Annotated in this window: 49 protein-coding genes (1 of these 49 cut by a window edge); 21 read left to right on the forward strand and 28 right to left on the reverse strand. The window is 72.5% G+C overall.

What is annotated here, in order from left to right; all coding sequences use genetic code 11:
- Nucleotides 1-784: 784 nt before the first annotated feature.
- Nucleotides 785-1,582 (reverse strand): SDR family oxidoreductase, encoded by a 798-nt coding sequence (locus Ade02nite_RS16110; RefSeq protein ID WP_203763123.1) that lies wholly within the window; start codon nt 1,580-1,582, stop codon nt 785-787.
- A gap of 426 nt (nt 1,583-2,008) precedes the next feature.
- Between Ade02nite_RS16110 and Ade02nite_RS16115 the strand changes: the two genes are divergently transcribed.
- Nucleotides 2,009-2,710, forward strand: a complete 702-nt coding sequence (locus tag Ade02nite_RS16115; protein WP_203763392.1) for a Type 1 glutamine amidotransferase-like domain-containing protein — start codon at nt 2,009-2,011, stop codon at nt 2,708-2,710.
- On the opposite strand, the gene Ade02nite_RS16120 is transcribed toward Ade02nite_RS16115, so the two are convergent.
- The 4 genes from Ade02nite_RS16120 to Ade02nite_RS16135 are packed head-to-tail and all read right to left on the reverse strand — an operon-like array spanning nt 2,685 to nt 7,782.
- Entirely contained in the window at nt 2,685-4,217 is a 1,533-nt protein-coding gene (locus tag Ade02nite_RS16120) for an AMP-binding protein (RefSeq protein ID WP_203763125.1), read from the reverse strand. The two genes, Ade02nite_RS16115 and Ade02nite_RS16120, sit on opposite strands and share 26 nt — an antisense overlap.
- Nucleotides 4,217-5,428 (reverse strand): acyl-CoA dehydrogenase family protein, encoded by a 1,212-nt coding sequence (locus Ade02nite_RS16125; protein ID WP_203763127.1) that lies wholly within the window; start codon nt 5,426-5,428, stop codon nt 4,217-4,219. Before Ade02nite_RS16125 ends, Ade02nite_RS16120 begins: the two co-directional genes overlap by 1 nt.
- Nucleotides 5,429-5,468: 40 nt before the next feature.
- Nucleotides 5,469-6,455, reverse strand: a complete 987-nt coding sequence (locus Ade02nite_RS16130; protein ID WP_203763129.1) for a MaoC/PaaZ C-terminal domain-containing protein — start codon at nt 6,453-6,455, stop codon at nt 5,469-5,471.
- 4 nt (nt 6,456-6,459) lie between these two features.
- Complete coding sequence (locus Ade02nite_RS16135) at nt 6,460-7,782, reverse strand: 3-oxoacyl-ACP reductase (protein WP_203763132.1); 1,323 nt, start codon at nt 7,780-7,782, stop codon at nt 6,460-6,462.
- Between the two features lie 70 nt (nt 7,783-7,852).
- Here Ade02nite_RS16135 and Ade02nite_RS16140 point away from each other — a divergent pair, with 70 nt between their 5' ends.
- A complete protein-coding gene (locus tag Ade02nite_RS16140) occupies nt 7,853-9,124 on the forward strand; it encodes an acetyl-CoA C-acetyltransferase (protein ID WP_239168796.1) in 1,272 nt (423 codons plus the stop codon).
- On the opposite strand, the gene Ade02nite_RS16145 is transcribed toward Ade02nite_RS16140, so the two are convergent.
- Nucleotides 9,121-11,370: a putative bifunctional diguanylate cyclase/phosphodiesterase gene (locus tag Ade02nite_RS16145; RefSeq protein ID WP_203763138.1), complete on the reverse strand. Its 2,250-nt coding sequence runs from the start codon at nt 11,368-11,370 to the stop codon at nt 9,121-9,123. The genes Ade02nite_RS16140 and Ade02nite_RS16145 overlap by 4 nt on opposite strands.
- 162 nt (nt 11,371-11,532) lie before the next feature.
- Between Ade02nite_RS16145 and Ade02nite_RS16150 the strand changes: the two genes are divergently transcribed.
- The 6 genes from Ade02nite_RS16150 (at nt 11,533) to Ade02nite_RS16175 (ending at nt 21,127) form a co-directional block, all read left to right on the forward strand.
- Entirely contained in the window at nt 11,533-13,113 is a 1,581-nt protein-coding gene (locus tag Ade02nite_RS16150) for an MFS transporter (RefSeq protein WP_203763141.1), read from the forward strand.
- 22 nt (nt 13,114-13,135) lie between these two features.
- Nucleotides 13,136-13,780 carry a TetR/AcrR family transcriptional regulator gene (locus Ade02nite_RS16155; protein WP_239168797.1) on the forward strand — a complete coding sequence of 215 codons (645 nt, stop codon included), beginning with the start codon at nt 13,136-13,138 and terminating at the stop codon, nt 13,778-13,780.
- Nucleotides 13,781-14,051: 271 nt separating this feature from the next.
- The gene (locus Ade02nite_RS50285; RefSeq protein WP_275409916.1) at nt 14,052-16,586 is read left to right on the forward strand and encodes an ATP-binding protein; all 2,535 of its coding nucleotides are present in this window, start codon (nt 14,052-14,054) and stop codon (nt 16,584-16,586) included.
- Nucleotides 16,587-16,617: 31 nt separating this feature from the next.
- Nucleotides 16,618-18,036 (forward strand): SMI1/KNR4 family protein, encoded by a 1,419-nt coding sequence (locus Ade02nite_RS16165; protein WP_203763151.1) that lies wholly within the window; start codon nt 16,618-16,620, stop codon nt 18,034-18,036.
- Nucleotides 18,037-18,582: 546 nt separating this feature from the next.
- A complete protein-coding gene (locus Ade02nite_RS16170; protein WP_203763154.1) occupies nt 18,583-19,785 on the forward strand; it encodes an epoxide hydrolase family protein in 1,203 nt (400 codons plus the stop codon).
- A gap of 46 nt (nt 19,786-19,831) precedes the next feature.
- Nucleotides 19,832-21,127: an epoxide hydrolase family protein gene (locus tag Ade02nite_RS16175; RefSeq protein ID WP_203763395.1), complete on the forward strand. Its 1,296-nt coding sequence runs from the start codon at nt 19,832-19,834 to the stop codon at nt 21,125-21,127.
- A 78-nt stretch (nt 21,128-21,205) separates the two neighbouring features.
- On the opposite strand, the gene Ade02nite_RS16180 is transcribed toward Ade02nite_RS16175, so the two are convergent.
- The 6 genes from Ade02nite_RS16180 to Ade02nite_RS16205 form a co-directional block, all read right to left on the reverse strand.
- On the reverse strand, nt 21,206-23,935 hold the full coding sequence (locus Ade02nite_RS16180; RefSeq protein WP_239168798.1) for an ATP-binding protein: 2,730 nt from the start codon (nt 23,933-23,935) through the stop codon (nt 21,206-21,208).
- 879 nt (nt 23,936-24,814) lie between these two features.
- Nucleotides 24,815-25,597: a class I SAM-dependent methyltransferase gene (locus Ade02nite_RS16185; RefSeq protein WP_203763157.1), complete on the reverse strand. Its 783-nt coding sequence runs from the start codon at nt 25,595-25,597 to the stop codon at nt 24,815-24,817.
- 41 nt (nt 25,598-25,638) lie between these two features.
- Complete coding sequence (locus Ade02nite_RS16190; protein ID WP_203763160.1) at nt 25,639-25,902, reverse strand: GlsB/YeaQ/YmgE family stress response membrane protein; 264 nt, start codon at nt 25,900-25,902, stop codon at nt 25,639-25,641.
- Nucleotides 25,903-25,976: 74 nt separating this feature from the next.
- On the reverse strand, nt 25,977-26,663 hold the full coding sequence (locus Ade02nite_RS16195; protein ID WP_203763163.1) for a hypothetical protein: 687 nt from the start codon (nt 26,661-26,663) through the stop codon (nt 25,977-25,979).
- Between the two features lie 307 nt (nt 26,664-26,970).
- Nucleotides 26,971-28,338, reverse strand: coding sequence for a hypothetical protein (locus Ade02nite_RS16200; protein ID WP_203763166.1), 1,368 nt, complete (start codon nt 28,336-28,338; stop codon nt 26,971-26,973).
- Nucleotides 28,339-28,400: 62 nt separating this feature from the next.
- Nucleotides 28,401-28,619, reverse strand: a complete 219-nt coding sequence (locus tag Ade02nite_RS16205) for a CDGSH iron-sulfur domain-containing protein (RefSeq protein ID WP_203763169.1) — start codon at nt 28,617-28,619, stop codon at nt 28,401-28,403.
- A gap of 74 nt (nt 28,620-28,693) precedes the next feature.
- On the opposite strand from Ade02nite_RS16205, the gene Ade02nite_RS16210 reads away from it, so the two are divergent.
- The 4 genes from Ade02nite_RS16210 (at nt 28,694) to Ade02nite_RS16225 (ending at nt 31,990) form a co-directional block, all read left to right on the forward strand.
- Nucleotides 28,694-29,668: an iron-containing redox enzyme family protein gene (locus Ade02nite_RS16210; protein WP_203763172.1), complete on the forward strand. Its 975-nt coding sequence runs from the start codon at nt 28,694-28,696 to the stop codon at nt 29,666-29,668.
- Between the two features lie 28 nt (nt 29,669-29,696).
- A complete protein-coding gene (locus tag Ade02nite_RS16215) occupies nt 29,697-30,509 on the forward strand; it encodes an MBL fold metallo-hydrolase (RefSeq protein WP_203763175.1) in 813 nt (270 codons plus the stop codon).
- Nucleotides 30,510-30,533: 24 nt separating this feature from the next.
- Nucleotides 30,534-31,475 (forward strand): DUF2332 domain-containing protein, encoded by a 942-nt coding sequence (locus Ade02nite_RS16220; protein ID WP_203763178.1) that lies wholly within the window; start codon nt 30,534-30,536, stop codon nt 31,473-31,475.
- A gap of 272 nt (nt 31,476-31,747) precedes the next feature.
- Nucleotides 31,748-31,990: a GntR family transcriptional regulator gene (locus tag Ade02nite_RS16225; RefSeq protein ID WP_203763181.1), complete on the forward strand. Its 243-nt coding sequence runs from the start codon at nt 31,748-31,750 to the stop codon at nt 31,988-31,990.
- Between the two features lie 59 nt (nt 31,991-32,049).
- Here Ade02nite_RS16225 and Ade02nite_RS16230 read toward each other — a convergent pair whose 3' ends face one another.
- Nucleotides 32,050-32,196, reverse strand: coding sequence for a hypothetical protein (locus tag Ade02nite_RS16230; RefSeq protein ID WP_203763184.1), 147 nt, complete (start codon nt 32,194-32,196; stop codon nt 32,050-32,052).
- Nucleotides 32,197-32,395: 199 nt separating this feature from the next.
- Complete coding sequence (locus Ade02nite_RS16235; RefSeq protein ID WP_203763187.1) at nt 32,396-33,265, reverse strand: arylamine N-acetyltransferase family protein; 870 nt, start codon at nt 33,263-33,265, stop codon at nt 32,396-32,398.
- A gap of 493 nt (nt 33,266-33,758) precedes the next feature.
- Here Ade02nite_RS16235 and Ade02nite_RS16240 point away from each other — a divergent pair, with 493 nt between their 5' ends.
- A complete protein-coding gene (locus tag Ade02nite_RS16240) occupies nt 33,759-35,972 on the forward strand; it encodes an NACHT domain-containing protein (protein ID WP_203763190.1) in 2,214 nt (737 codons plus the stop codon).
- 26 nt (nt 35,973-35,998) lie between these two features.
- The gene (locus tag Ade02nite_RS16245) at nt 35,999-36,763 is read left to right on the forward strand and encodes an aminoglycoside phosphotransferase family protein (protein ID WP_203763194.1); all 765 of its coding nucleotides are present in this window, start codon (nt 35,999-36,001) and stop codon (nt 36,761-36,763) included.
- Here Ade02nite_RS16245 and erm read toward each other — a convergent pair.
- Entirely contained in the window at nt 36,752-37,522 is a 771-nt protein-coding gene (erm, locus tag Ade02nite_RS16250; protein WP_203763197.1) for a 23S ribosomal RNA methyltransferase Erm, read from the reverse strand. The two genes, Ade02nite_RS16245 and erm, sit on opposite strands and share 12 nt — an antisense overlap.
- A gap of 321 nt (nt 37,523-37,843) precedes the next feature.
- Here erm and Ade02nite_RS16255 point away from each other — a divergent pair, with 321 nt between their 5' ends.
- Nucleotides 37,844-38,761 carry a DUF5995 family protein gene (locus Ade02nite_RS16255; RefSeq protein WP_203763200.1) on the forward strand — a complete coding sequence of 306 codons (918 nt, stop codon included), beginning with the start codon at nt 37,844-37,846 and terminating at the stop codon, nt 38,759-38,761.
- Nucleotides 38,762-38,802: 41 nt separating this feature from the next.
- Nucleotides 38,803-41,904, forward strand: a complete 3,102-nt coding sequence (locus Ade02nite_RS16260; RefSeq protein WP_203763203.1) for a PAS domain S-box protein — start codon at nt 38,803-38,805, stop codon at nt 41,902-41,904.
- Between the two features lie 5 nt (nt 41,905-41,909).
- On the opposite strand, the gene Ade02nite_RS16265 is transcribed toward Ade02nite_RS16260, so the two are convergent.
- From Ade02nite_RS16265 to Ade02nite_RS16280, 4 genes are all read right to left on the reverse strand, one after another.
- Nucleotides 41,910-43,982: an ATP-binding protein gene (locus tag Ade02nite_RS16265; RefSeq protein WP_203763205.1), complete on the reverse strand. Its 2,073-nt coding sequence runs from the start codon at nt 43,980-43,982 to the stop codon at nt 41,910-41,912.
- Nucleotides 43,979-44,965, reverse strand: coding sequence for an SIR2 family NAD-dependent protein deacylase (locus Ade02nite_RS16270; protein ID WP_203763208.1), 987 nt, complete (start codon nt 44,963-44,965; stop codon nt 43,979-43,981). The genes Ade02nite_RS16265 and Ade02nite_RS16270 overlap by 4 nt, the downstream gene beginning before the upstream one ends.
- 98 nt (nt 44,966-45,063) lie before the next feature.
- Complete coding sequence (locus Ade02nite_RS16275) at nt 45,064-45,528, reverse strand: GvpU-like protein (protein WP_239168799.1); 465 nt, start codon at nt 45,526-45,528, stop codon at nt 45,064-45,066.
- 61 nt (nt 45,529-45,589) lie between these two features.
- Nucleotides 45,590-46,270, reverse strand: coding sequence for a PH domain-containing protein (locus Ade02nite_RS16280; protein ID WP_203763211.1), 681 nt, complete (start codon nt 46,268-46,270; stop codon nt 45,590-45,592).
- An 81-nt stretch (nt 46,271-46,351) separates the two neighbouring features.
- On the opposite strand from Ade02nite_RS16280, the gene Ade02nite_RS16285 reads away from it, so the two are divergent.
- A complete protein-coding gene (locus Ade02nite_RS16285; protein WP_203763214.1) occupies nt 46,352-46,990 on the forward strand; it encodes a hypothetical protein in 639 nt (212 codons plus the stop codon).
- Between the two features lie 463 nt (nt 46,991-47,453).
- On the opposite strand, the gene Ade02nite_RS16290 is transcribed toward Ade02nite_RS16285, so the two are convergent.
- The 4 genes from Ade02nite_RS16290 to Ade02nite_RS16305 all read right to left on the reverse strand — a co-directional run bounded on the left by Ade02nite_RS16290 (nt 47,454) and on the right by Ade02nite_RS16305 (nt 50,424).
- A complete protein-coding gene (locus Ade02nite_RS16290) occupies nt 47,454-47,942 on the reverse strand; it encodes a phospholipase (RefSeq protein WP_203763217.1) in 489 nt (162 codons plus the stop codon).
- Between the two features lie 66 nt (nt 47,943-48,008).
- On the reverse strand, nt 48,009-49,124 hold the full coding sequence (menC, locus tag Ade02nite_RS16295) for an o-succinylbenzoate synthase (protein WP_203763220.1): 1,116 nt from the start codon (nt 49,122-49,124) through the stop codon (nt 48,009-48,011).
- Nucleotides 49,121-49,744 carry an SIS domain-containing protein gene (locus Ade02nite_RS16300; protein WP_203763223.1) on the reverse strand — a complete coding sequence of 208 codons (624 nt, stop codon included), beginning with the start codon at nt 49,742-49,744 and terminating at the stop codon, nt 49,121-49,123. Before Ade02nite_RS16300 ends, menC begins: the two co-directional genes overlap by 4 nt.
- Nucleotides 49,741-50,424 carry a GNAT family N-acetyltransferase gene (locus tag Ade02nite_RS16305; protein WP_239168800.1) on the reverse strand — a complete coding sequence of 228 codons (684 nt, stop codon included), beginning with the start codon at nt 50,422-50,424 and terminating at the stop codon, nt 49,741-49,743. Before Ade02nite_RS16305 ends, Ade02nite_RS16300 begins: the two co-directional genes overlap by 4 nt.
- 99 nt (nt 50,425-50,523) lie before the next feature.
- Between Ade02nite_RS16305 and Ade02nite_RS16310 the strand changes: the two genes are divergently transcribed.
- The gene (locus tag Ade02nite_RS16310; RefSeq protein WP_239168801.1) at nt 50,524-51,780 is read left to right on the forward strand and encodes a M20/M25/M40 family metallo-hydrolase; all 1,257 of its coding nucleotides are present in this window, start codon (nt 50,524-50,526) and stop codon (nt 51,778-51,780) included.
- On the opposite strand, the gene Ade02nite_RS16315 is transcribed toward Ade02nite_RS16310, so the two are convergent.
- Nucleotides 51,764-52,615, reverse strand: coding sequence for an NAD(P)-dependent oxidoreductase (locus Ade02nite_RS16315; protein ID WP_239168802.1), 852 nt, complete (start codon nt 52,613-52,615; stop codon nt 51,764-51,766). The two genes, Ade02nite_RS16310 and Ade02nite_RS16315, sit on opposite strands and share 17 nt — an antisense overlap.
- Nucleotides 52,616-52,756: 141 nt before the next feature.
- On the opposite strand from Ade02nite_RS16315, the gene Ade02nite_RS16320 reads away from it, so the two are divergent.
- A complete protein-coding gene (locus tag Ade02nite_RS16320; protein WP_203763231.1) occupies nt 52,757-53,137 on the forward strand; it encodes a winged helix-turn-helix transcriptional regulator in 381 nt (126 codons plus the stop codon).
- Here Ade02nite_RS16320 and Ade02nite_RS16325 read toward each other — a convergent pair.
- A complete protein-coding gene (locus Ade02nite_RS16325) occupies nt 53,118-53,450 on the reverse strand; it encodes a BBE domain-containing protein (RefSeq protein ID WP_203763234.1) in 333 nt (110 codons plus the stop codon). The two genes, Ade02nite_RS16320 and Ade02nite_RS16325, sit on opposite strands and share 20 nt — an antisense overlap.
- Nucleotides 53,451-53,616: 166 nt before the next feature.
- On the opposite strand from Ade02nite_RS16325, the gene Ade02nite_RS16330 reads away from it, so the two are divergent.
- Nucleotides 53,617-54,042, forward strand: a complete 426-nt coding sequence (locus tag Ade02nite_RS16330) for a GNAT family N-acetyltransferase (RefSeq protein WP_239168803.1) — start codon at nt 53,617-53,619, stop codon at nt 54,040-54,042.
- On the opposite strand, the gene Ade02nite_RS16335 is transcribed toward Ade02nite_RS16330, so the two are convergent.
- The 3 genes from Ade02nite_RS16335 to Ade02nite_RS16345 are packed head-to-tail and all read right to left on the reverse strand — an operon-like array spanning nt 54,032 to nt 57,074.
- Entirely contained in the window at nt 54,032-55,591 is a 1,560-nt protein-coding gene (locus Ade02nite_RS16335) for a bifunctional AfsR/SARP family transcriptional regulator/alpha/beta hydrolase (protein ID WP_203763237.1), read from the reverse strand. The genes Ade02nite_RS16330 and Ade02nite_RS16335 overlap by 11 nt on opposite strands.
- A complete protein-coding gene (locus tag Ade02nite_RS16340) occupies nt 55,591-56,226 on the reverse strand; it encodes a class I SAM-dependent methyltransferase (RefSeq protein WP_203763240.1) in 636 nt (211 codons plus the stop codon). The genes Ade02nite_RS16335 and Ade02nite_RS16340 overlap by 1 nt, the downstream gene beginning before the upstream one ends.
- The gene (locus Ade02nite_RS16345; RefSeq protein ID WP_203763243.1) at nt 56,223-57,074 is read right to left on the reverse strand and encodes an alpha/beta fold hydrolase; all 852 of its coding nucleotides are present in this window, start codon (nt 57,072-57,074) and stop codon (nt 56,223-56,225) included. Before Ade02nite_RS16345 ends, Ade02nite_RS16340 begins: the two co-directional genes overlap by 4 nt.
- A 134-nt stretch (nt 57,075-57,208) precedes the next feature.
- On the opposite strand from Ade02nite_RS16345, the gene Ade02nite_RS16350 reads away from it, so the two are divergent.
- Nucleotides 57,209-57,484 carry the 5' portion of an aldo/keto reductase gene (locus tag Ade02nite_RS16350; protein ID WP_203763245.1) on the forward strand. It continues 735 nt past the right edge of the window, so 276 of the gene's 1,011 nt are visible here — the first part of the coding sequence; its start codon is at nt 57,209-57,211; its stop codon lies beyond the right edge, outside the window.

Here is a 57,484-nt window from a genome sequence, read left to right on the forward strand (position 1 = left end):
ACCACCGGCAGCCGCTGCCACCCCCGGCAATGCCGCCACCCCGGCAATGCCGCTGAATCGACGCCAGGACCGCTCTCCCACGGCGGCCAGCCAATGCGGTCGGCTTCGCAACCGTTCCCCACACCGCGCCGGATTCCGCAACCGCCTTCCCGGCGCGGCAGCCCACCGATCCGCAACTCCGGGGGTGCCGCCACCCATCGGAGCGGCCATTTCCTCTACGCCAGCCTCGCGGCCGCCCCCTACCCCGCGACGGCCGTCCCTTTACTCCGCGACCGTCGTGCCCACACAGCAGCCAGCCGATCCACGCCCACCCCGGCCGCCACTCGCCGGGCGACCATCCGCCTACGCCAGCGTTGCTGCTGCCGTCCGCCTTACGCCGCGCCAGTCACCACCACCATCGCGACGCGGCTGCCAAGCCATCCCCGCTGCTGAGGCGCCACCACCGGGGCAGCCGTTCCACCCGCCCCAACCCATGGTCATCACTCACGGCCGATAGACAGAACGTTCGTTCTCCCCACCCCACGCCGGCACCTGACTGCGCCACCACCCCACCCAAGACAGAACGTTCTTTCTCCCACGCGGCGGCACCCCTGGCCGCCGCACCGCCCCGCTACCCGAGACAGAACCTTCGTTCTCCCCACGCGGCGGCACCCGTGGCCGCCGCACCGCCCCGCCACCCGAGACAGAACGTTCTTTCTCCCCACGCGGCGGCACCCCTGGCCGCCACGCCGCCCCGCCACCCGAGACAGAACGTTCGTTCTTCCTAGCGGCCGATTTGGCGTTCCTAGATCGACAGGTTGTGTTTGCGGTGGGTCAGGCGTTCCGCCAGGCCTACCGGTGCCACGCGGCGCAGGGCGAAGACCAGCGGGGCGTTGCTGCCGACGGCGTAGCGCTGGCGTGGCCGGGTGGCGGCGATGGCCGTGAGGATGGTGCGGGCGACGCGTTCCGGGGGTGTGCCGGCGCGCTCGTTGCGGTCGAGGGCGGCCAGCATCGTCTCGAAGCGGCGGCGGTGCGGCGAGTCCGGGTTCGCGTAGACGGTTCGGCGTTCGCTGAGGCCGGTGGCGATCGAGCCGGGCTCCACGGTTGTCAGCCAGACCCCGTACGGCGACAGCTCATGCCTTGCCGCGTTGCTGAAGCCCTTGATCGCCGCCTTGGACGCCACGTAGGACGACCGGTAGGCGAGCGGGAACGACGCCAGCATCGAGCCGACCATCACGACCCGGCCGTAGCCGCGCTCGCGCATGCCGGGCAACGCCAGCTGCGCCAGCCGTACCGGGCCGAAGACGTTGATCTGGAAGAGCCGCCGCAGCGCGTCGCCGGGCAGCTCCTCGAACGGGCCGGACTGGCTCTCCCCCGCGTTGTTGACCAGCACGTCCACCGACTCGAGCGTGCCCGCCAGCCCTTCGATCGACTCCTCCGACTCGAGCTCCAGCGGCAGATATTCCACTCCCGCGACCGGCGCCTGCACGGCCGCCGGCTTGCGCGACGTGCCGTACACCCGGTATCCCGCCGCGACCAGCGCCTCCGCGGTCGCCCGCCCGATGCCCGACGAGGCTCCCGTGACCAGAGCAGTGCGTTCCATCCACGCACCCTATCGAGCGGTCCGGCGTCGCCTCGTCCCGAAACCCGAGCCCTTGTCGCCGCCCGGCCCGTTCCCCGCGCCACCCGGCCGTTGCTCCGCCGCGCTGCCCGTCCCCACCGCCACCCGGCCGTTGCTCGGCCGCGCTGCCCGTCGCCGCCGCCACCCAGCCGTTGCCCCGCCGCGCTGCCCGTCCCCACCGCCACCCAGCCGTTGCCCCGCCGCGCTGCCCATCGCCGCAGCCACCCGGCCCCTTCCAGCCGCCTGACCCGTTCCGCCGAGCCGTCCCCCACCACCGCCGGGGCCTGTCCGACGCTGCTCGGCCGTTGCCCTGCCACGCGCCCCTCGCTCTCGCGGGGCCGCGCGGGTGTGACGTCATCGTCTACTGTTGCCGATCACATCGACGACAGTGCTCGGGGGAAGGACATGATGAAGCTTCTGCTCACCGACTCCGGCGTGCGGAACGCGAGCATCCACGCCGCGCTGGAGGACCTTCTGGGCAAGCCGATCGCCGACTCTCGCGCCCTCTGCATTCCGACCGCGGGCTACGGCGGCCCGTTCGCCGACCCGGTGCGGCCCTGGGAGTTCGTCAGCGGGCGCTCGCCCAACCCGATGACCGAGCTGGGCTGGAAGTCGGTGGGGATCCTGGAGCTCACCGCGCTGCCCAGCCTGGACAGGGGCCTCTGGGTCTCGTGGGTCCGGGAGGCCGACGTGCTGCTCGCCAACGGCGGCGACACGCTCTTCCTCCACCACTGGATGCGGGAGTCCGGGCTGGCCGGCCTTCTGCCGTCGCTGGACCACATGGTCTACGTTGGCCTCAGCGCCGGCAGCATGGTGATGACCCCGCGCGTCGGCGCCGAGTTCATGGGCTGGACGCCGCCCAGCGGTGACGATCGCGCGCTCGGCGTGGTCGACTTCTCGATCTTCCCGCACCTCGATCATCCGGACTGCCCGGAGAACACCACGGCCGCGGCGGAGCTGTGGGCGGCCGGGATCGGCGGCCCGGCCTACGCGATCGACGAGCAGACCGCCATCAAGGTCGCGGACGGCGCCGTGGAGGTGATCTCCGAGGGCCGCTGGAAGTACTTCGGGCCGGCGGGCTCCGCTACGTCCGGGGCAGGTCGCGGGTGAGGACCTTGCCGGTGGCGTTGCGGGGCAGGGCGTCGAGGAAGACCACGTCGCGCGGTACGCAGAAACGGGCGCGATGGTCGCGTACGTGCTCGCGAATCAGGTCCTCGTCGAGCGCGGCCCCCGGGTGCGCGACCACGTAGGCGGCGAGGCGCTGGCCGTACCGCTCGTCGGGAACGCCGATCACCGCGACCTCGCGCACCTGCGGCAGGTCGGCCAGCAGGTTCTCCACCTCGGACGGGAAGACGTTCTCGCCCCCGGAGACGATCATGTCGTCGGCGCGGCCGTCCACGAAGACACGGCCGGCCTCGTCGACGTGCCCCACGTCCCCGATCGCCAGCAGCCCGTCGCGGGTGTCGCCGGCGCCGGCGTTCGTGTAGCCCTCGAAGAGCATCTCGTTGCCGACGAAGAGCCGCCCCGGCGTACCGGCCGGCACCGGGTTGCCGCGCTCGTCGAGCACCCGGACCACGGTCCCGTGCGGTGGCCGCCCCGCCGTGGAGGGCGCGGCACGCAGGTCGGCCGGCGTCGCGATCGAGGCCCAGGACGCCTCCGTCGACCCGTAGAGGTTGTAGAGGATGTCGCCGTAGCGGTCCATGAAACGCGTCGCGAGCCCTCCGGGCAGCGCCGACCCGCTGACGGCCGTCACGCTCAGGGGCACCTCTCGCGCGGGCTGCTCCATGATCTGCTGCACCATCAGCGGTACGCCGATGAGCGCCGAACACCGCTCCCGCGCCACCGTGTCGAGCGCGTCCGCCGCGTCGAACCTGCGCCGCAGCACGATGGTTGCCCGCAGCGCCAGCGCGATCTGCAGCGCCGCATACCCCCACGTGTGAAACAGCGGCGCCGAGATCAGCACCCGGACCCCGGCCCGCAACGGAATCCGGTCGATGATCGAGCAGAGCGGCGAGAACCCGCCCGGAGTCGGCCGCCGCGCACCCTTCGGCGTCCCCGTGGTCCCCGACGTCAGCACGATCGTCCGGCCGGGCCTCTCCGGCGGCCGCAGCCTGGCGCCGGCGATTCCCGCCACGAGCTTCTCGATGTCTGTCTCGCCGAGAAGCACGCACTCGCCTTGCTCCGCAACGGCGGGCAGGGCCTCGGCGAACTCGTCGTCGTGGATCAGGGCTCGTAGACCCTGGTTCGCGATGACACCGGCCAGCTGGGGACCCGACAGGCCGGTGTTGATGAGGACCGGGTCGGCGCCCAGCTGGGTCACGGCGATCAGGGTTTCGATCATGGAGGCGGAGTTGCGGCGGAGCAGGCCGACGCGGTCGCCCGGCGAGAAGGGCAGCGCTGCGGTCAGGCGGGAGGCGCGGGCCAGCAGGTCCGCGTACGTCACCGTGCCTTTCTCGTCGACGACCGCGACCCTGTGGGGGCTGCGGGCGGCGGCCTGGCGCAGCTCGCCGGCGAGCCCGAAGCCCCAGCGGCCCAGGGCGGCGAACTGGCGGGTGATGCGCACCGGGTTGCCGGGGGTGAGCAGGCCACGGCGGGCCATCGTGGTGAGGACGAACATCAGCGGATCTGCATGCCGGTGATGGCGCGCGAGATGACCAGGCGCTGGATCTCCGACGTGCCCTCGAAGATGGTGTAGATCTTGGCGTCCCGGTACATGCGCTCGACCGGGTGGTCGCGCAGGTAGCCCGCGCCGCCGAGGATCTGGACCGCCTTTTCCGTGACGGCCACCGCGACCTCGCCGGCCTTCAGCTTGGACATCGAGCCCTCGCCGGCGTCGAACGGCTTGTCGTTGCGGCCCATCCACGCCGCGCGCCACACCAGCAGGCGGGCCGCGTCGATCTCGGTCTTCATGTCGGCCAGGGCGAAGGCGATCGCCTGGTTCTCGACGATCGGACGGCCGAACTGGACCCGTTCACGAGCATAGGACAGGGCATATTCGTACGCGGCCCGCGCGATGCCGATCGCCTGCGCGCCGACGGCGGGGCGGGACAGCTCGAACGTCCGCATCGCCGCCTGGCGCGACGCCTTCTGGCCCGAGCGTGCCCGGGCGAGCCGCTCGTCGAGGGCTTCCTTGCCGCCGAGCAGGCACGATCCGGGCACCCGGACGTCGTCGAGGAAGACGTCGGCGGTGTGCGAGGCGCGCAGGCCGAGCTTCTTGAGCTTGCGGGAGGCCGCCAGGCCGGGCGTGCCGGGCGGCACGACGAAGGCCGCCTGCCCGCGCGAGCCCAGCTCCGGGTCGACCGACGCCGTGACCACGTGGACGTTCGCGATGCCACCGTTCGTGGCGTACGCCTTCTGTCCGGTGAGGACCCACTCGTCGGTGGCCTCGTGATAGACCGCCCGGGTGCGCATGGCCCCGACGTCCGAGCCGGCCTCGGGTTCCGTGGTGCAGAAGGAGCCCACCGCCGGGGCGGCCGCGTCGCCGAAGCACTGCGGCACCCATTCGACCAGCTGCTCGGGCGTACCGGATCCGTAGATCGCCGCGACCGCGAGCGATGTGCCGGACAGCGCCATCCCGATGCCGCCGTCGCCCCAGAACAGCTCCTCGTTGACCAGCGGCAGCGACAGCCCGGCCATGTCGGACCAGGTGGTGACCAGGAACTCGAAGCCGTACAGCCCGATCTTCGCGGCCTCCTGGAGCACGGGCCAGGGCATCTCCTCGCGCTCGTCCCATTCGGCGGCGGCGGGCCGGATGACGTTCTCGGCGAAGCCGTGCACCCACTCGCGCAGGTCGTTTTGCTCTTCGTTCAGATCGAGCCAGAACTCCATGCGAGACCTTCCCCAGCAGCGGGTTTACTCGCCGGTAACCTTACGCAGGCGTAACTTGGCCCGCAAGATGGGGACGCGCGCTCTTAACGCCATAAAGGCTGAATTGCCCGGCGGCGTCGGCGGTCAGCGCCACCTCGGCGGGCAGCAGGATGGGCTGCTTGAAAGAGACGTCCACCGTGTACGAGGAAGGCAGCCGGCCCTCGAAGAAGGCGAGGCAGCGCGCCAGACTCCACATCCCGTGCGCGATGGGCCGCGGGAATACGAACAGGCGCGCCCCGATCCGCGACGTGTGGATGGGGTTGCGGTCGCCGCTCACGGCCGCGTAGTCGCCGCCGACGCGCGCCGGCACACGCCACACCGCCGAGGGGCCTGAGGATGAAGGGGTGGAAGGCGCGGAGGGGCTTGAGGATTGAGAGGTAGACGGCACCGAGGAGGAGGGCGAACGGGAAGGCGGGGTCGGGGAAGGCGGGGTCGGGGAAGGCGGGGTCGGGGAAGGCGGGGCCAAGGGGGCCGAAGCACTCGGAACGGGAGAGGAGTCCGAGGACCGAGAAGGGCGACCGGCCGGCTGTGTCTCCTTGGACAGATAGGTCGACGTGCTGGTCCATACCGGATCGCCGTCGACGGTGATCGAGGTCAGCAGGTCGACCTGGCGGCCCCGGGGGTGGGGCCGCAGGCCGGCGGCCTCGACCGCGATGTCCAGCACGTCGTCGGCGCGGAGCGGGCGCAGCACCGTGATGCGGTTGGCGATGTGGACCAGGCCGATGGCGGGGAACGGGAAGTCCGGCGCCGTCAGCAGCCGCATCGCCAGCGGGAAGGCCAGCACGTGCGGATACGTGCCCGGCAGCACGTCGGCGAGCCGGAACCCGCAGACGTGGTCGTACCGCGCCAGGCGGTCGCGGTCCGGCACCACGCCGCGGCGGATCAGCGCGAGGTCGGGCAGCGTGTCCCGCCGCCCGCGCGGGATCAGCCCGAGGGCGGCACGCAGGGTGTTTCCGGCCGGGTCGGCGCGCAGTTCCTCGACGGCCATCGGGTCACGCCCCCAGCAGGCTCTGCCCGCAGACGCGCACCACGTTGCCGGTGATCGTCCCCGAGCCGGGCGAGGCGAACCACGCGATCGTCTCGGCCACGTCGACCGGCAGGCCGCCCTGCGACATGCTGTTCATCCGGCGGCCCGCCTCGCGCAGCATCAGCGGCATCTTCGCCGTCATCGCCGTCTCGATGAAGCCGGGCGCCACCGCGTTGATCGTGATGCCCTTCTCGAGCAGCGCGGGCGCCGTCGACTGGACCAGGCCGATGACGCCGGCCTTGCTCGTCGCGTAGTTGGTCTGGCCGCGGTTGCCCGCGATGCCGGCGATCGACGACACACCGATGACCCGGCCGCCGTCACGGATCAGGCCGCGCTCGACCAGGACCTCGTTGATGCGCTCCGGCGCGGCCAGGTTGACCGCGAGGACGCTCGCCCACCCGGCCTCGTCCATCTTGGCGATCGTGCGGTCGCGGGTGATCCCGGCGTTGTGGACGATGATGTCGAGCGGCCCGCTCAGGTAGGCCGCCAGCCGGTCGCCCGCCTCCGGCGTGGTCAGATCGAGCTGGAGCGCCCTGCCGCGCACGTCGTTGGCCACCCCGGCGAGGGCCTCCCCCGCCGCCGGCACGTCGAGCGCGATCACGTCGGCGCCGTCGCGGGCCAGCACCCGGGCGATCGCCGCGCCGATGCCACGCGCCGCGCCCGTGACCAGCGCCGTCCTGCCCGCCAGCGGCCGTTCCCAGTCGGCCGGCGCCGGTGGGGTGCCCGGGCCGATCCGGACGACCTGCCCCGAGACGTACGCGGACCGGCCGCTCAGCAGGAACCGCAGCGTCGACTCGAGCGCCGTCTCGCCGCCCGGCGACACGTACACCAGCTGGCTCGTGATGCCGCGGCCGAACTCCTTGCCGATGCTGCGCGTCAGCCCTTCGAGGGCACGCTGCGCGGTGGCCTCGCGGGGCGTCGCCGCCTCGGACGGCGGGGTGCCGAGCACCACGACCCGGCCGGAGCGGACCAGCGATCGCGCGTTCGGGTGGAAGAAGTCGTACAGCTCCCGCAGCGCGGACGTGCCGGTGATGCCGGTGGCGTCGAAGACGAGCGCGCCGTGCGACTCCCCCGGCGCGTCGAGCACCTCGGTGCCCGCACCGGAGAGGACCTTGCGAATCTCCTCGCCGAGGCGGCCGCCCTGCGAGACTCCCAGCAGCACCGGACCGGCCGCGATCGGATCGCCGGCGCGGTGTCGGCGCAGCCGCGGCGGATCGGGCAGGCCGAGGCGCTTGACGAGGTTGCGGCCCGGACCGGAGTTCGCGAAACTCGCGTACCTGTCACCCATGGGCCGCAGCCTACTCGGCGCGAACGTTGGTAGCCTACTGATCGGTAGCTATCTGCTCGAGGAGGCAGCCGTGCCACGCAAGGTCGCTGTGCTGGGAGGCAACCGCATCCCGTTCGCCCGCTCGAACGGCAAGTACGCCCGGGCGTCGAACCAGGACATGCTCACCGCCGCCCTCGACGGCCTGATCGCCCGGTACGGCCTGGCCGGCGAGCGGCTCGGCGAGGTCGTCGCCGGCGCGGTGCTCAAACACTCCCGCGACTTCAACCTGACCCGCGAGGTGGTCCTGGGCTCGCGCCTCGACCCCACGACTCCCGCGTACGACGTGCAGCAGGCGTGTGGCACCGGCCTCGAGACGGCCATCCTCGTCGCCAACAAGATCGCGCTGGGCCAGATCGACGCGGGTGTCGCCGGCGGCGTGGACACCACGTCGGACGCCCCGCTGCAGCTCAACGACGACATGCGCCGCGCGCTGCTGGAGCTCAACCGGGCCCGCTCGCTCGGCGACCGGCTGCGCGCCGCGGCGAGGCTCAACCCGCTGCTCGCCTTCAAGCCCGACATCCCGCGCAACGCCGAGCCGCGCACCGGCCTGTCCATGGGCGACCACGCGGCGATCACGGCCGTACGCTGGCACGTCGACCGCCGGGCGCAGGACGAGCTGGCCCTCGCCTCCCACCAGCGGCTGGCCGCGGCGTACGACAGCGGCTTCTTCGACGACCTGATCACGCCCTATCTCGGCCTGACCCGCGACCAGAACCTGCGCGCCGACACCAGCCTGGAGAAGCTGGCGAAGCTCAAGCCGGTCTTCGGCGGCGAGAACGGCACGATGACCGCGGGCAACTCGTCGCCGCTGACCGACGGCGCGTCGACCGTGCTGCTCGGCTCCGAGGAGTGGGCCGCCGAGCACCACCTGAGCGTCCAGGCCTACCTGGTGGACAGCGAGACGGCGGCCGTCGACTACGTGCACGGCGACGAGGGCCTGCTGATGGCGCCGGCCTACGCGGTGCCCCGCCTGCTGGCCCGCAACGGCCTGACCCTCCAGGACTTCGACTTCTACGAGATCCACGAGGCGTTCGCGTCGCAGGTGCTGGCCACCCTGGCGGCCTGGGAGTCACCGGAGTTCGCCAAACAGCGGCTCGGCCTCGACGCGCCGCTCGGCTCGATCGACCGGGCCAAGCTCAACGTCAACGGCTCGTCCCTGGCCGCCGGTCACCCCTTCGCGGCGACCGGCGGCCGGATCGTGGCCACCCTGGCCAAGCTGCTCGCCCAGAAGGGCTCGGGCCGTGGCCTGATCTCCATCTGCGCGGCCGGCGGCCAGGGCGTCGTGGCCATCCTGGAGCGCTAGCCCGCCAGCTGGCGGGGCCGGGCCGCCTCGGGGAACGGGAGCATCAGCTCGAACTCCGAGGCGGGCAGCGGCCGGCCGAAGAGGTAGCCCTGGCAGGACGGGCACTCCGCGGCCTGCAGCGCCTTCCAGTCGTCGGGGTCCTCGACGCCCTCGGCCACCACGGTCATGTTCAGCGACCGGGCCAGCCACAGGACGGCCGAGATGATCGACGACTTGCGCGGGTCGGCGGCCAGGCCGGCGACGAACGAGCGGTCGAGCTTGACCACGTCCGCCGGCACCGACTGGAGCCACGTGAGCGAGCTGTAGCCGGTGCCGAAGTCGTCGAGCGCCACCCGTACCCCCAGGTCCTTGATGGCCTCGAGGCGGTCGCGGACGTCGACGGCCGAACCCAGCAGGGCCGTCTCGGTGATCTCCAGGACCACGCGGGACGGGTCGAGGCCGGGATGCTCGGCGAGCACCGAGGCGACCATCGGCACGAAGTCCGGCTCGGCGAGCTGGCGCGGGCTGACGTTCACCGAGATGTACGGCAGCTGGTTCGTCCAGGCCACCAGGTGCCGCACCGCCAGGCGCAGCACGTGCTCGCCGAGCGGCACGACGAGGCCGGTCTCCTCGGCGGCCGGGATGAAGTGACCCGGGCCGAGCAGGGTGCCCTCGGGCGTGAACATGCGCACCAGCGCCTCCGCGCCGACGATGCGGCCGGTGGCCGTCGAGACGATCGGCTGGAACCAGACCGGCAGCGCGGCCTCGCGGTCGCCGGCGAGCGCCGCCCGGAGCCGGGCCTCGGCCGCGATCCGCTCCTTGACGGCCACGCGCATCTCGTCGCTGAAGACCTGGAGGCGATTGCCGCCCGCGCGCTTCGCGGCGTACATGGCGGTGTCCGCGGCGAGCACCGCGTCCTCGGCCTGCTCGGCCGCGCGCCCGGCGGCCAGGCCGATGCTCACCGAGATCTGCAGGTGCCCGCCGTTGAGCGGCAGCGGCTCGGTGAGGGCGGCGAGGATGTCCCGGCCGGTCTGGCAGCCGGCCTCCAGCGGACCGGGCAGCGCCACCACGAACTCGTCGCCGCCGAGGCGGGCCACCAGGGAGCCGGCGGGCACGGTGGCCGCCAGGCGGGCGGCGAGGGCGCGCAGCAGCTCGTCGCCGGCCGCGTGGCCGAGGCCGTCGTTGATCGACTTGAAGCGGTCGACGTCGAGGTAGAGCACGCAGGCGGGCGCGCTCTGCTCGGCGAGCAGCTCGGCCAGGTCGCCCTCGAAGCCGGGGCGGGAGAGCAGGCCGGTGAGCGCGTCGTGGCGCACCTGGTGGCGCAGCTCCTCCTCGTGCAGGCGGCTGCCGGTGACGTCCAGGCAGTGCACGAAGATCATTTCGAGGTTGCCGTCGGCGTCGCGCAGGTCGGTGCCGTGCACCTCGACCCAGAGGATCGAGCCGTCGTCGTGCCGCCGGTACTGCCGGGTCAGCACGGTGGCGTGCGGCGCGTCGACCAGCTCGGCGAGCACGCCGCGGGGGTGGGTGCCGACCGGCGAGATCGGCAGGTCCTTCACCCGGAAGCCGGCGGGCAGCTCGTCCGGCAGGCGCAGCCAGGACCGGTACGCGGAGTTCGTGCGCAGCAGCAGGCCGTCCGGCGAGATCATCGCCATCGGGACCGGCGTCTCGTCGAAGGCGATGCCGAGCTGGGCCTGGCTCTTGTCCAGACTGGCCTGGGCGCGGGCCTCCTCGGTCTCGGTGAGACGCCAGGCCACCACCTGGAACAGCGCGGCGAACAGCACCGCGACGCCGTGCAGCAGGGCCCAGTAGAGCGGGTGCTGCTGGGCGGAGTGGTGCCCGTAGGTGTCGGTCGCGTCGAAGAGGCCGAAGAGCGCGTGGTGGACGACGGTGGCCAGCAGGACCATGCCGAACGGCGCCCAGTCGCGGTAGAGGGCCAGCGCCGCGACGGCGATGAAGAAGGTGAAGTGCGCCTCGGTCTGCCCGTGGCACATCATCACGAAGTCCGCGCTCGCGGCGGTGAAGCCCAGCGACACGAATGACGACGGCAGCCGCCGCCCGCTCAGGAGACGCCCGGCGACCACGCACGCCAGGGTGACCATCAGCAGGACGAGGATGAGCGGGTCGCCCACCTCGTCGCGCCACGCGCCGAAGACGGTCAGGCCGCCGGCGCAGACGGCGAGGATCACCGTCAGCAGCCGGTGCCGGCGGGTCCAGTCCTCGTCACGCAGGCCACCGCCCGTGGGCAGCACTCTCCTGAGGTTGAGCATGCCTCGACGATCGGGCCCGCGCGGTGCGACCGGCGGGCCGGGCCGGGTGCGTCATGGTTGCTTGCGTGACCACGCCCACATTCCGATACGGATACGTCTCGTTTCACTTAGGCTGAGCGACGAATACGGAACAGTCTCGTATCGAAACGTGGGGGAATCCCGATGGACACAACCGCGCAGGCCCCCGCCGGGCACCCCCGGCGCTGGGTCATCCTCGGTGTCCTCGTCATCAGCCTGCTGGTGGTGGTGCTGGACAACACCGTTCTCAACGTCGCCCTGCGCACGATCGCCGACCCGGTGCACGGTCTCGGCGCCACGCAGAGCGAGCTGGAATGGTCGATCAACTCGTACACGCTGGTCTTCGCCGGCCTGCTGTTCACCGCCGGCATCCTCGCCGACCGCCTGGGCCGCCGGATCACGCTGGTCACCGGCCTCGCGCTGTTCGCGATCGCCTCGCTGGTCTCCAGCTACGCCGACTCGGCCAACCAGCTCATCGCCGCCCGCGCCCTGATGGGCCTCGGCGCCGCGGCCGTCATGCCGGCCACCCTGTCGATCATCGCGAACGTCTTCGAGCCCCGCGAGCGCGGCCGGGCCATCGGCGTCTGGGCCGGCGCCGTCGGCCTGGGCGTGGCGATCGGCCCGATCGTCGGCGGCCTGCTGCTCGAGCACTTCTGGTGGGGCTCGGTCTTCCTGATCAACGTGCCGATCGCGGCGGCCGGCGCGATCCTCGTGCTGGTGCTCGTGCCCGAGTCGCGCGACCCCCGGCCCGGCCGCATCGACATCGCCGGCGTCATCCTCTCGATCATCGGCCTCACCCTGCTGACGTACGGCGTCATCGAGGGCGGCGACGCGGGCTTCGGCGACCCGAAGTCGTGGGGCAGCCTGATCGCCGCGGCCGTCGTGCTGACCGGCTTCATCCTGTGGGAGCTGCGCGTCGAGTTCCCGTCGCTGGACGTCCGGCTCTTCGCCAACCGGCAGTTCTCCGCGTCGACCGGCGTGATCGGCCTGATCTTCTTCGCCGCGATGGGCTCGATGTTCTTCGGGGCGTTCTACCTCCAGCTGGTACGGGGTTACGGCCCGCTCGCCTCCGGTGCGCTCTTCGTCCCGTTCGCCGTGGCCCAGATGGTCTTCGCCCCGCGCAGCGCCGCGATGGTCAAGCGGTTCGGCCCCAAGGCGGTCAGCACGGTCGGCCTGCTGCTCGTCGCGGCGGGCCTGGCGGCCTGGCTCTTCGTCGGCGAGACCACGCCGATCTGGATCGTCGGCGCGGCGTTCTTCGTGATGGGCGTCGGCATGGCGAACGTGATGCCGCCGGCCACGGAGTCGATCATGGCGACGCTGCCCCGGGAGAAGGCCGGCGTCGGCTCGGCGGTCAGCAACACGATCCGCCAGCTCGGCGGCGCCCTCGGCGTCGCGGCGCTCGGCGCCGTGCTCTCCTCGGTCTACCGCGACCAGCTCGGCTCGGCCACCGACGGCCTGCCCGCCCCGGTCGCCGAGGCGGCCCGCGAGTCGATCTCCGGCGCGTACGGCGTCGCGGCTCAGGCGGGACCGGCGCTGCTGACCCACGCGAACGAGGCGTTCGTCACGGCGATGCACTGGGCCTCGGCGGGCTCGATGGTGTTCGCCCTGCTCGGCGCCCTGGTGGCGCTGATCTGGATCCCCGGCAAGCGCCCGGCGGACGCGCCCGCCCCGACCGGCTCCGAGGGGCTGGCCGAGGAGCAGGGCGTCGAACTGGTCGAAGCGTGACACGTCGGCAACAATGAACGCCATGACCACGGCCAGCGCCGCCTCGGCCAGTTACCCGGCGGCCAGTGAGACCATCGATGCCGCCCAGGAGCGCAAGGCTCCTGGGCGGCCCCGCAACGCCCAGGCGGACGAGGCGATCCTCGACGCCGTGCTCGGCCTGCTGAGCGAGGGCCTGAGCGCCGCCGCCGTCTCGATCGAGGCGGTCGCCGCCCGGGCCGGCGTGGGCAAGGCGACGATCTACCGTCGCTGGCCCAACAAGGACGCGCTGCTCATGGACGCGATCCGCGGCATGAAGGGCCCGCTGCCCGAGCCGGTCGGCGAGTCGGTGCGCGACGACCTGATCGCGCTGGTCAAGGCCAACCGCAGCGGCCGCGCCAAGCGGTACAGCCAGGTGACGGCCTGCCTGATCCCCGAGCTCTTGCGCGACGACAACCTGTTCGAGATGTGGCAGACGGTCATGGAGCCACGGCGCGACGTGACCCGCGGGGTGCTGCGCCGCGGCGTCGAGAACGGCGAGCTGCGCGCCGACCTCGACATCGAGATGGCCGTGCTGATGATGACGGCCCCGTCGATGGTGCACGGCATGCTCCGCTGGGCACCCAAGGTGCCCGAGGAGGGCTTCGCCGAGTCCCTGGTCGACGCTTTCCTCCGCGGAGCAGCCGCGTGATCCCACCTGCGAGTTGCTGTCCTGCCGACCTCCCGGCTCGGGCGGCGCCCCGGACCGGGAGGGGCGCGGCCGGTCCGCGCCGCTCCCGTTATGGCGCGGGAACGACCCCCCGTTAACGATCCGGCCGCGCCCCATCACTCTGCGGCACGATTCGCCCGCCCGGGCGGAATCCGAACGAATCCGAATGTCCGCCGCGCGACAACCGGGGCGGCGTCAAGCGACTACCGTCGATGGTCCGGCTACTCTCCGCCCCCACCCCCGGAGTCGCGCCTTGCCCGCTGCCGACCGGTTCGCCTCGTTGCCCGACCCTGGGCAGGCCACGACGCTCGACGAGCTGGCGGCGTGCCTGCGGCTGCTGAAGGCCTGGGCCGGCAACCCGTCGTACGAGACGATCACCGGGCGGGTCAACGCGGCCCGGCCGGCCACCCACGCGGTCGGCAAGACGACGGTGGTCGACTGTTTCCGGTCCGGGCGGCGCCGGCTCGACGGTGACCTCGTGGTCGCGGTGGTCGAGGCGCTGCACACCGATCTCGGCTACGTGACCCAGTGGCGCCAGGCGCTCCGGGTGGTCAGCGGCGAGTCCCGGGCGGCCGCCCAGGTCCGCGTGCAGGACACCCTCCCCGACGACCTGTCCAGCTTCACGGGACGCGAGGCCGAGGCCGGCCGCCTCGTCGCGGCGATGCGGGACGGGTCGGCGGTCGTGCTCTCCGGCATGGCCGGTGTCGGCAAGACGCGCCTCGCCGTGCACGTCGCGCACCGGCTGGGCGCCTTCGACCGGGTGCTCTTCGTCAACCTGCGCGGGTTCCACCCCGACGAGACCCAGCCGCCCGCCGATCCCTCGGCGGTGCTCGACGGGTTCCTGCGCCTGCTCGGGGTGCCCGGCCAGCAGCTGCCGCACGACCTCGGGGCGCGCTGCGCCGCGTACCGCAAGAGGCTTGCCGGGTCTCGCACCCTGGTGGTGCTGGACGACGCGGTCTCCGAGGAGCAGGTGCGGCCGTTGCTGCCCGCGACCGCCGGCTCGGTCGCGCTGATCACGAGCCGGCGGCGCCTCGCGGGACTGACGACGGTCGACGTGGACGTGTTCACCGCGGAAGAGGCGCTGACCTTTCTGGGCCGCACGGTGCCCGGCGTGCCGGCCGGCACCGACCCGCGCGCGGCGGAACGCATCGCGGCGCGCTGCGGTCACCTGCCGCTCGCGCTGGCGCTGGTCGCCGGGCACATGCGCGCCAAGCCCGGCTGGACGCTGACCGACCACGCCGACTGGCTCGACGAGCGACACCGGGCCGGCCGGCTCGACTCCGGGGTGCAGTTCGCGCTCGACGTCTCGTACCGCAACCTGCCACCCGCCGGGCGCGACCTGCTGCGCCTGGTCGCACAACATCCGGGTCCGGACTTCGACGTGTACGCGGCGGCGGCCCTCGCCGGCTGCCCCCTGCCGGAGGCGGCGGTGCGCCTCGACGAGCTCACCCGGCACCACCTGGTCCAGCCGTCCGGCGAGGGCCGCCACACCCTGCACGACCTGGTCCGGGCGTACGCGTCGGGCCGCGCCGCCGACGAGGACCGCCGAGCCGACCGGCGTGCCGCGCTGACCCGCCTGTTCGACCTCTACCTGGCGGCGGCCGCCGCCGCGATGAACCGCCTCGACCCGGCCGAGGCCCACCGCCGCCCCGCCGTGGACCCGCCCGCCACTCCCCTGCCCGACGTCACCGACCCGCTCCGCTGGCTCACCGCCGAGCGCGCCAACCTGCTCGCCGTCGTCGCGCACACCGCCACCGAAGGCTGGCCGTCCCACACGACCCGGCTCGCCGCGGTGCTCTTCCGCCATCTCATGGGCGGCTTCCACACCGAGGCGCTCGTCGTGCACGGCCACGCCCGCGACGCCGCCCGCGCCGCCGGCGACGCCCACGCCCATGCCCGGGCGCTGGCCCACCTGGCCGTCGCCGAGGTGCAGCTGGGCCGCCACGAGGACGCCGCCGCCCACCTCGAACAGTCGCTCCAGCTGTTCCGCCACGCGGGCGACGGCGTCGACCAGGCACGCACCCTCAACAACCTGGGCGTCGCCGAGACCCGCCTGGGCCGCTACGAGCGGGCCGCCGGCCGCCATCGCGAGGCCCTGTCCCTCTACGAGCAGGCCGGCGACCGCACCGGCCAGGCCCGCGCCCTCGTCAACCTCGCCAACCTGGAGTCGCGCACCGGCGACGACGCCGGCGCGGCCCGGCGATACTCGGCGGCGCTGGCCCTCTACCGGGCCACCGGCGACGAGCTCGGCGCCTGCGGCGCACTGTCCAACCTGGGCGAGGTGGAGACCCGCCTGGGCCGGCACGCCGAGGCCGTCGCCCACTGCACCGAGGCCCTGACCACCGCCCGCCGCCTCGGCAACCGCACCGCCGCCGCCTGGGCCCTCGACAGCCTCGGCACCGCCCACCGCGACGGCGGCAACCTCGCCGAGGCCGCCGGCTGCCACCGCGCCGCGCTGGACATCTTCGAGGCCACCGCCGACGTCGACGGCCAGGCCTGGGCCCGTAACGGCCTGGGCGAGGCCGCCCAGCTGGCCGGCGACCCGTCGGGAGCCATCGGTCACCACACGGCCGCCCACGCCGCCGCCGTCGAGGCGGCCGACCGCCAGCAGCAGGCGCGGGCCCTCACCGGCCTCGGCGACTGCCATTGGGCGCTCGGCGACCGGGACACCGCCCGCCGCCACTTCTACGAGGCCCGCGCCCTCTGGATCGTGCTGCGCTCCCCCGAGGCCGACCGCATCACCGAGCTGCTCGGCGCCGCGGCCAACCTCTCGGCCGGGCACGGCTGAGTCCCTTGTGGCCGGTCACTAAGGTGTCGGCGTGGATCGACACTGGCCCGGTCTCGGCATCTGGATGGTCACTCCCACGTCGGCCGAGGTCGACTGGCGCACCGCGGTGGCGGCGCTCGCCGCGGCGGCCGAGGTGCCGGTGGCGCTGGTCAGCGTCGGATCCCCGGTCGGCGCCGACGACCCGGTGCGCGGCCGGGTGGCCGGCCTGCTCGACCTGCCGGGCGCCGAGCGGCTGAGCCTCGACCGGGCGCGCGACCTCGTCACCGCCGTGCGCCAGGCGCACGGGCTCGTGCTGGTGGTCGCGCCGGCGGGCCTGCTCGTCCCGCTCGGCGCGGACGGCTGGACCCTCGCCGACCTGGCCGAGGCGCTGCGGGCGCCGGCGGTCGTGGTGACCGGCGCGGGCACGGACGCGGTCAACCACACCACGCTCATGCTCGGCGCGCTGGCCGGCCACGGCATCGCCGCCGCCGTCGTGACCATCGGCGAGGTCGACGAGTCGGCGCTGCCCGTCACCCCGGCGGGCCGCATCCCGGCCGACCGCCCGCCCGCCGAGCACGAGACACCCGCGGACGCCCTCGCCGGCGCGGCCGGGTGGTTCGACCCGATTCTGCTGGCGTCCCCGCCGCCCGCGCCGGCCGTGCTGGACAAGCGCCCGGCGGTCAGCGGCAAGCGGATCGTGCTCGCCCTGGTGGCCGTCTTCGCCGTGATGGTCCTGCTGGTCTGCGCCGTCGCCTGGACCGGCCGCACCGAGGCGTCGCTGGAGCCCACATCGCGGGCCGCCGTCTCCGTCGCGCCGCCGGCGACCACGCCACCCGTGCCGAGGCCGCCCGTCGGCATGGTCTGTCCCGAATACGCGGGCCCGGTCGACGTGGGACGCCCCGACGCGGCCACCACCGCCCGCGTCACCAAGGCGTGGCAGCGCATCGAGAAATGGCTCGCCGCCCACGCCCCCGCCGGCGCCCGCGTGCTCGGGCGCCCCGCGCCCGCGTCCCGCATCGACGACGTCCAGCGCCGGATGTCGGTGCCCTTCCCGCCCGACCTGGTCGCCTCGCTCCGCCGCCACGACGGCCTGTCCGCCGGCCGCGGCTTCGACCTGCCACCCTTCTTCGCGCCCTCGGCGCTGGACGGCATCCTGGCGGACTGGCGGCTGAAGTGCGAGATCCTGGCCCGCACCGGCGACGCGTGGGACGAGCCGTGGTGGGACCGCGACTTCGTCCCGTTCGCCGAGGCCGGCGACGGCGGCAGCCTCCTGGTCGACCAGCGCCCCGGCGGCCACGGCCGGGTCGGCGAGACCTTTCCGGAGGACGGCACCAGCTTCGAACGCTGGCCCGCCTCCGTCGCCGAGCTCCTGGAGAAGACCGCCACGTCGCTCGAGACCGGCCGCCCCTACGAGGGCCGCTACCGCCCCCGCGTCGACCAGGACGGCATGCTCGTCTGGGAAATCGTTTAACACCGCACCCGGCCGGCGGCACAGTCTCCGCCGTGAGCAGCCGGCTGCGCGGGATGGCCCGCGAGACAGTGACCATCGTCGAGCGCGGTTCCTACGACGGTGTCGACCTCGCGGCCCGATCGAGCGCGCACGCTCGGGCACGCGCCCGCACCTGCCCGGCGAACCGCTTCCCCCTCCCGGCGCGGCGGGGACCGCCAACCACGTCGAGGTCACCGGCGAGTCGGCCCTCGAGGCCACACACCGCCTCGGCAGAGCCGGCGGCGACGTCGCCTGCACGGCATCTCGTTAGGCGTGCTGGTGCGCGGTCCGCGGGCTGCTGCGCTTCGACATCCGCGATTGGCGCGGCGAGTTCGCGGCCGAGCCGGCTCAGGTACACGCCCCAGTGAAACCAGGGTGTCGGCCACGAACCTCGAAAATACCGGCCAGGGTTCTTCCCGGGCGCGAGCCACCCCGGCTCCTTGCCAGGCTTGGGAGCGTCCGACGACGTCGGAATCAGCCTGATCCCGGCTTCTTCGCGTCGGCTTCCTCGGAAAGGCAGTACATGACATGACTGTGCCCGAGCAAGGAACAAACCCGGCAATCCGCCCGTTCACCGTTCGCTTCCGCGAGGAGGTGATCGACGACCTGCGGCACCGGCTGGCGGCGACGCGCTGGCCGAGCCCGGAGCTGGTCGGCGACCGCTCGCAGGGCGTCCAGCTGGCAACCATGCGCGCGCTGGGCAGGTACTGGCAGAAGGAGTACGACCTGCGGCGCGTGCAGTCGCGGCTGAACGCCCTGCCGCAGTTCACCACCGAGATCGACGGCGTCGGCATCCACTTCGTCCACGTGCGGTCCCGGCACCCGGGCGCGCTGCCGCTGATCATGACGCACGGGTGGCCGGGGTCGATCATCGAGATGCTCGACTCCGTCGGCCCGCTCACCGACCCGACCCGGCACGGCGGGACCGCCGCCGACGCGTTCCATCTGGTGCTGCCGTCCCTTCCCGGGTACGGGTTCTCGGGGCAGCCGGCCGAGATCGGCTGGGATCTCGTGCGCACCGCGAACGCGTGGGCCGAGCTGATGCGCCGGATCGGCTACGACCGCTACGTGGCCCAGGGCGGTGACGTCGGCGCCGGCGTCACCGACGCGATGGGAAGGCTGGGCCCGGACGGGCTGATCGGCATCCACACCAACCTGCTGGTGCCGGCCCTCAACGACCCCACAGCGCTGCCGAACAACACTGCCGAGGAGAAGGCCGCGCTCGCCGCGATCCAGGTCTTCCAGACCACCGGCAACGGCTACTTCGTGGAGATGGCCACCCGCCCCGAGACCATCGGCTACGCGCTGGTGGACTCGCCGGCCGCGCTGGCCGCGTGGATGATCGACCATGACACCGACGCGTACTACAAGATCGCCAGCGCGTTCGTCGACGGCCGGCCGTACGGCGGCCTCACCCGCGACCACATCCTCGACGACATCACCACCTACTGGCTGACCGGGACCGGGGCGTCGACGGCCCGCTCCTATTGGGAGGCATACGGGCCGGACGCGCCCGCGGCGGACCGGCCACCGCTGCCCGATCCCCGGGTTCCGGTGGGCTTCAGCACCTTTCCGGGCGAGATCTGGCGCACGCCGCGCAGCTGGGCCGAGGCGGCCTACCCGACGCTGAACTACTACGGGGTCGCGGAACGGGGCGGTCACTTCGCCGCCTGGGAGGAGCCGGAGCTCTTCGCGCAACAACTGCGGGCCGCGTTCCGGCCGCTGCGATGACCGCCGGCGCCGACATCCAGATCGACGAACCGAAGGTGGAGAGATGATGACTTCGTCGGGATTCCAACCCACTCGACGGCAAGTACTGCGGGGCGGATTCGCCGCCGGCCTCGCGGTCGCCGCGTCCGCCGCACTCGGCCGGGCGCCGGCCAACGCGGTGCCGGCCGGCGGTCCGGCCGGGATCCGCCCGTTCCGGGCCGCGATTCCGCCCGCCCGGATCGCCGAGATGCGCCGCCGCGTCGCCGCCACCCGCTGGCCGACCCGCGAGCTCGTCGCCGGCCGATCGCAGGGCGTGCAACTGGCGACCGCTCAGGCCCTCGCCCGCTTCTGGGCGACCACCTACGACTGGCGCCGGTTCGAGGCCAGACTCAACGCGCTGCCGCAGTTCGTGACCGACATCGACGGCGCCGACATCCACTTCGTGCACGTACGCTCGCCGCACCGCAACGCGTTGCCGCTCATCATGACCCACGGCTGGCCCGGATCGATCGTCGAACTGCTCGAGACCGTCGGCCCGCTCACCAACCCGACCGCCCACGGCGGCACTGCGGCGGACGCCTTCCACCTTGTCCTGCCGTCGCTACCCGGCTACGGCTTCTCCGGCAAACCGCGCGAGCTCGGCTGGGACGCCAACCGCGTGGCGCGGGCCTGGGCGGAGCTCATGCGCCGCCTCGGCTACACCCGGTACGTCGCCCAGGGTGGCGACGTCGGCGCCGCCGTCACCGACGGCATGGGCCGGCTGGCGCCGGCCGGACTGCTGGGCATCCACCTGAACCTGCTCGTGCCGGCCCTGAGCAGCACCGCCGACCTGCCCAAGAACACCGCCGAGGAGAAGGCCGCGGCGGCCGCCCTGCAGGTCTTCGCCGCGAGCGGCCGGGGCTACATCGTCGAGCAGTCGACGCGGCCGCAGACCATCGGCTACGCGCTGCTGGACTCGCCCGTCGCGCTGGCGTCCTGGATGCTCGACCACGACACCGACAGCTACCTCAAGATCTCCCGCGCCTTCCGCGGCGGCCCGGCGTCGGGCAACCTGACTCGCGAGCACATCCTCGACAACATCTCGCTCTACTGGCTGACCGGGACCGGCGAGTCCGCCGCCCGCATGTACTGGGAGCGAGCGCAGACCGCCACCACCGGCTCGACCCCGCCGCCGGTCGGCGTCCCGGTCGCCTTCAGCGCGTTCCCGGACGAGATCTTCCAGGCCCCGCGCAGCTGGGCCGGGATCGACTACCCGACCCTCAGCTACTACAACCAGCCCGCGCGGGGCGGGCACTTCGCCGCCTGGGAGCAACCCGCGCTGTTCACGCGGGAGGTCCGCGCGGCCTTCCAGGAGCTCCGTTGAGGCCGGGGCCGCCCGGTCATCGCCGCCATGAGATGAACCGAGCGCGGCGGGCCCACGACATCGACGGCGGCCCGAAGCTCACCCGCTGAGTTTCACGTCGCGCAGTTCGCGCCGGGACGAGATGGAGAGCTTGTCGAAGATCTTGCGCAGATGCCACTCCACGGTCCGCGGGCTGAGAAACAGTCGTGCCCCGACCTCCGGGTTGGACAGGCCGGCGCCGACCAGCCGCGCGATCTGCAACTCCTGGGCCGTGAGCTCGCCGCTGTTGGCGGCTTCGGTCGTACGTTTGCGGACGGTCTCGCCGGTGGCCATCAGCTCCCGGCGAGTCCGCGCCGCGAACGCCTCCATGCCGATCGACACGAACATGTCGTAGGCGATGCGCAACTGACCCCGGGCATCCAGCCGACGCTGATGCCGGCGCAGCCACTCCCCGTAGAGCAGATGCGCGCGGGCCAGGTCGGGCCGCATCCGGGTACGGCCAAGCCGCTCGATCGCCTCCCGGTAGAGGGCATCGGCGTCCGCGTCGTCGGCGAGCAGGGCACGGGCCCGCGCCTGCAGCCCGGCCGGGAAGTCGGAGTCGAACGGCGCTGTCGCCTCGAGCAGCTGGTCCAGGGCGTCGTGGGCGGCGGCGGCGTCGCCGGCGCGGCTGGCTGCCTCGATCGTCTCCGGCAGAACCCAGGCCGAGAGCCACGGGTTCCAGTTCTCCTCGGCCTCCCGCGCGTAGCGCAGCGCCTCAGCATGCCGGGCCAAGCCGTTGTAGAGGATCGCGGCGGCCAGGCGGGCGCCGACCAGCGCGGTGCCGAACTCGGTCGCGGTGGCCTGCTGGAGAGTGTCGGTGACCAGTTCGACGGTTTGCGGCTCCTGGCCACGCAGCGCGTACAGCTGCAGAGCGACGTAGGGCGGGAGAGGCCGGCTTCCGATCACCGTGGTGATCAGATCGCCCTCCTCGACGGCGGCCGCCGCCTCGGCGAAGTCGCCGAAGCGGAGCAGGGCAACGCCCAGGTTGATCAGGTTCTCCGGGATGTGGTGCAGGGCGCCCGCCTCCCGCAGCAGCTCGACCTGCCGGTTGGCCAGCGCGCGCAGCGCCTCGAAGTTCCAGCTGCAGTAGGGGCCGATCGGCGCCAGCCGGCCCCACCGCAGCAGCTCGGTGTCCGGCATCGCCAGCATGGTCTCGGTCACCTTCGTGAGGATCGGGGCGGCTGCGGCGCGCCCCTCGGTCACCACCAGGGCCGAGCCGTCGAGGATCAGGTCGACCAACCCGTCACCGCCGGGCGGCAGAATGTCGAGGATCGAACGGGACAGCGCCACCAACTCGTCGCGGTTGACGACCCCGCCGGCCAGAAGCCATGCGTGCACCGCGGTCTCCCGGGCGCCCTGCGGGTCGAGGGCCGCGAACTGCTCGGCGGCCCTGAGCAGGATTGCGCTCGCGGTGCGGGACCCGTGCCCGAGCGCGTAGGCGAGATGCCCCTCCACCAGGGTGGCGCGGCCGCGCTGGAGGCCGGCGAGCTGCCGGGAGTCCAGCGAGCGCAGCAGCCGGGAGACGGCTTCGAAGTCGCCGGCGTGCAGGGTGGTCTCGGCGGCGGCGATGACCCGTTCGGCCCGGCGCGCCGGGTCGGCGCTCAGCGCGACGGCGCGCTGCAGGAACGCGGCCGCGGCGGCGACACCGCCGCGCGACTGCGCGTGCTCGGCGGAGCGTTCGAGCTCGCCGGCGACATCCTCGTCGGGGCCGGCCGCGGCCGCCGCGCGATGCCAGGCCCGCCGTTCCGGCGCGGTGTGCGAGTCGGTGACCTCGGCAAGGGCCCGATGCGCCGCACGGCGTTCGTCGGACGAGGCGGCCCGGTACACGGCCGAGCGCACCAGCGGATGCCGGAACCTCACCTCCGCGCCGATGCTCAGCAGGTCCTCGGTGCCGGGCTGGCCGAGCGTGAGCCCGAGCAGCCCGGCGGCGCGCCGGACCAGATCGGGGTCGCCGGTCGGCTCGGCGGCGGCGACGAGCAGCAGACGCCGGGCCGGTGCGGGCAGCTCCCGGACGCGGCTGAGGAAGCTGTCCTCGATCCGGCCGGACAATGGCCCGGTGCTCAGCAGCCCGAGCCCACCGGCCATCCGGGTGCTGCTCAGCCCGCGGGTCAGCTCGATGAGCGCCAGCGGGTTGCCGCGTGTCTCGGCCACGATCCGGTCGCTGATGTGCCGGTCGAGGCGGGCGTGGGTGACCGCGGCGAGCAGGGTGCGCGCGTCGTCGGACCCCAGCCCGCCGATCTCGAGTTCCGGCAGGCCGCGCAGGTGCGGCCCACCCGGCGGCCGGGTGCCCAAGATCAGGCCGGTCGACTCGGCGAGCAGCCGTCGCGCGACGAAACCCAGCACTTGCGCGGACCCCTGATCCAGCCACTGGCTGTCGTCGACCACGCACAGCAGCGGGGTGCGCTCGGAGGCGCCGGAGAACAGGTCGAGCACGGCGAGGCCGATGAGGAACGGGTCCGGCGGGGCGCCGGCCCGCATCCGGAAGGCCGTCTCGAGGGCGTGCCGACGCGGTTCGGCCAGTCCGCCGAGCCGGTCCAGCAACGGCAGGCACAGTTGGTGCAGCGCGGCGAACGTGAGCTCCATCTCGGACTCCACGCCGACCGCGCGCAGCACGCGGAACCCGGTCGCCGACGTTGCGGCTTGCTCGAGCAACGCGGACTTCCCGATCCCGGCCTCGCCCTGGAGCACGAGCACCCGGCTCTCGCCGGATCGGACCGCATCGATCAGCTCGCCGAGGCGGCCCGCCTCCACCTGCCGGCCGATGAGTGCCTGATCACGCCATGGATTCACGCCTCGTCCCCGATCCCTGTGGTGCGGTGGACAGCGCCGCGGCGCTCCCTCCGTGAGGGCACCCCCCTTGCCGCGACCGCGATGCCGATCAAGTCTCGATCGCAGGTGAGGGCGCCACCTATGATCACCGTCACATCACGGTCTCCTGCCGGGACAGCGACGAGGCCGTCCGGGTGCCGCCCGGTGCGACTACCCGAGCACCAGCTGTCCGAGTTCTTGGGTGCAGCGGGTGAGTGCGACGTCGAGGCCGTCCGCCGGAGGCGCGCACGGCTCGTGGCGGTGCGTTGTGGCTGCCGGCTTGCCGGAGGACCGGTGCGGTGAGCGCCATGACCTCGCGCGGCGTCCGATAGCAGATGGTGAGTTCGGGCGCGTCCCTTGATCTCGGCGAGCGTTCGGCTCTCGTCGCGGCCTACGCTGACGCCGGGCAGCAGCGTGTCGCAGGTCGCCGCGACGACCGCGGTCTCGCCGAGCGCGGGCAGCACCTGCCCGATGTAGTCGAGGAAGCGCGGAGACGGGCCGAGGACCAGGACCGCCTGGTCGCCTCGGCGCGGATGATGTCGTCCTGTTCGCGTTGCAGTGTGGAGATGGCCGTGGCTTCGTTACGGAAAGGTGTAGCCAGGCGCGCGAAGGGTGCAGACAGCACCGGGGGCCTCGGGCTCGCCGTGCTCGATCTCGTAGACGCACTCACCGCAGCCCCGATCGGCATGATGTTCCCGCCAATCGTGCCGGCAGTGGCCGCAGACCCCGTAGAAGGCAGTAGCCGCGCGCCGCCGCCCGGCCTCACGGCACCGTTGCGTCAACCAGGTTGGCCACCTCACCCGGACAAGGTAACGTGGCGCCCCACCGCCGAGTGGTGCGGATCTGCCGGACTTTGCCGCGTTACTGCAGGCGGCGGGCCAGGCAGACGTCGGTGATGCGGGTCAGGCGCAGGCCGTCGCTGCCGAGGAGGTGCGCCACGTCGGCGAGGGCGGCCTCGCGGGAGACGAGCAGGCGGTACGCCGAGGTCGAGTCGAGCAGCGCGAGGTAGCCGGCCGTGCTGTAGGTGATCTCGTCGCGGAAGCGGACCTGCCGGACGTCGCCGAAGCGCCCGGAGGCCTCCAGCGCGGCCGCCGGCCACATGCCCGAGATGTCCCAGTCCCCGGGCTCGGTGCCGTACGACGACGCCGGCGGGGTGATCACCGACTCGTCGATGCCGTGCGCCAGCTCGATCTCCGCGAGGGCCGCCTGGAGGCGTGGCGAGACGATGCCGAGCGGGTTCCAGAACAGCGCCACCGTGCCGCCGGGTGCGACCACATTCGCAGCCAAGTCCCAGCAACGCCGCGGGTCGACCCAGTGCCACGACGTGCCGGCGAGCAGCAGATCGGCCCGCCGCGCCGGCCAGCTCTCGAAGTCGGAGACCACGACCGACACCGACGGGTACGCGGCGACGGTGTGCCGCAGCACCTCGGCCATCCGCGCGTCCGGCTCCAGGCACACCATCGACAGCCCCGCCGCCGCGAACTGCACGGTCGCCTTGCCGGTGCCCGCGCCCACCTCGACGGCCGTGCGTGTGGCCGGGCCGGCGTACCGCAGCACCTCGGCCGCCAGCCCCTCGTGATAGCCGGGCCGCCCGGCCTCGTACTGCTCCGCCGCCGACCCGAAGACGCGCGCTGCCTCGTTCACGGGCCCGACCCTGCCATCTCGAAGATCGCCTGGCATCCGAATTAGCGGTAGCTGCGGGAGCCCGAGACGAGGCTGACCCCGGCGGCCGCCAGGATCACCTGGATGGCCAGCTCGATCCAGTCGATGCCGGCGGTGTTCGCGACACCGAGCGCGGCGGCGATGAAGGTGCCCAGGATCGCGGCGACGACGCCGATCAGGATGGTGAGCCAGATCGGGATGCTCTGGCGGCCGGGCACGACCAGGCGTCCCAGGGCGCCGATGATCAGGCCGACGACGATCGCGGTGATGATGCCGGTGATGTGCACGGCGGTTCCTCCAGCTGGCTGCTCTGTTACGCCCCCAATGTGCCGCGCCGGGCTGTGAGAAAGTTGTGCGGCCGCTACGGGAAGAGGTCCATCTCGGGCGCCGCGGCCACCGCGATGAGCTGGTCGACGGTGATCGGCAGGTCGTCGCGGGTGCGGCGATAGTCCGAGTCCGAGTACGCGCGGCCCGGGTCGGCCGGTGTCGCGGCGAGGACGCCGTTCATCGCGCTCGCCGTGGTGATCGTGTCCTTCTTGTAGACCGACACGTTCACGAGCCGGACGCCGGACGCCATCGTCGAGTCGAGGACCGTCACGAGCTCGCCGTGCGGACCGGTGCGGACCGTGCACGGCGGCCCGGAGCAGCCGGCGCGCGCGGAGTCGTCGTCCTCGTAACGCGGCGACATGCCGAAGCTCACCTCGCCCGTGCCGCGCTCGTCGCGCACCAGCGCCTCGGCGGTGAAGAAGGGCGGGGCGGTCTCCTCCGGCCGGTTCGGATCGAAGGACCTGCCCACGTACGCCTCGAACGGCTCGGCGTCGTTGAGGCGGTGACAGGTCACCGACGGGAGGAGGCGCGGCACCGCCTCGGCGAGATAGCAGCTCATGCGGGCCGCCGCATGCAGCGAGGGCTCCGTGGGGATCGGGATGAGGTAGCCGTTCTTCTGGTTCACCACGCTCGTCGGGGTGATCGTGGGCACCGGCGAGGCGGACGCCGCGGCGCAGAAGCGCGACGTCTCCAGCAGCTCCCACGACGGCCCCGCCGGCACGAAAGGATCAGCCGTATCGGGCCGAACAAGAGCGACAAGCCCGATGAGCGCCAGCCCCGCCAGCGCGACCACGACCCGGCGACGGCGACGCGCCCGGCGCCCACCGGCGACAACGTCCGCGAGGGTGAACCCGGGCGGCGGCGCGTCCCGCGGCGAACGCGAGCCGGCGCACCGAGCTCATACGCCCGGCGAAGTACGCCGCGAACTCGCTGTCCGGCTCGGCCACGGTGGATCCCCTCTCGACGGTCGGCGCAGTGTTAACCCACCGCGCCCGTCGAAAGGTTCAACTCGCCCGGGAACTTTCCTCTCAGCCGACGAGCAGGCCCAGCGGCGTGCCCACCCGGTGCAGCTGCGCCAGGGCGTACGGCAGGGAGATCGGCGGTGGCGCGGAGCCCGCGCCGCCGGCCGAGGCCAGCATCCGGCTCGCGTGCCCGGTGCCCAGCGGGAGCATCGGGTAGCGGCTGGCGGTGAGCCGGTCGAGGCGCCCCCGCTGCCTGCCGAACGCCGTCAGCGACCGCCACAACGCCAGCGTGGCCACCTGGTCGCTGTCGTGGCCGGGCGCCTCCGGCAGGGCCGTGACCTCCTCGAAGGGCTTGCTGCCGGCGAGCCACCACTCGGCCGCCTCGACCGCCGCGCGCGACGCCGACTCGCACCAGTAGGGCACGAGGCCGCTCGCCCGCGCCTGCCAGGGGTCGAGCAGCCGGCCGCAGGCGACCGCGCACCGGGCCTTGTCACCGCCGGTGGCGTGCCGGATCAGATCGGCCACGCACGCGCTCAGCGCCTCGGGCTGCGAGTAGAGCACCCGGTGCGAGGTGCGGCCGGTCTCCACCGCGAGCCGGTTGAGGTCCATGCCGAAGGCCGGCTCGCCGGAACGCTCGGCGTAGCGGGGCGGCATCTCGGGCGGCGCCGGCCAGTCGTCGACGCCGAGGTCGTCGAGGAGCACGCGGAACGCCGGGTTGCCGATCGTGTAGTCGTCCGGGTCCCAGCCGCCGACGGGGCTGCCGAGCTGGAAGCTGTGCCGGCTCGACAGCGTGTGCACGGGCCAGGTGCGCAGGTCGCGCAGGAGCAGGGTGGCGCCGTCCTCGGCGAGCCGGTCACGCAGGAAGGTCTCGTACGCCTTCGGCATGCTGTGCCAGCGCAGGTGCAGCCGCACCGTCGAGCCGCACGGGGGCCCGCCGCGCAGCGGGTCGTGCACCTGCCGCACGCTGACCTCGGGGTTGCGCCCGATGACCCGCTCGGCCAGGCCGGCGCCCCACTCGAGGGCCGCCGGCCAGTCGCCCGCGTCGCCACCCGGCCAGGTCAGGGTCGTGGTGAAGCTGGTGGGCAGCCAGGCGGCGCCGAGCGCGGCGGCGAGATGGGCCGCGGCCCCGTGCGGCGAGCCGAGCAGCACCGCGGGATAGCTCTCGGCCCGGTAGTGCGCGGTGATCCATCGGGCGACGGCCTCGGCGTCGATCGCGGCGGCCAGGTGATGCGGTACGGCCTCCGCCTGCGCCTGGCGGGCCAGCTCCGCGCGGCGCCGCTCCGGTGGGAGCTGTCCGCGCCGCCCGAGCAGCGGGACGCGCCCCGCCACCGTGCCGGGTTCCCGTGCGACCGTCGCCAGCAGCGACCGGCCCAGGCTGTCCCCGCACACCACCCGGTCGATCGACGGCCCGGACAGCGCCCCAATAGGGATCACCAGCATCAACTCCCTCGTTCGCCGCAGCGGCCTACCCCTTCTCACCGCGGCGAAACTCGGGATCACGTACGGGGTGCCGGCGTTTCGCGGTCGGTGCCGGCGCGGAATCGGACGGCCTTGTGCGTACCGTCGCAGAACGGCTTGACCGCCGAGCGGCCGCAGCGGCACAGCGCGACGGTGGCACGGCCCGGGTCGATGGTCTCGCCGTCCGGAGTGACCAGCTCGAAGTCGCCGCGGACGATCAGCGGCCCGTCCTGGTACGGCACGATCTTTGTCGACATGGCCCGGCAGATGCCCGCTGAGCTGGGTGTCAAACAGATCGTTTAGGCCACCTGTGCCGGGGAAGCCTTGCGGCATGAAGCTCCCCACGGCGCGCGGCTCCGTCTCGGCCGCAGTCATCGATCTGCTGGGCGGGCGCGGTGGCACCCTGCCCGCCGACCCGGTCTTCGACAACGACGACGACCTGCACCTGACCCTCTTCGTCTGCTACGAGCTCGCCTACCGCGGCTGGGACGGCGTCGACGACCTGTGGGAGTGGGACCCGGAGCTGCTGCGGGTGCGGGCGGCCGCCGAGCGGCGGTTCGAGGCGACCGTGACCGAGCTGGTCGGGCCGCCGGAGCCCGTGGACCCCGACACGGTGCCCGAGCGGCTGGCGAAGATCGTCGAGGAGGACGACGGGCCGTCGCTCTCCGGCTATCTGCGCGGCCGTGCCACGCACGAGCAGTTCCGCGAGTTCGTCACGCACCGCTCGATCTATCAGCTCCGCGAGGCCGACCCGCACACGTTCGCGATCCCCCGGCTGGGCGGCAAGGCCAAGGCGGCGCTGGTGGAGATCCAGGCGGACGAGTACGGCGGGGGCGAGCTGCCCCGGATGCACCAGGAGCTGTTCAAGCAGACGATGCGCTGGTTCGGCCTCGACACGACGTACGGGGCGTATGTCGACGCGGCCGGCGCGCCGACGCTCGCGGTGAACAACGTGATGTCGCTGTTCGCGCTGCGCCGGCGGTGGCGGGGCGCCATGGTCGGCCATCTGGCGGCGTACGAGATGACCTCGACGCTGCCGAATCGCGCGTACGGCAACGGATTGCGCCGGCTCGGCGGGGACGACACCGCGACCGCGTATTACGACGAGCACGTGGAGGCGGACGCGGTGCACGAGCAGATCGCCGCGTACGACCTGTGCGGCTCGTTCGCCGCGGCGGAGCCGGAGCTGGCGGGCGACGTCCTCTTCGGCGCCCGGGCCGCCCTCAAGATCGACGAACTGTGGGCGCGGTCGGTGCTCGAAGCCTGGGACGCCGGTGAGTCATCACTGCTTCACTCAGTGGTGTAAACGGGCGACTTCTGGGAAGGCCCCTCGCATGCAAGCCAGCGTCACCTTTGTCGGCAATGCCACCACCATCCTGCGGCTGGGCAGTTTCACCCTGCTCACCGACCCGGCCTTCGGCGGCGCCGGAAGCCGCGTCTACCTCGGCTACGGCGCCTGGTCCAAACGCCTGCGCGACCCGGCCATGGACGTCGTCGACCTGCGCCAGGTCGACGCGATGCTGCTGTCGCACCTGCACGGCGACCACTTCGACCGGGAGGCGCGCCGGCGCATCGAGCCGACACTGCCGATCCTGACCACCCCGCAGGCCGAGCGCCGCCTGCGCCGCCGCCGCTACCTCGCCGTCCACGGGCTGCCCACCTGGGACTGCCACGAGTGGACCCGGGACAGGCAGCGGCTGCGGGTGACCGCCGTGCCCGGCCGGCACGGCCCCGGCCTCGCGGACAAGCTGCTGCCCGACGTGATGGGCTCGGTCGTCGAGCTGGAGGTCGACGGCCGGTGCGCGCTGCGGCTCTACATCACCGGCGACACCCTCTACGACGCGGCCCTCGAACAGGTGCCCCGCCGGATGGGCGAGATCGACGCGATGCTGATCCACCTGGGCGGCACCAGGATGCTCGGCATGCTGCTCACCATGGACGACCGCCAGGGCGTGGAGCTCGCCCACCTGATCCGGCCGGGCCTGACCCTGCCGATCCACTACGACGACTACAAGGTCATGAAGTCGCCCCTGCGGGACTTCCTCACCCGCGCCGCGGACCAGAGCCTGACCGGCGTACGCCCGATCGAGCGCGGCGACACCGTCGACCTCCCCCTGCGCCGCGAGGTGATCGGCAAGGTCGCGTAGAGCCGGTCTGCGATCATGCGGCCTATGACGGCTGCCGATTGGTACGACGACTTCGCCACCCGCCAGGCGCACGGCGTCTCCCCCGCGTACGAGCGCCTGGCCCGCGCCGTGGCCCGCGACGAGACCCTGCTGGCCCTGCTCGGCACGGTGCCCCCGCCGAAGCGCCAGCCCAACCTGCTCTTCGCCGTCGTCCGCCTGCTCGGTGGCCCCGTCCACTCCCCCAGCGACTTCGCCGCCTTCGTCCACGCGAACTGGCCCGCCGTCGCGGCGCACCTCACCACCCGCGCCACCCAGACCAACGAGGCGAACCGCTGCGCCCTGCTGCTGCCGGTCCTCGCCTCGCTGCCGCAGCCGCTGGCCCTGCTGGAGGTCGGCTGCTCCGCCGGCCTGAACCTCTACCCCGACCGCTACTCGTACGCCTACGGCACCCACCGCGTCGGCTCGACCGGCCCCCTGCTCACCTGCACGGCCACCGGCGCCCCACTCCCCACGGCACTGCCCACCGTGGCCTGGCGCGCCGGCATCGACCTGAACCCCCTGGACATCACCGCCCCCGCCGACCTGGCCTGGCTCGACGCCCTGATCTGGCCCGAGCACGCCCACCGCCGCACGCGCCTGCGCGAGGCCGCCGCCATCGCCGCCGCGGACCCTCCCCACCTGGTACGGGGAGACCTGGTCGACGCCCTCCCCGCCCTCGCCGCATCAGCCCCGCGCGACGCCACCCTGGTGGTCTTTCACACCTCGGTCCTCTACCAGGTCCCCGACGAGCACCGCCGCCGCTTCACCGCCCAGGTGGGCGTCCTGCCCGGCCATTGGATCGCCGTGGAGGACCCGGAGGTGCTGACCTATCCGGACCTGCCCCCGCCCCCGGCCGACGTCATGCACAAGAACGTCCTGGCCCTCGACGGCAAGCCGCTGGCCTGGACCCGGGGCCACGGCGAGGGCCTGTCCTGGTTCGCCTCGTGACCCCGAGCCGGCTCCGCCGCGAGCGCCCCGAGGCGACGTCGTCCGGGCCCCGCGCGCTGCCCGCGCCTGCGATCACCACGAGCCCCGTGCCCGGCCTGCGGGCACGGGGCCACGCTGCCAACGACGGCCGCGGGTCGTCGTTGGGACCTTCGCCGCTTCACCGGCGAGGTGTCGCAGCAGCAAGGCTAGCCATCTTGTCTTCTCTTGTCTACCTATGTATCGACTCGTATCCGCCGATAGGGATACGTGACCCACTTCGTAGGTTGGCGATCGTGAGCCAGCGACCGGTACGCCCCGACGGGCCCGTGCCCGTCTACGTCCAGATCGCCGACTACATCGAGGACGACATCCGGGCCGGACGGCTCCGCGCACACGACCGCATCCCCACCGAGAACGACATGCACGCCGAGTGGGGCGTCGCCAGGACGACGGCACGCCGCGCCGTCCATCTGCTCCGGGAACGAGGGCTGGTCTACACCGTCGCGCAGCGCGGCACCTTCGTGAACGCGCATTGACCTCCCGCGACCCCGGCCTGCTGACGTCCGGGGGTGCCCGCCTTTGAGACCCCCCGCCCCTACCCTTTGGTGGCTTTGATGACGTAGTAGGCGGGAAGGTCGCCCGCCGCGTCGCCGAGGCCGTCGTAGAGGGCGGCCACCGGCGCCTCGACGAACTCGTCGAGCCTGAGGCCGGCCCGCACCAGGGCCATGACGACGTCGCTCACCGGCCAGACGTACGGGAACAGGTCCCGGGCACCCGGTTCGCCGCGGGCGCCGACGGGTCGTTTGGCGTCGTCCTGGGCGGCCTTGGGGGTGCCACGGCCGAAGTAGTCGCCAGGTCCTCCAGGGTCACCTCGCCGCGCCGCAGGCGGTCGACGGCGATGCCGGTGCGCTTGCCAGCGATGAGGTTCCACCCTTCGCGGATCATCGTGGTACGGACTCCAGCCAGCGCTCGTGGGCCTCGACCAGGCGCGCCCACAGGTTGTCGCGTTCGGCGGCCGTGACGTCGGCGAGGGGCATGCCGAACAGGTCCGCGAGCACGCCGAAGTAGTCGCCGCGGTCGTCGAGGACCGTGCGGGTGCTGGTCGCGCCGACCCGGTTCAGGGTGAGGCCGCGCAGCACGTCCGCGCCGCCGGCGTCCCGGCGCGCCACCGCCGCGGTGCGTACGAAGCCGGAGTCGGGCGAGGTGGACAGGTATTCGTGCTTCTCGGCGAACGCGGGCATGTCCGCGGCCTCGGGACGGAAGTCCATGCCGAGGAACGAGCCGCGCGGGTCGTGGTCGAACCGCCAGCCGCCCGGCTCCGCCTCGGACGGGCGCAGGCCGTACACGAAAGGCCCCTGGTGATAGGTGCCCGCCACCAGCGGCAGCGGCTCGTGCAGCCCGTCGCCCATGCCCAGGTCGACCAGCCACCGCCCGTCCGGCGCCTCCGCCGACGGCAGCCCCGACACGGTGAGCACCAGATGGTTGGCCGACGCCTCGGCGGGCTTGTCCGCAGTGGACTGCACCCCGCCGACGTGCCGGGTCACCTGATAGCCGAGCGCGCGCAGCAGCTCGGAGAACGCGCCGTTCAGGTGGTAGCAGTACCCGCCGCGCCCGCGCAGGATCCGCCCGACCGACTCCGCCGGCTCGACAGTGGTCGGCCTGCCGAGCCAGATCTCCAGGCATTCGTACGGGACGCGCTCCGCGTGCGCCCGGTGCAGCAGGCGCAGCTCCTCGACGCTCGGCGCCCGCCGAGGGCGCCCGTCCACGCCGAGCCGTCGCAGGTACCCGTTCACGTCGATCGAGGTGGCCACCGGCCCAGGCTAGTCAACCGGATCCACCGCTGCGAAAGGCGGCGGTCACGAGACGCTCCCGGCTCGCATCGTTCGCGGCTTGGAGGAGGACTGCGATGATGACGCCATGAAAAGCGAGCGCCGTGGCTCGGTGGGCCAGTGGCTGGCGGCGTCCGGCGCGCTGGTCACGGTGGCGCTCGGTGTGGTCACGAACCTGGTCACGGAGGCGCTGCCGACGACCTGGCGGTGGGCCCAGGACTGGCGGGTGACGGGCCTCCTCTTCCTGATCTTCACCGTGCTGATCGTGGGGCTCGCGGTCCCTCGTCGATGGTTCACGATCGGGTGGAGACGCGCGTCGCGGTACGCACGCGCGTACCGCGACTGGGTCGCCCGGATGGGGAATCGCCTCGACGCGGTCGGGCTCGCCACTGTCGGCCCGTCCACGCCGCCGCTCGAGGACGTCTTCGTGGACGTCACGCTCACGTCGAGGGCGCCCGGGCACGTGTGGCCGGGGGTGGTCGGCGCCGACGTGACCGGCGGGCGTCACCAAGCGTCCGACTTTCTCGATCAGCCCGATCGTGTGGTGCTCGTCGTTCTTGGTGCTCCCGGCAGCGGGAAGACGACTTTGCTGCGGCATATCGCACGGCAAACGGCTCTCACGCACGGCGAGAAGAGGCGGCCGGTCCCGGTGCTTCTGCAGCTGCGGGAGAGCGCGCCGGTCATCGCGGCGGCCGCGCCGGTGAGCCTGGCCGCGTTGATCCGGCGGAGCATCCCCGAGCTTCCCGAGATGGAGCCGTCCGGCTGGTGGGAGGCGCAACTACAGGCGGGACGGTGCCTGGTGCTGCTGGACGGTCTCGACGAGGTGGCCGACCGGGGGCAGCGGCGGGCGGTGGTGCGCTGGATCAACGAGCAGCTCACCGTTCATCCGGGCAACGATTTCGTCGTGACGTCCCGCCCGCACGGCTATCGCGAGTCGTTCGTGGACGCCACCGCCACGGTTCAGGTGCTGCCTTTCACCCGTGTGCAGGTGGAAACGTTCCTCCGCGGCTGGTACCGCACCGCCGAGCGCCAGGCGAACGGCAGCCCGGAGCGGGGAGACGAAGCGGCGCTGCACCTGATCGGCCAGTTGCGCGGGATGCCCGGACTTGCCGACCTCACCGTGAATCCGCTGCTGCTCACGCTGATCGCCGAGGTGCACCGGTACGGGCGCCGCCGCGGCGAGAACAGGGGCCTCCCGGACAACAGAGCCGCCCTGTACGCCGAGATGTGCGACGTCATGGTGCACCGGCGCGACGAGGAGCGCGAGCTCCCCGTCGACCTGCCACGGCAGCGTCGCGAGATCCTCGGCCGGCTCGCCTTCCTGTGGATGGGGCGCGGCGTTCGGAGCATGGGCCCGCCGGAGCTTTACCCCGTCCTGCGGCCCTGGCTGAGCGGCACGGACCCCGAGGGGTTCATCGTCGAGATGGAGCGCACCGGTCTTCTCGTGGCCCGGGAAGGCCAGGAGGTCGCCTTCGCACACCAGACCTTCCAGGAGTACCTCGCCGCTCGGCACCTCGCCGAGGACGAGCAACGGCAGAGCGTTCTGGTCGCGGCCGTCGACGACGTGTGGTGGCGCGAGACCACGCTCCTGTATGTCGATCTCTCGGACGCGTCCGACGCGGTCGTGACCGGGTGCCTCGAGTCGGGCTCACCCAACGCCATGTCGCTGGCGTTCGCCATCGCCGAGTCGAGCGAGAAGCTGGCTGGGCATCTCCGTCGCCGGCTTGACAAGGTCTTGGAGGGCGCCAGACGGCCGGGTGCCGACTCGTTTCGCCGCGCCATCGCGGCCGATGTGCTCGTCGGCCGCTATCTGCGGGAGTGCGAGACGACGCTGCGGGGAAGCCGCATCGGGCGCCGGCCTGTCGGTGCAGACCTTTACGATCTCTTCGTCATGGACACCGGCACGCCGGCGCCGGACGGGCCGCGAGGGGCCGGCGCGGCGCGGGGCATGTGGCGGCGTGACGCCGAGCAGTTCGTCGCCTGGCTGAACGGCGTCCTCGGCGAGGGATCTCGCGGAGTGACAGTCCGTCTGCCTTTCCAGGACGAGATCCAACCGAAGTCCGCGGTCGGGCCCGTCTGGACCAGCAACGGCCGCCGGACCCTGCTCACCTCGGCAATCGGCGGGGTGCTGACCGTGAACGCCCGTCGCCTGATCGACGACGCCGCGAGGGATCTGCGCGGGTCGCGTCTGGCCGCGCCGGCGCTCGACGAGGACGACTCCAGTGAGCATCCGGTCGATCGCGTGTTGAGCGCGGCGTCCGCACCGCTGTGGCTCCCGCCGCGCCGTTCCGAGGCGGACGATCCGGTGGCGGCCCTCGCCGCGGGGCTCCTGCCGGCTCACTACCCGATGTTCGACCAGATCCCGGTGGATCTGGACGACCTCGGCGAACTACTGGAGGTCTTGGCGAGTTCCTACATCCGCCGGCTCCTGTCCGGAGGCGGCCTGGACAAGGTGCTGGATCTTGTCTTGCGGGCGGCGGAGCCTGCCATACGGCGGACCGGGCCGATCTCCGAGCGAGATGCGGCAGCCGTACGCGTCCCGGCGCTCGTCCTCGCCGGCGAGGCGCGACAAACCGGCAACCGGAAGCTCGCCAGCGCGCTCGTCTGGCTGGCGGCTGCGGTGTCCCTGCTGCAGGAACGAGCGCGGAACACGGCCCTGCTCGAAGTCGTGTACCTGGCGCACGACTGAGGCTTCGCGGCAGTAGCGTCCACGGCATGGCCGATCATGAGCTGCTTCAGGACAAGCCGCATCGGCAGGTGGTGCGGGTGGGTGACACCGTGCGGCGGCCCCTGCAACCCTGGTCGGCCAGTGTGCACGCGCTGCTGCGGCATCTCGAGGGCGCCGGTTTCCCGTACGCGCCGCGGGTTCTCGGGGTGGACGACGCGGGGCGCGAGGTGCTCACGTACGTCGAGGGCGAGTCCGGGCCGCACGGGTGGGCGAGGGTCGTCGACGAGGGCGGGCTGCGGGCGATGGCGCGGCTGCTGCGCGACTATCACCAGGCCGTGCGGGACTTCCGGCCGCACGTGGCCTGGGCGGGGCGCGACGAGCCGATGGCGGCGGACGAGCTGGTGTGCCACGGCGACTTCGGGCCGTGGAACCTGGTGTGGCGCGGGTCCGAGCCGGTCGGGGTGATCGACTGGGATTACGCGTGGCCCGCTCGGCCCGTCCACGATGTGGCCTACGCGCTGGAGTATGTGGCGCCGTTCCGGGACGACGAGACGTGCCTGCGGTGGCTCGCCTATCCGGCGCCTCCGGACCGGCGCCGGCGGATGGAGATCTTCGCGGAGGCGTACGGCCTCGGCAGTCTGGACGGGCTGGTCGACGAGGTGATCGGGCAGCAGGAGATGGTATGGGACCGTGCCCGCCGCCTCGCCGCGCAGGGGCGCCAGCCGCAGGCCGAGTGGCAGGCGACCGGGTTCCTCGACGAGACGGCGGGCCGGGTGCGGTGGAGCCGCGACAACCGGCGGCTATTCGAGTGACAGCAGCCGGAAGAGGGTGAGCCACTGCTCCGGCCACACCTCGCCGGCCGGGGTGTCGTGCAGGCGCACCGCGCGGCAGGCGGCGTCGGCCCGGCGTGTGCCGTACCGGCGCCCCAGCGAGGCGCGCACCGAGCCGCCCACCCCGGAGAAGCCGCACTCCACCATCGACTCGTACCGGGCGAGGCGTGCCGGAGGCACCAGTGGCACCGGACGGCGGGTCAGGCGCAGGATGCCCGCGTCGACCCGGGGCACCGGCCGGAACGCCGTCCGCGGCAGGTGGCCCGCCAGCTCCCACACGACCGACGGCCAGGTGCGCACGGTCAGTTTGGACCAGCGGCCGTAGTCGCCGGTGCGCTTGCGCGCGTACTCCCACTGGGTGATCAGGGTGGCCCGCCGCAGCGAGGGCGCGCGCAGGCACCACGTCACGAGGGCGGAGGTCAGCACGTACGGGATGTTGCTCACCACCTGGAACGGTCCGTCGGGCGGCGCCGCCGCCAGGAAATCGCCGGTGCGCACGCTCAGGCGGTCATGGCGCGGCAGGTCGCGGGCCATGCCGGGGTCGATCTCGTACGCGACGACGCGCGCGGCGCGGCGCACCAGCTCGGCGGTGAGCCGGCCCCGGCCCGCGCCCGCCTCGTAGACGAGGTCGCCGGCGGACAGCTCGGCGGCGTCGACCACGCGCCGGACGGCCCTGGGGTCGGTGAGGAAGTTCTGCCCGAGCACACGCCGGTTGCGTACATGTTCAGCTTTGAAAGCCACGGCCGTGAATCCGTTCGGAAACGCGGACAGGCGGAATCGGGGGCCCGTCCGCTGAGGAAGATGGACTCAGCGAAGGCCCTGGCGGCGCAAAAGCGTCGTAAAGGTCAGAGGTCAGACGGCGCGACCAGGGCGGGACGCGCGGCGCGGAGACGAGCGGCCGGCGTCCAGGCCCCGAGGATCAGAGCGTGCGTCGTAGGCATCCGCCGACCATAGGAGACCCCGGTCCCCCGGTCGACCGATTTTCCGGCTGTGACCGGCCTCGCGCGACAGGTTACTGACAAGTTGGTGGCGGAACGGCGCCACGATCAGGAGGCTGTCGCCATGACTACGACGTTCGATCGGGCCGCCGCACGGGGCAGCGCGGAGTTTCTGCGCGACAAGCGGCTCGAGCTGTCCGCCCTCACGATCCCGACCGGCCGGGGCTGGGCGCCGCTCGGCGCGGAGGTCGCCGACTGCCTGGTCAAGCGGCCCGCCACCATCGGCGACGTGATCGCGATGCTGGTCACAATGCAGGAGATCCTCGACGAGCTGCCGCCGAGCCGGGCCAACAACCGGGTCTCGGCCTTCAACGAGCTCTACCTCAAGATCACTCGCCGGGTGGACCAGGCGCTGGTGGACGGGGTCAACTCGCCGGAGTTCCTCGAGCGGCTCGACGTCGAGTTCGCCAAGCGCTACTTCGACGCGATCGGCCTGTGGAACGACGACGACGAGGACACCCCCGACGTGTGGGAGGTGCTCTTCAAGCGGGCCGGCGACGTGGAGATGACCCGCCTGACCGCCGCCATGCTCGGCGTGAACGCGCACATCAACCACGACCTCGCGCTCGCCCTGATCGCCACGTGGGTCGACGTGGGCGCGCCCGAGGACGACATCATCCACCCCGACTACCTGCTGGTGAACCAGATCTTCTACGAGGAGATCCCGCCGCTGCGCCGGGGCTTCTCCGACCGCTGGCAGATGAAGCTCGACAAGTGGGTCGGCCCGCTCGACGACTGGAGCCAGCGCATGCTGGTCACCGTGACCCGGGCGCGCGCGTGGGACCAGGCCCGCCGCCTGTGGCTGCTGCGCAACGACCAGGACGACTTCGAGCAGGCCCGCCGCACCATGGACCGCGCCGCCTCGTTGCTCGCCGAGTGGGCGATCATCGGTGACCGCGTGGTCTCCGAGACCGGTGAGGTGGCCGAGGACTGGCGCGACCTGCTGCGCAGGATTCTCGGCCGGGACGGCAAGGCCGCCTGACACATCCTCACATCGGCCCCGCCGCGGCCGATGTATAAGACATGCTTCGTACGGCGGCTCCGCCCTCCTTCGGCGCGCTGTTCGAATCGTCGCCGATCGGCATGGCCGTGGTGGACCTCGACGGCGAGTGGGTGCGTGTCAACCCCGCGATCGCCGCCATGCTCGGCTACGCCCCCGAGGAGCTGCTCGCGCGTCCCCGCAAGTCGATCATCCACCCGGAGGACTTCGACAACGACGCGGCGCAGGCGGCCGACCTGCTGGCCGGGCGCGTCGAGAGCTACCGCGTGCACAAGCGGTATCGGCGCCGCGACGGCGGGCTCACCCACGGACTGCTCACCGTCACGCTGCTGCGCGACGACGACGGCGAGCCCGTGCACCTGCTCGGCCAGCTCGTCGACGTCACCGCCACCCTCGCGGCGCAGAAGGCACACGAGCGCAGCGAGGAGCAGTTCCGCACCGCGTTCGACGGCAGCCCGATCGGCCTGCTCATCGCCGACGAGCACGGCCGGTTCCGGCGGGCCAACGCGGCCGCCGCCGAGCTCACCGGCCGCCCGATCGAGGAGCTGATCGGGCTCACCCACCGGGAGATCACCGACCCGGCCGACATCGAGGCGAGCGCCCGCGCCCGCCTCGAACTGCTACGCGGCGCCGCCGACGTGCAGTACGACAACCGGCTGCGGCACGCCGACGGGCGGATCAGCTGGACCCGGGTCAGCCTGTCGCTGATCCCCGGCCCGGACGGGCGCCGCTGGCGGCTCGTGCAACTCCAGGACATCACCGCCGAACGGGCCGCCGCGCTCGCCGCCGAGCGCGAGGTGCAGCGCCTGCGCGCCACGCTCGCCGTGCAGCGCGACGTCACCGCGGCCGCCGCCGACCGCGACGCCGCCCTGCGGGTGGTCGCGGCCCGCGCGGTCGAGCTCTTCGAGGACGCCGACGGCGCGGCGGCCGAGCTGGCCGAGGGCGGCGAGCTGGTCTTCGCCGCCACGGCGGGCACGCTGGCGGTGGCGGAGGGCGCCCGGGTGCCGGTCGCCGGGTCGCTCAGCGGCCAGGTGCTGACCACCGGCGCGCCCGCGCACTGCGCCGACACGTCCACCGACCCGCGCGTCGACCGGGCCGCGTGCCGGCGCCACGGCATCGGCTCGATGATGATCGCCCCGCTGTACGCGGAGAACCGGGTCATCGGCTGCCTGAAGGTGTCGTCGGCCCGCACCGGCGCGTTCGACGCACCCGAGGTGCAGCAGCTCGCCCTGCTCGCCGACAGCCTCAGCTCGGCGCTCCAGCACGCCGACGACGCCGCGCGCAACGCCGCCCTGCTGGTCGAGCGCACCCACGCGCTGGCCCTGCTGGAGGCGAGCGAGACCCGCTTCCGGATGACCTTCGACAACTCGCCGCTCGGCGTCGGCCTGATCAGCCTCGCCGAGGACGACGCCGGCCGCTACCTGCAGGCCAACCCGGCCATGTCGGCGATCACCGGCTACCGCGCCGACGAGCTGCTGCGCATGCGGTATGCCGACCTGCTCGTCCCCGGGGACCGGCGGCCGTCGCCGTCGGCCCGGGAGGTGGTGCGCTACCGGCACAAGGACGGCCACGAGGTGTGGGTGTCCTCCCGTACGGCCGAGGTCCGCGACGAAGCCGGACGCCCCCTCTATCTCGTCAGCCAGGTCGAGGACGTGACCGCCCAGCGGGCCGCCGAGGCCGAGCTGCGCCGCCAGGCGCGCCTGCTCGAGCTGATCCCGGCCGCGGTGATCGTGCGCGACCGCGACGGCACCATCCGCTGGTGGAACGCGGGCGCCGAGCAGCTGTACGGGTGGCCGCTGCCCGCGGTCGCCGGCAAGAACATCAACCGGCTGCTCTCCACGGTCTTCCCGGACGAGACGACCGAGCAGGACGCGCTCGACGGGCTGGTGCGCGACGGGCACTGGGACGGCCAGCTCGAGCACCTCACCGCGGCCGGCCGGGTCGTCACCGTGCTCAGCCGGCAGGTGCTGCACCTGCCCGCCGACCAGGTCCTCGAGATCAACACGGATGTGACCGCGGCCCGCGCCGCGGAGCAGGCCCTCGCCGAGAGCGAGCAACGGTTCCGCGCCCAGTTCACCCACTCCGCGGCCGGGCAGGCGATCTACGGGCTGGACGGCTCGCTCGTGTCGGTCAACCCGGCGTACGCGGCGATGCTCGGCCACACCGTGGACGAGCTCGTGGGCCGCCTCGACCGGGAGCTGGTGCACCCCGACGACCTGACGGAGAGCCGCCGGCACCGGGCCGACCTGTTCACCGGCGAGCGCGACGCGTACACCCAGGAAGGGCGCCTGCGCCACGCCGACGGCCACTGGGTCGACGTGGCGGCGACGTTCTCGGTGGTCCGCGAGGCCGGCGGCCGGCCGAAGCACCTCATCGGCGTGTTCACGGACGTGTCCGCGCGCCGGGCCGCCGAGGCGGACCGGGACCGGGCGGCCGCCGCGCTGGCCGAGCGCAACACCGAGCTGGAGGCGGCGAACCAGCTGAAGCTCGACATCATCGGCATGCTCGGCCACGAGATCGGCAACCCGCTCTCGTCGATCCGCGGCTACGCCGAGGTGCTCGCCGACGACGACCACCCGCCGGCGCTGCGCGAGAGGGCGGTCGAGGCGATCACCCGGCAGGCCGGGCGGCTCGACGACATCGTGCGCGAGGTGCTGGCGATGGTCTCCATCGACGCGGGCTCGATCACGGCCGTACGGCAGAAGGTCGCGCTCCGCGAGCAGATCGCCCAGGCCCTGGTGGCGATGGACATGGAGAGCCTGCCGGTGCTGGGCGACGACTGCCAGGCGCTGTGCAACCCGGGGCATCTTCAGCAGATCCTGGCGAACCTGCTCTCCAACGCGGCGAAGTACGGCGGCGGCGCCACCTCGATCACCCTGGACCACAGCGGCACGCGGGTGACGATCAGCGTGGCCGACAACGGCCCCGGCGTGCCGGCGGAGTTCCGGCCGCGCCTCTTCCAGCGTCTGGCCCGCGCCGAACGCGACGCCACCAGTGTGCGGGGCACAGGGCTGGGCCTCTACATCGTGCGAGGGCTGGCCCAGGCGAACGAGGGCGACATCACCTACACCCCCGACCCGTCAGGCGGGTCGATCTTCGCACTCACCCTTGAGCCGGCACCCTGACCACATCACGCTTCATACGCCCAGACGCTCAGGAGGGCCATTCCGAACAGCCCCGGCAAGGCGGCCAGATTGAACCCTGCGGTCGGCGCCCACCCCGCGAGGCCGAACAGCCAGGCGCCGAGCAGACAGAAGAGCGTGAGATACAGAGCCGGTAACGGCCAGGTCATGAGCCCCCGTCGTAGCCGCGCGAGCCCCCGCCCGGGGCGCAAGAAAGGCGCAAATACCGCGATAGCACCATTTCGCGCCGAGGCCTCATCGGTGGCAGTACCGGCGTAAACCGCGGTGTAGAGCAAGGCGAGGATGCTGATCGTCAGGAACGGGTATTGAATCTCCAGAACGGAGAAGATGCCTTCGCTGATCGCATAAGCGGCGGCGAAAGAGGCCACCGCGGCAAACGCCCCGACGAGCACGCCGAAGGCGACGCGCAACGGGCTGCTTTTCTTGCGCGGCGTATATTCCGTCGGGGTCTCGACCAAATACGGCGCGGTGCTCTGCAACTTCCGGCGAACGTCGTCCCGAGGGTGCTCCAGGGCCACCCTGATGAAGTCGAGCGTGTTGAGGCCGTACGAGGCACCATGTTCGGACAGCCGTCGGCGCATCTCGTATCGGAGGCTCATATTGCCGGACATGACCGTGTCGCCGACAATCTTGAACATGACGGCCCGATCCACAGCGGCGTCGATCTCCCGGGTCGTGGACCCTCTGAAGCCGTCACGCAGCTCTCGGCCGAAATGCGTAATGTAGTCGGCGGACGACCCCATGAACTCCTCGAGCGCCTCATCGCTCGGTTCCGTGGTGCCTGAGAGAAATTCCCCGGGCGTCAATCCGTGCAGCATCCGATCCAGCGATTCTTGCAGGTCCGTTGCCACCCGGCTGGTTTGCTGGACGATCACTTCTTCGTATTCTCGGCGCCACTCCAAGAGGATTTTTCCGAGCAGATCGTGCAGGAGCTCGTACTCTTCCCGGTCCGAGCGGATCACCCGCTGGAAGAGCGGTGCCTGACTCGAGGTGAGCCGCTGCAGTACCTGGCGGACGAGCCGGGTGGTCTGGTGCGGCGAAAGATGGGTGAGCCAGGAGCGGGCTCGGCCACCGCCCGATTGAGTGAACGACTTGACGTAGTCGGAGGGCTGGAGGAGCTGGGTGAGGTCGTCGACCGTGAGCGATGTCTTCGCCCCCGTCGGCAGCACCAGATAGCGTGAGATCGCCCAGAACATCTGCGCCTGGGCCGGCTCCAGCCCATTGAGGATGCCCGACGTGAAGTCCTTCAGGATCCGCGTGGCCCCGCCCAGCTTCCGGTAGCGTTCCAAGGTCAGCTCGTGGCCACCGCGCTGGGCGTTGTCGTCCCACAGGCGCTGCCAGACGATCTGGAAGTAGCCGGGCTCGAACCTCTGCTCGCCCGGCTCCTGGGACAGGTTGGAGCGCTGGAAGAGGTCGTCCAGCGACTGCCGCACCAGGTTCTCGCTCACCGAGACGGTGGACTCGATCGTGCGCAGCGGGCCGTAGATCGCCGATTCGAGCGCCACCCTCGACAGCGGCGGCACCCGATAGCTGCCGTCCATGAGTCCAGGGATCCGCCGCATCAGGGGTTCGAGCGCCCCGATGTAGTCCTCGCGGATGCTCAGCAGCACACAGCCGGCGTCGGAGCGGCTGTGCGACAGCTTGGTCATCGCCGCGTAGAGGTCCTCCAGCTGGTGCCCGGCGTTGATCCGTTCCTCGAACTGGTCGATGATCACGATGGTCCGGCGGTCCTGGTCGAGCCAGAACTCGTTCATCAGCTCGGCCAGGCCCAGCTCGGGCGGCACCCGCCAGCCGGTCTGCGCGAGGGCCGACCGGAGGGCCTCCATCGGGTCCTGATCGTTGCCGACGACCACCGCCACCTGGCTCTCGTCGTGCCGGATGGCCGGCACGAGACCGGCGTTGAGCAGCGACGACTTGCCGGTGCCGCTGGGCGCGTAGAGGACCAGGACGGCCTGGGTCGCGACCAGGTTGCCCAGGATCTGCGCCTCGCGGCGCCGGCCGAAGAAGAGGTCGCTCTCCGACGACGTGAACGGCCGCAGGCCCACCCACGGGTTTCTCATCGCGTCCCTCCGAGCGGCGTGGCCGGTCCGCCGGGCCAGCACGACTGGATCTTCGCGCAGAAGTCGGCGAGGTCGCCGTCGTAGACCGAGACGTTGCGCTGCTGCCAGAGGTCGACCTCGATGGACGGCGGGCGCAGCTGGATGGCCCAGTGCCGGCGCGCCTGGCGCCCGGACAGCGCGTTGCGCAGCGCGAGCATGCGCAGGAAAGCGCGGAAGTTCCAGTCGTACAGCGAAAAGCCCAGGAAAAGGAAGCGCCGTTGCTTGTAGGCGGCGGTCAGCGAGGCCGGTGGGAAGTACGGTGAGCTGCTGCCCCCGGTGTTGACCATGAAGTCGATGTAGTCGTCCTCGGTGACGATGAGATCGTCCGGGCCGCGGCGGCGATGGGCCGAGCCGTGCATCTTGAACAGGAACGTGCAATCGCTGGGGAAGCGACTGGCGTCGTACCACTGGAACTCGCTGCTCGCCTCGGTCTCGGTCGTGCCGTCGGGCAGCGTCAACCGCACCTTGGTGGACCCGCCGTCGGGATCGCGCATGTTCTGCGTGATCACACAGACCGGTTTGCCCGCCGCGCGGAACGCCCGTTCGAGGAAGGAGTCGTAATTGGTGGTGACGACGAACAACGGCGCGTTGTCGCGGGGCATCTCGGCCAGCATCCGGGCGACGGTGCCCGGCTCGTTGTCCTTCTGGCCGTGCTCGAAAAGATCGTGCAGGTAGTCGTACAGGGCGTCCCGGTCGAAGACCGTGTGCTCGAAGAACTGCGACACCTTGGCCAGATCGGCCGGCTCGCCCCGGGGAAAGGCCTCACCCATCTTCCTGGTCAGCTGTTCGGCCAGGCCCCGCCCGTCCGGCAGCACGGGCTCCGCGGCGCCCACCCGGGAGGCGCCAGCGCCGATGAAAGGAATGATGCTGCCCTCACGAAGCCAGGTGGCGACCTGCTCGTAGGGAAACTGATCGAGTGTGTTGGGCTCTGCGATGGCCGCCACCTCCCCGCGGTAGGCACCCATCGTTGCCTAAAGGAGGTGACGGAGAAACACCCGTACGGCCGAAAACGCGTCGACCGCGATGGATCTTCAAACGCGAGTCAGATGCTGGCGCCCGGCGTCCAGCCGGAGATCTCGGAAAGGCGCCCCCGCCACAGCCGTCCCTTGCTGGGCTGCGTCCCGGGGTAATGGATGCGCGCGTTGCGCAGGTGGATGTAGCGCGTCGGTGCCATCAACGCCGCGTACTGGCGCTGGGTGACCTCGTCGCCGATGTCGCGGGAGCGGATGGCGGCGTGCGCCAGGTCGGACTGCTCCTTCACGTGCTCGGCGGTGCCGACGTAGAAGGCGTCCTCGTGGTCGTTGAGCTCGCTGACCTCGGCGAACCACTGCCACTGCGGGATCAGCTCGCCGCTGACGAGCAGGCCGCCCACGCTGAGCCCGAGCGGCACGCCCGGGTCGACGGCCTCGCTGAGGCGGTCCATCTGCGAGACGTAGGTGGCCAGCACCCCGTCCGGCTCCGCCCAGTCGAAATGGGCCGCGCCTCCGATGAGCATCGGCTCGAACACCACGCACCCCTTCGGTCCGGCTTTCTCCCCAAATGCCGACTCTAGGGCAGGGGTGGGCCGGTCAGAGGCGGTTCAGCCGATTGAGCTCCGCCTCGGTGCCGATCGCCGCGCGCGAGCCGGGCTCCGTCACGTACTCGGTGATCACCCGGCAGAGGAAGGCGGGATCGGTCCCGCTCTCCAGGCTGTACGCCCGCCCGGGAAGGCCACGCGCCGCGACCAGGTCGCCGCGCTCGACGTTCAGCACGACGCGGGCGCGGTCCTCGGCGAACAGCGGCGCGACGGGGTCGAGGGCCTCCCACGGCACCACGCGCGACCCGAGCGGGCGGCGCTGCACGATCCCGTCCGGCGTGAGGCGCAGCCGCGGCGGCGTCCAGACGACGAACCACAGCATCGCCAGCACCGCGATGTAGAGCACGGCGAGGGTGACGTCGAGGCCGTCCAGGTCCCCGTCGATCGCGGCGGCGAGGTAGTTGTAGACGCTGTTGCCGCCCAGCACGGTGAGGGCCACCGCCAGGGCCACCGGTTGCGGCCACACCAGCGTCGCGAACGCCCGGTCCTCGACCTCGAGCCGCGTGGGCCGCCGATACTTCAGCGCGAGGACACTGAACACGATCAGGCAGGCGACGAGCGCGAACGCCACCGCGTGGGCGTCCCCGAGCGCGAGCCCGAGCCCGGCGAGCAGGGCGGCGACGAGCGCCACCCGGCGATGGCGCACCATCGCCGTCAGAACATGATCGATCACCGCGCGGGCCGCACCTGGAGCATGGCGCACAGGCTAGACGGATTCCCGGGCGTGCGCCGCCCCGCTACCATTCGGCACATCATGGATATCGTCGTTCCCGCAGCTCAGGTCGCGTCCCTCCGGATGCCCGCCCGGGCCGTGACCGACGGCACACCCGACCCCGTCTGGGCCGACGTGCCGACGAGCATGTGGCGTTTCCGGCGCAAGCCCGCGCAGCGGCTGCCCCTCGACGCGCACACCGCCCACGCGGTACGCCGCACCGCCCGCCTCGCGCCCTGGTCGCTGACGGTGAGCCTCGCCGCGCCAGCGCTGTTCGCCGCCGGCTTCTTCACCCGCCCCGAGCTCAGCTTCGCGGGCGCGCTCCTCACCCTGCTGTGGACCCTCGTCGAGAGCAGGACCACCGCACCCGACCAGCTGGTGTCGCACAACCGCGCCGGCGACCTGCGCATCACCGGCGTGCCCCCGGAGGTCGCCGAGGAGTGGGCCACCCTCAACCCCGGCGTGACGGCGACGAACGAGCCACCCGCACGCCCCCACTCGAAACGCTTCTACGCGACCTGGTCGATCGGCCTCCTGGCAGCATCGTTCATGCTGGCCCTGATCCTCGCCAACGACGGCCGCGAAGACTTCCTCGTGCTTTGGATGGCCGCCCCGGCCCTGTTCATCGCCGCCATCGTCATGGCCTACAAGATCGAGCCCCCGGCCCCGGCCGAGCCCTGAGAGCGGCCCTCCCCGGCCCGCCGCCGCGGGTCGTGGCGAGGACTCCGAGGGCGGCGGCAGCATGCGTGATGTGGGCACTTCAGCGACCGGGCGCATGCCTGTCACGAGTGCCGCTTTGGTTTTGTCGCGCCGGTTCTTCCGCGTGAACACCGCCTGCGGGATGCGGACGTTCGCCGAACAGGTCGCCGGATCGACACGCCGCGACGACGGCCGCCCACTTCGACAAGCTCGCCGGCAACGGTCGCGCAAGGCGCGGCAAGCGAGGCTTCGGCGTGTGCCTCGATGACCGCCTCGCCGGCTTGGAGGCGCGCATGACCGGCGACGATCTGGCGCGGGAGAGCACGCGGGCCGAGGTGTGGGCCGAGCGGCCGGGCGGCGCCGTGCCGGCCGCTCATATCACCGACGGCGGCCACGGGTCCGGCATGGCGGGCGGTGGCCGCTCTGCCATGCCGGGTGCCCGCTGTCAGAGGAGGGCTGCCGCCCGGTCCAGATCCTTCTGCTGCACGGCGCTGAGCGAGCCGAAGAGCCGCACCGCCTGGTAGTAGGTCCAGGCGAGGCTGGTGCAGGCGGGGCGAACGGCGGAGCTGTACGTGGCGCACACGCGCTGGAGGTCGGCGTAGAAGGTGTCGTCGATGCGGGACTTGTTGGCCGAGAAGGTGCCGATGGCCTTGTAGTTGCGGTAGCCGAAGTCGTGGTGCCAGCACGGGATGTCGAAGGCGAAGCCGAGCGGGTTGTCGGGGCTGGACGAGCAGTAGTCGGTGGACCAGTCGAAGCCGTACGAGGCCCACGGGTCGCGGTTGGTGCGGGCGGCGTTCCAGGCGTTGAAGCTGGTGGCGGTGGGCTGGGTCCAGGTGGACAGGACGGTGGCCTTGCTGTCGGCCGCCTGGGCCACGCCGGCGGGGATGAGGGCGGCGAGGGTGAGCAGCAGGACGACGAGGGTTCGACGGATCATCGGAGCCTCCTTGGTGGGGGTGCTCAGAGACTCCGATGCCGACGTTAACGAATCAATAGGTGTCGATTAACTTCGCCGGAGTTCGAGGAAATCGTTGGTGCGCGCGGCGATGAACTCCCGGTCGGGCTCGTAGCCGAGGCCGGCAGTCGTGGGCACGCCGACGAGGCCGGCGGTGCTGACGATCGGGCGGGTGGTGATGTCGCGGGCGTAGTACTTGTCGGAGCCGGAGACGTCGGACGGCAGGGTGAAGCCGGGCAGTGCGCTCAGGGCCACGTTCGCGGCGCGGCCGATGCCGAACTCGTGCATGCCCCCGCACCAGACGGGGACGCCGTGGTCGCGGGCGAGGTCGTGTGCCCGTACGGCGGCGGTCAGACCACCCATCCGGGAGACCTTGATGTTGAGGATGCGCCCGGATCCGAGGCGCAGCGCGGTCCGCAGGTCGTCCAGCTCCTCGATCGACTCGTCCAGGCAGACGGGGGTGGACAGCCGCTCCTGGAGCTCCGCCGTCGCGACGAGCGCGCGGGGAGCGTACGGCTGCTCGATCATCAGAAGGCCGAAGCCGTCGAGCTCCTTCATGACGTCGAGGTCGGCGGGGGTGTAGACGCCGTTCGCGTCGACGTGCAGCGGGACCGACGGGAACGCGGACCGCACGGCCCGGACCGGCTCGACGTCCCACCCTGGGGCGATCTTCAGCTTGACGCGCCGGTAGCCCTCGGCCACGCGCTTGTCCACCTGTGCCAGCAGGTCGTCGATGGTGGCTTCGATGCCCAGCGAGACACCCGCTTCGACCTGGGTACGCGTGCCGCCCAGCGCCTCGGCCAGCGGCGTGCCGGACACCGCCGTCGCCAGGGACCAGGCGGCCATGTCGAAGCCGGCCCGGGCGAACTGGTTGCCGCGCACCTTGGCGAGCGTGGCGAACAGCCCGGACGGCTGGTCGAAGCCGGCCTTGAGCGCGAGCGGCGCCAGGTGGTCGCGAGCCACGGACCAGCACGTGTCGACCGTCTCGGCGGAGTAGAACGGGCCGCTGGGCGAGGCGATCTCGCCCCAGCCCTCGGCGCCGTCCGCGTCGACGAGGGTGACGAGGATGTGCTCGAGCTCCCGCTTGGCGTGGGAGCTGGTCTGGAACTCGTGCACCAGCGGCAGGCGCACGCGGCGCAGCTGAACGGTTGCGATCCGGGTCATGATTCGTCCACGTAGAGATGGAGCTCGCGGGCGAGGGCGTCGCGCTCGTGGAGCCGACGGCCCGCGCCCTTGGAGCTGGCGATGGTCAGGGTGGCCAACAGGTGCAGGGCGAGCACGATCGAGGTCGGCGAGTTCGCGTACGAGGCGCTGTCCCGCTCGACGACGATGCTGATGCCGGCGGCGTCGGCGAGCGGCGCGTCCGGGGCGTCGGTCACGAGGATGAGGTCGCCACCGTGCCGGGCGTACGCGTCGGCGACGTCCACGGTGTCCCGTCGGTAGCGCTCCATCGACACCGCCACGAGCAGGTCGCCCTGGCGGATGTCGCTGAGCATGTCGAGCGGGCGCACGGTGGCGCCGTCGACGAGGTGGACCCCGGACAGGCCGGCGCTGAGGTCGGCGGCGAGCAGCGCCGCGTACGCATGCGACTTGCCGTTGCCGAGCAGGAACCGGCGCCGCGCGGAGACGATGCGCGCGGCGGCCGCCTCGATCGCGTCGTGCTCGGCGGCCCAGGCGAGCGCCTTGCCGAACTCGGTGCGCTGCTGGTCGAGCACGCGCTGCTTGAGGACCTGGGCGGAGCGGCGCTGGACGTTGCGGTCGAAGCGCTCGGCGGGCGTGGTCACCGGGCGGCCCGGGTGAACGTGTAGCCGACCTCGCCGGGCGCGTCGTGCCGGCGCTCGACGCCGACGAGCCTGCCGCCGGCGCGGAACGCGTCCATCAGCTCCTGGCGCAGCTTGTCGCGGTCCTCGGGTTGTGGCGCCGCGTACCGATCGGTGGCCGGAGCCGTCACGGTGGTCAGCTCGGACGTCTGCGGCGGCGCCTGGTAGAGATCCCAGGAGACGAGGAGCCGGTCGGAGTCGCCGTCGTCGTAGTAGTCGGGCAGGAACCGGATCGCGGTGGCGCCGAGCACCGCGAAGTTGAAGTGGGCGTTGCGCAGCGCGTACGCGTCGAAGGTCCACCGCATCGTGCGCGCGCCGGTGCCCCGCGCCGCCTCGGCCTGGGCCTGTTTGAGCTTGCGGCCGACACCCGCGCCCTGCAGGCCCGCCTTGACCACCGCGGCCTGCGAGTAATGGTAGATCTCGCCCTCCTCGACGGCGCAGAAGCCGTAGCAGAACCCGACGAGCTCCCCCGCGCCGTCGAACGCGCCGAGCACCGTGCCCGCGTTCTCGCGCAGCGCGGCGAGCAGCCGCGGGCTGATCCCGAACTCGGGCTGCCGATAACCGAAAACGGACCGGTACAGCGCCGAGGCCGCCGTCCACTCCCCGAGCCCGATCAGCTCGCGCACCACCATCCGGTCGGTCACCCGCCCACCCCCTGGAGCAAAGATACGAAACGTATAACGGGCATGATGCGCTTGATCATCGCTGTTGACAACGCCCCTGTCCGAATTTAGCGTTCGTATATGTCCCCGATCGAGGCGCTGCACCGCTACACGCTGCTGGAGTCCCCCACCGGCGACCGCAAGGCTCTGGACGCGCTCGCCGAGGTGCTGATCGCCGACGCCGCCCGAGCCGGCTTCCACACCGACCGCGAGGACGGCCACCTGCTCTGGTCCCTGCCGGGCGACCCGCGGAGCCCGCTGCTCTTCCTGAGCCACTACGACACCGTTTGGCCGCTCGGCACCCTCCGGGACATGCCGTGGTCGATCGACGGCGACACCATCAAAGGCCCCGGCGTGTACGACACGAAGGCCGGCCTCGCAGCCCTCCTGGCCGCCGCCACAGCGATCGGGGCCGCCCCCTCCCCGAGCACGCCTTCCTCGCCGGGCGCGCCGCCCTCCCCCGGCACGCCCCCCTCCGCCGGCACGCCTTCCTCGCCGGGCACGCCCCCCTCCCCCGATGCGGCCATCTCCCCGTCCGTTCCCCCTTTGCCTCGCGGACAAATCGGAGATGTCCGGCCTGAGATTCGCGTGCTGGTCGTGGCCGACGAGGAGATCGGCTCGCCCAGCGCGACCGGCCTCGTGCGCGCCGAGGCGGCGAAGGCCGCGGCCGTCTTCGGCCTGGAGCCGCCGCACCCGAACGGCGACCTCAAGACCGGCCGCCGCGGCAGCACCCGCGCCCGCATCGAGGTGACCGGCATCGAGGCACACGCCGCCCTCGACCCCGACGCCGGCGTCAACGCCATCGACGAGCTGATCGACCAGCTCATCGCCTTCCGCGCCCTGGTGGCCGGCCGCCCCGTCCTGCTCAACACCGGCACCGTCGAGGGCGGCGGCCGCACCAACGTCGTCGCCGGCCACGCCCGCGCCGACCTGGGCCTGCGCTTCCTCGATCCCGCCGACGAAAAGGCCGTCCTGGCCGGCCTCGACAATCTGACTCCGGTGCGCGACCGCGCCCGCATCGCCACCAGCCTCCTCGCTCACCGCCCGACGTGGCGCCCCTCCGAGCCCGGCAGCGCCCTGCTGGCCCGCGTCATCGAGGTAGCCGCGTCGATCGGCCAGCCCCTGAACGGCAGCCCCGCCGACGGCGCCGCCGACACCAACACCACCGGCGCCCTCGGCGTCCCCACAGTCGACGGCCTGGCCCCCCGAGGCGGCGGCGCCCACGCCCGCCACGAATGGGTCTCGGCATCCGGCATCACCGAGCGGATCGCCCTGCTGACCGCCCTGATGACCGCGACGAACCTCGGGCGAGCCCCCGGCCTCAGGCGGGAGCCTTGATGCTCTCGATGATCCGGGCGAAGCCGTCGCTGCCGTGTCCCAGGTCGATCTGACGCCGGACGAGGCGCTGGACCATATCGATCACCTCGGTGCTGATGCCCTGCTCGGCGCTGGCGGACACGATGTGGCTCAGGTCCGAGAACTCCAGGCTCTGCTGCCCCGCGACGGTGTAGTCCTTGCCGTCGATCACCGCCGCGAAGCCGTCGAAGCCGCCGGTCATGGCGGTCAGCCACGGTGCTGCCATCCCGGCGAACTCGCGGGCGCTCACGCCGGCCGGCGCGACCATCGCGGCGCCGTGAAGGAAGCCCGCGAACATGACGTACATGCTCGCGAGCAGCGCCAGATCGTACAGCGACGCGAGCCCCGCATCCTCGCCGAAGTAGGTGCTCTTGCCCCACCGGTCCAGGAGCGGTGCGCACCGGCCGAAGGCGGCCGCCGAGCCACTGCAGAGAATCGTTGAACCGGGCTGCCCGATCATCGCCGGCACCGCGAGGATGCCGCCGTCCAGATATTCCACGCCGGACGCGGCGGCCCAGGCCGCCAGCTCACGCGCCTCCGCCGGCGACGTGGTGGTCACGTTGAGGAGCGTCCGGCCGGCCAGGTCACCGACCAGCGGATCAAGGACCTCATGGACCGAGGCGTGGTCCAGCAGGCAGACGACGACGATCTGGCTGCCCCGGATCGCCTCCCCCGCCGTCGGGGCCGCCACGGCACCCTCGGCGACGAGGGCCTGCGCCCGTCCCGCCGAGCGGTTCCACACGGTCGTCTCGTATCCGTCGCGCACCGCGGCCGCGGCGAGGACGCCGCCCATCGCGCCGAGGCCGAGAACGCTCACCTGAGTACGTTCATTCGTCGTCATCGTTGCTGGTCACACCTTCCGTGATCGGGTCGCCTCTCGATCCTCACGGCCGCCGGTAGAGTTCGCCAGTACCGACTATTTCGTCAGGTACTCACCTTTCGGTAAGTGGGGGGCCGGATGGCAACGACGCGGCAAGGCCCGTACTTCTGTGGCATCGACGCGGCCATGGACGTCGTCTCGGGCAAATGGAAAGTGCTGATCCTGTGGGAGCTCCACCATCACGGAACCCGCCGATTCGCCGAGCTTCGGCGTGGCCTGCCGGGCGTCAGCGAGAAGATGCTGGTCCAGCATCTGCGGGAACTGGAGGAGGACGGCCTGGTGCACCGCAAGGTCTATGCGGAGGTGCCGCCGAAGGTCGAGTACCGGCTGACCGAGCACGGCGTAGCGCTGAACACCGCCCTGGAACCGCTCGGCACCTGGGGAACCGAGCGCATGCGGCGGATCGGCGCCACGAAGGTCCCCGTCGCGCCCGCACCGGTCAGCCGGCAGCCGTCGTGAACAACCCCGAGGGGTCGTACGTCTCGCGGATCCGCCGCAGGCGGGCGGTGTTGCCGAGGTAGTACGCCTCGTCGGGCAGGCCGGGCTCGGGGAAGTTCGGGTAGGCGCCGCCGGTGCCGTACGGGTGGGTGAGCGCGTGGGACTCGTCCAGCCAGGGGCCCGGCCGCGCGCCGGGTGCCACCGTGGCCGTCTGCTTGAGCAGGAACCGGGCGTCGCGGTGCGGGAACGCCGTCGCGTCCGGCGGCACCCGGTTGTAGGCGCCGCCCCACGGGGTGAAGTCCAGGAGGCTGCCCGCGTGCCGCTCGTCGGACACCGTCGCGAGCCTTGCCGAGAGCGGCCACGACCTCACCCGCCGTGGCACAGGACACGACGGCAAGGGCCCGAATGCCGGCGAAGCGCGGAAGAACCATAGATCCACCATGGCCGATGAGGACCAGACGCGCCAGGTGGCGGCGTCGTGAGGTCCTAGACTCCGCCTGGTGATCGTGCGTAGAGGGGGCGAGGCCGACGTGGCGGCGCTCGCGGAGTTGCGGGACATCGCGGCGGAGCGGGTCGGGGCGTTCGGTGACTGGATGATTGCCCACGCCGGGACGCATCTTCCGTTCGTTGCCGAGGTGGCTGGGCGGGTGGTGGGCGCGGCCTGGCTGCATGTCGCGTCGCGGGTGCCGGGCGGTGCGGCGTTCGAGCGGGGGTACGGGGACGTGCAGTCGGTCATGGTTCGGCAGGAGTGGCGCAACCGGGGTGTGGGGGCCGCGCTGATGGCGGCGATCCTGGACGAGGCGCGGGAACGGGGTCTTCAGCACGTCACCGTCCACTCCGGACGGCGTGCGGTGGATTTCTATGCGCGCAACGGTTTCGCGCATCACCGGCAGCTCCTGCTCTGGGAGCCGGGCGTCACGCCTTGAGGAAACCCGCTATCTCGTCGACGATGCGGTCGAGGTCGGCGGCGTCGGGCAGGTGGAAGCGGCCGTCCAGGGCGACCAGCCGGGCGCCGGGCAGGCCCGCGGCGAGGTGGCGGCCGCCGTCGAAGGGGACCACGCGGTCGCCCTTGTAGTGCAGGATCAGGGCGGGCGCGGTGACGCGCGGGAGCAGCGGGCCGGCGTCCGCCTCGTAGGCGGCTTCCAGGTAGGCGGCGGCGGTCTCGCGGTCGGCGGAGTCGCGCAGGACCTCGGCCAGGTGGCGGGCGGCGTGGTCGGTCGCGCCGGGGCGGTAGAGGTCGGCGAACAGCTTCGAGCCGAGGCCCCAGTGGGTGCGCACCATGGCGACCAGGGCGGCGTTCAGCTCGGGCCTGCGGAACGTGGCCGGGCCGGTCGCGTACGTGCCGAACAGGACGAGCCGGTCGACGAGCTCGGGGTGGGTGGCGGCGAGGGCCACTGCCACCGGTCCGGCTTCGGACATGGCCAGGAGACTCACCGGTACGCCGTGACGGCCGGCCACCGCACGAAGCTCGGCCACGGCGGCGCCCAGACCGTGGTCGCTCACCGGGCCGCGGGACAGGCCGGTGCCCTGGCGGTCGTAGAGGGTGAGCGCGCACCGGCCGGCGAGGCGCTGGAGGAGGCTGGAACGGGGGTCCCGGCCGGACGCGATGACGTCGATCGCCGACACCCAGCCGGGCAGGGCGATCAGCGGCGGCCCCTCGCCCAGGGTCGCCGTGGCGATGCTGTGGCCGCCGGGCACCGCGAGGTAGACGGCGCTCATGCGGGACAGCGGCGGGGCGGCGGCCACCTCGCGCGGCAGGTCGTGCCGGAGCACGCGCAGGTGGGTGTCGCGGATCGCGGCGGCCGGTTCGAGGCCCAGCTCGTCGGCGAGCCGGTCGGCGTAGTCGCGGTAGCTCGCCAGCGCCTCGGCGTGCCGGCCGAGCGCGTACAGGGTGCGCAGCAGCAGATCGCGGGCCTGTTCGCGCAGCGGATGCCCGGCCACGAACGCCTCCAGGCCGGGCAGCGACTCCGCGGCCCGGCCGTCCTCCAGCAGGGCGCGGTGCCACTGTTCGGTCGCGTGCAGGCGCGCCTCTTCGAGGCGGATGGCCTCCAGCCGGGCGATCTCGTCACCCGCCAGTTCGGCGTACGCGTCACCGCGCCACAAACGCAGGGCCTCCGCCAGCGACGTCGCCGCGCCGGCGGGCGGTTGCCGGGCGGCCGCCGCGACCAGTGCGTCGAAGCGGGCCGAGTCGAGGTCGTCCCGGTCCACCCGCAGCGCGTAGCCGGGCGGCTCGGTGACGAGCTCGGTGTCAGCCGGCAGCGCCCGCCGCAGCCGTGAGATCTGGCTGTGCAGCGCCGCCGCGGGGTCGGCCGGCTGCCTGGCGCCCCACACCAGGTCGGCGAGCCGGTCGGCGGGCACCGCGCGGCCGTTGCGGGCGAGCAGCGCGGCCAGCACGGCGCGCTGCCGGTCGCCGAGCGGGATCGGGGTGCCGTCCGCCGCGTACGCGCGCACGGCGCCGAGCACCCCGAACCGCATCAGCGCACCGCCACGCCGGCGATCTGCGTGTTGATCGGCAGGAACACCGAGCGCAGGTGGTAGCGGGACACGGACAGGCCGGCGAAACCGGCTGCCCGCAGCTGGCCCTCGGTGTCGCGGCGCACGTCGCAGCCCTCGAAGAGCCAGCGCCACGGCCGCGCGACCAGACGCTGCAAGCGGCCGTAGCCGGTGCCGGGGCCGGCGCCCACGTGCTCGACGAAGAGCAGCCGGCCGCCGGGGCGCAGGATGCGGGCGATCTCGCGGACGGCCGCGCCGGGATCGGGCACCGTGCACAGGACGAGCGTGCTGACGACCGCCTCGGCCTCGCCGTCGGCCAGCCCGGTGCTGTCCGCGCTCGCGCCGCGCAGGTCGACGGTGATGTCGCGGCGCCGGGCCTCCGCCAGCAAGGGCCCGTGCATGTACGGGTTGGGCTCGATCGCGACGAGCCGGGTGCCGGGCCGGTAGTGGCGCAGGTTGGCCCCGGTGCCCGGCCCGATCTCGACGACGGTGTCCGGAAGGGCGGCGAACAGCTCACGCTTGCGGTCGCCGAAGAGCCGCTCGCCGTAGCGGTCGGCGCCGCGCAGGACGGCGGCGTTCAGCCTGCCGCGCACGGGGTGAGCGGTGAAGGCGGTCATCGCAGCGCCTCCCCGAGCTCGCGCACCAGCGCGGCGACCTCGGCCGGGCGGGTCACGTGCGGGCAGTGGCCCGCACCGGGCAGCTCGGCGTGCCGGGCGCCGAGCACCGCGGCGAGCTCGCGCCCCCAGGCGGGCGGGACGATCTCGTCGTGGTCGCCGTGGATGACCAGTGCCGGCGCGGTGATGCGGGTGGCCAGGGCGCGCAGGCGCGCGGAGTCGCCGCTCGCGCGGCCGCGCAGGGTGGCTGCCAGCAGCTCGGGCGTGTTGTCGAGGCCCGCGGCACGGCCCTCGGCGAGAGTCTCCGGGGTGGCCTCGCAGCCCAGGGCGGTCGCCACGAACCAGTCCACGAAGCCAGGGTAGTCGCGGCGCCACGCGTGCCGGTTGTAGTGACGCCAGCCGGACTCCGCCGCGCCGTCCTCGTCGTCGAAGGTGGCCATCGCCCGCTGGAGGGCGCTCGGCTCGGCGCCGCGCAGGTCGACGCTCGCGCCGATCAGGACCAGCCCGGCGACCCGGTCGGGGCGCAGCGCGGCCGCCAGGAACGCGACCAGGCCGCCGAGCGAGTTGCCGACCAGCACGGCCCGCCGCACGCCGGCGTCGTCCAGCACGGCGATCAGGTCGGCGATCAGCTCGGCGGGGTCGTAGGCGGCCGGGTCCAGCGGGCGGCTCGATCCGCCGGTGCCGCGCCCGTCGTACGAGATGGTCGTGAACTGCCCGGCGAGCGCGGCGACCTGCGCGCTCCACATCCGGCGGTTGGTGATCATCCAGGCCGGCAGGAACACGACGGTGGGCTCGGCCGCGGTCGTCACCTCGTACTCGATCGTGATCGTGGGGGTTGTCAGGGCGTGCATGGAAGCTCCTCTCGTCGGCTGCCACGCTGCCCGCGCCGCCTGTCATGGCGCCGTCATCTCGCTGCCGTGCTGCTGGCGTACGACGCGGATCCGGTCTTGACCTAGAGTGCGCTCGAAGACCTAGCGTGCGGGGCATGCAGACGATCGAATTGGGCCACACCGGGCAGCACGTCAGCCGGCTGGCGCTCGGGGCCATGCAGATGGGCAACGCGACCGACGAGAAGGACTCGTTCCGCATCCTCGACCGCTACTTCGAGGTGGGCGGCTCGTTCGTGGACACGGCGAACTGCTACGAGTGGTGGGCCCGGCGCGACAGCCGCGGCGGCGAGAGCGAGGAGCTGCTGGGCCGCTGGATGCGCCAGGGCAACCGCCGCGACGAGGTCTTCCTGGCGACCAAGGCCACCGCGCTG

This window comes from Paractinoplanes deccanensis (genome assembly GCF_016862115.1).
GTDB classification, from domain to species: Bacteria; Actinomycetota; Actinomycetes; order Mycobacteriales; family Micromonosporaceae; genus Actinoplanes; species Actinoplanes deccanensis.

Excerpts from the sequence above, each read along its gene's own strand:
- Ade02nite_RS16110 (WP_203763123.1), bottom strand. The coding sequence starts at position 1,582 with ATGGAACGCACTGCTCTGGTCACGGGAGCCTCGTCGGGCATCGGGCGG.
- Ade02nite_RS16115 (WP_203763392.1), top strand. The coding sequence starts at position 2,009 with ATGAAGCTTCTGCTCACCGACTCCGGCGTGCGGAACGCGAGCATCCAC.
- Ade02nite_RS16120 (WP_203763125.1), bottom strand. The coding sequence starts at position 4,217 with ATGTTCGTCCTCACCACGATGGCCCGCCGTGGCCTGCTCACCCCCGGC.
- Ade02nite_RS16125 (WP_203763127.1), bottom strand. The coding sequence starts at position 5,428 with ATGGAGTTCTGGCTCGATCTGAACGAAGAGCAAAACGACCTGCGCGAG.
- Ade02nite_RS16130 (WP_203763129.1), bottom strand. The coding sequence starts at position 6,455 with ATGGCCGTCGAGGAACTGCGCGCCGACCCGGCCGGAAACACCCTGCGT.
- Ade02nite_RS16135 (WP_203763132.1), bottom strand. The coding sequence starts at position 7,782 with ATGGGTGACAGGTACGCGAGTTTCGCGAACTCCGGTCCGGGCCGCAAC.
- Ade02nite_RS16145 (WP_203763138.1), bottom strand. The coding sequence starts at position 11,370 with ATGCTCAACCTCAGGAGAGTGCTGCCCACGGGCGGTGGCCTGCGTGAC.
- Ade02nite_RS16150 (WP_203763141.1), top strand. The coding sequence starts at position 11,533 with ATGGACACAACCGCGCAGGCCCCCGCCGGGCACCCCCGGCGCTGGGTC.
- Ade02nite_RS16155 (WP_239168797.1), top strand. The coding sequence starts at position 13,136 with ATGACCACGGCCAGCGCCGCCTCGGCCAGTTACCCGGCGGCCAGTGAG.
- Ade02nite_RS16170 (WP_203763154.1), top strand. The coding sequence starts at position 18,583 with ATGACTGTGCCCGAGCAAGGAACAAACCCGGCAATCCGCCCGTTCACC.
- Ade02nite_RS16175 (WP_203763395.1), top strand. The coding sequence starts at position 19,832 with ATGACTTCGTCGGGATTCCAACCCACTCGACGGCAAGTACTGCGGGGC.
- Ade02nite_RS16205 (WP_203763169.1), bottom strand. The coding sequence starts at position 28,619 with ATGTCGACAAAGATCGTGCCGTACCAGGACGGGCCGCTGATCGTCCGC.
- Ade02nite_RS16210 (WP_203763172.1), top strand. The coding sequence starts at position 28,694 with ATGAAGCTCCCCACGGCGCGCGGCTCCGTCTCGGCCGCAGTCATCGAT.
- Ade02nite_RS16215 (WP_203763175.1), top strand. The coding sequence starts at position 29,697 with ATGCAAGCCAGCGTCACCTTTGTCGGCAATGCCACCACCATCCTGCGG.
- Ade02nite_RS16220 (WP_203763178.1), top strand. The coding sequence starts at position 30,534 with ATGACGGCTGCCGATTGGTACGACGACTTCGCCACCCGCCAGGCGCAC.
- Ade02nite_RS16245 (WP_203763194.1), top strand. The coding sequence starts at position 35,999 with ATGGCCGATCATGAGCTGCTTCAGGACAAGCCGCATCGGCAGGTGGTG.
- Ade02nite_RS16255 (WP_203763200.1), top strand. The coding sequence starts at position 37,844 with ATGACTACGACGTTCGATCGGGCCGCCGCACGGGGCAGCGCGGAGTTT.
- Ade02nite_RS16260 (WP_203763203.1), top strand. The coding sequence starts at position 38,803 with ATGCTTCGTACGGCGGCTCCGCCCTCCTTCGGCGCGCTGTTCGAATCG.
- Ade02nite_RS16265 (WP_203763205.1), bottom strand. The coding sequence starts at position 43,982 with ATGAGAAACCCGTGGGTGGGCCTGCGGCCGTTCACGTCGTCGGAGAGC.
- Ade02nite_RS16285 (WP_203763214.1), top strand. The coding sequence starts at position 46,352 with ATGGATATCGTCGTTCCCGCAGCTCAGGTCGCGTCCCTCCGGATGCCC.
- Ade02nite_RS16290 (WP_203763217.1), bottom strand. The coding sequence starts at position 47,942 with ATGATCCGTCGAACCCTCGTCGTCCTGCTGCTCACCCTCGCCGCCCTC.
- menC (WP_203763220.1), bottom strand. The coding sequence starts at position 49,124 with ATGACCCGGATCGCAACCGTTCAGCTGCGCCGCGTGCGCCTGCCGCTG.
- Ade02nite_RS16310 (WP_239168801.1), top strand. The coding sequence starts at position 50,524 with ATGTCCCCGATCGAGGCGCTGCACCGCTACACGCTGCTGGAGTCCCCC.
- Ade02nite_RS16320 (WP_203763231.1), top strand. The coding sequence starts at position 52,757 with ATGGCAACGACGCGGCAAGGCCCGTACTTCTGTGGCATCGACGCGGCC.
- Ade02nite_RS16335 (WP_203763237.1), bottom strand. The coding sequence starts at position 55,591 with ATGCGGTTCGGGGTGCTCGGCGCCGTGCGCGCGTACGCGGCGGACGGC.
- Ade02nite_RS16340 (WP_203763240.1), bottom strand. The coding sequence starts at position 56,226 with ATGACCGCCTTCACCGCTCACCCCGTGCGCGGCAGGCTGAACGCCGCC.
- Ade02nite_RS16345 (WP_203763243.1), bottom strand. The coding sequence starts at position 57,074 with ATGCACGCCCTGACAACCCCCACGATCACGATCGAGTACGAGGTGACG.